The following is a 57,186-nucleotide window of genomic DNA, read 5'->3' as shown; positions in this document are numbered from 1 at the left end:
TATGAGCTAGAATAACTCAGTTCAGGAGATATCTCGAACGATAAAATCAAATAGAGCAAAAAGAAATAGGTAAAAAAGAGGGGAGTTGAAAGTGATGTTGCGCAGTCTATTTTCTTTAGGGTAGAACCTTAAATGTAGTTCAATTGATATAATTAAAGATAGTGTTTTTTGGGAAAAAAACCACAAATCGAACTTAGGTCACATTATGGAATAAATAGGTTTAACAAGTGTAATCTGCTTTGCTAAACATACATCTGAAGGGTATGGATTTAGGAGGTTATTATGTCTATTAATTCTATTGATCACAGTGACATCACCGATATGAAAGGCAAGTATGAAATTGCCGATGAAGTAGTAACAAATATTGCAGAGTGTCAGAAAAGAGTAGCAGCACGTCGTCGTATTGAAGCAATGCTAGAAATCAGAGAAAGTGGCCTTACGCTTTCAGAAGCCAAAGACTTAGGTCTTATTCATTAATTTTTAAGTTCTACCTTCATACCTTCACTGTTTTATTATTAATGCGTCTATTTATGGCGCATTTTTGTTGTCTGTCGCAAAGTTTTGGTTCAGTACAAATATGCCAAATGCCAGAAACTATTATGCAGCGAGCGCGTAAAAGCACCGGTGTATGATTTCCAACCTAATGCCTGAACCATCTTTACTGGGTATTGAAAAACACGGAAACCCGAAAATTCATAACTAAGGATACAAAATGATAAATATTGAGCTTTGAGAGCTAATTTTTAGAAAAGTTGTAATTCTGATTATGGCAACGATCTCACCACTTCTTTGGTAATTTCATTTTTGTTGGAAATACTCTTAATATTTCAACATTATCATCTTTTATTCGATAAGGAATTATATAAGGAAAATTAGTTAATATAAGCTCTCTAGTTCCAAATACTCTTCCCTTTCTCCCTAATGATGGTTGCTCTTTAAGGTGCTCTGTTAAACTTTTTACTTCTCGAATAAAGACGTCTGCTGAATTCGGATTTCGTTCATATAAATAAGTTGCTGTTGAATCAAGATTGACCAAAGCTGTATTTAGCCATTTAATCTTCATTTACGCCCCATTTATTAAAAATAAATGACACTTCTTCATTTGAAGCAAAGTCGCCTAAATCAGCTTCTTTTAGTGCCTTATTTATTTCTGCTATATGCCATGACTCTTTTTCTAAATAATCTTGAAGAGCTTGTTTTGCTAACCATGATTTTGTTCTACCTGTTGATTCAGCTAGGTAAGATAGTTGTTGTTCTAAACTATCAGGAATTGGCACTGACATTGATGGCATGTTAAATCTCCAATTTTATGTATTGCATTGTATACAGTGTAATACATAAAGAGGAAATTAAGCAATATAGATACTTTTAAAAAACATCGAGGTTCGAGATCTAATTTTTAGAAAAGTTGCAATCTAAATGCGACAGACCCCATTTTTGTTGCCTGTAAGAAATGGAGTTTGCTGTTTTAGATCTAGATAATATAATGATGAAGCATTACACTTTATAACAAGTTATAGCGTGTAATTAATTAAATGAGCGTGTTATGAAAAACCTGTCGTTACTTCCTCCTCAAGAAAAAAATAAAATTGAACTCGATAAACAAGCTGCGTTCTATGTTTGGAAGGTAAAAAATGCCAAAGCAGGCCCTGACCTTTGGATAACAGAGGCAAATAAGCTTGAAGATGAGGCTGAACGTCTGTTTTTTCAGCAATCTATTGAAAAATACAAGTCAAAAATGGGCGTAGCGTAAAGGTTCCTTGATCTTTACTAGCGTATCACCTTAGTAATTTGGTAGAATCTGCCGATAATTTTTAAGTCCATAAATAACAAAGAGAGAATTCCGATGGGAAGAAGTTTTGAAGTGCGCAAGTCTTCAATGGCTAAAACACAAGGCGCAAAAATCAAAGTTTATTCTAAATACGGTAAAGAAATTTACATGTGTGCTAAGAATGGCGGTCCTGATCCAGACATGAACTTGTCTCTAAAGCATCTTATTTCGAAAGCGAAAAAAGATCAGGTGCCTACACACATCATTGATAAAGCAATTGATAAAGCAAACGGCGGCGGTGGTGAAGATTACCAACACGCTCGTTACGAAGGTTTTGCTCCAGGCGGTGCAAGCGTAATCGTTGATTGCTTAACAGATAATGGTAACCGTACTTTCCAAGACGTTCGCCAATGTTTCGTTAAAACGGGTGCTAAAATTGGTAGCCCAGGTACAAGTTCTCACATGTTTGACCACCAAGCTGTATTCCAGTTTAAAGGCGAAGATGAAGAAGCTGTACTTGAAGCATTAATGATGCAAGACGTTGATGTGACAGATATTGAACTTGAAGATGGCGTGATCACGGTATTCGCACCACACACTGAGTTCTTTAAAGTGAAAACAGCCTTGTCTGCTGAGTACCCTGATTTAGTGGTAGATGTGGAAGAAATTACGTTTGTTCCTCAAAACCCGATGGAAATCACGGGTGAAGATGCTGAGAAATTCCAAAAATTCTTAGATCTACTAGACGATTGTGATGACGTACAACAGGTTTATCACAACGCAGAATTAGAAGACTAATCGACGTTGTTGAATTAGATTCAAATAAACCGAGCTATTTTGCTCGGTTTTTTATGGCTGTAATGTTTATATCTAATTAATTATATTGGTATAATATTGTTATTATTAGGTTGAAATAATTGAACTTTTACTGGTTGTAGTAATCAAACGTTGAGTAATCTCTCAGTTACTGTATCCTACAGCGCTCGCAGTTTTGCGCTTAATGAACATTGATAGAGTAAATTTTAGTATGGGTTTTACCTCTCTGGGCTTATCTGCCCCTATTTTAAAAGCTGTAGAAGCACAAGGTTACAGCACACCTTCACCTATCCAATTACAAGCGATTCCAGCGGTAATTGAAGGGAAGGATGTTATGGCGGCAGCTCAAACAGGGACCGGTAAAACAGCAGGCTTTACACTTCCTCTTCTTGAACGTTTATCAAAAGGCCAGAAACTTAAGTTTAACCAAGTTCGTGCATTAATCTTAACGCCTACTCGTGAGCTTGCTGCGCAAGTACATGAGAGTGTTGAAAAATACAGCGTAAACCTTCCTCTTACTTCTGATGTGGTTTTTGGTGGCGTTAAAGCTAACCCACAAATGCAACGTCTTCGTAAGGGTGTAGATGTATTGGTTGCAACGCCTGGTCGTTTATTAGATCTTGCTAACCAAAACGCGATTAAATTCGACCAACTAGAAATTCTAGTTCTGGATGAAGCTGACCGTATGTTAGATATGGGCTTTATTCATGACATTAAAAAAATCTTAGCTAAGTTACCTAAGAATCGTCAAAACTTACTTTTCTCTGCAACGTTTTCTGATGAGATCCGTCAGTTAGCGAAAGGGCTTGTAAATAACCCTGTTGAGATTTCAGTAGCAACGCGTAACACAACAGCAGAAACGGTTGAGCAATCAGTTTATGTTGTAGATAAGACTAAAAAAGCACGTGTTCTTACTAAGCTAATTAAAGACCATGACTGGAAACAAGTATTGGTTTTCAGTAAAACTAAACACGGTGCAAACCGTTTAGCAAAAACGCTTGAAGAAAAAGGCATTAGCTCTGCGGCTATCCACGGCAATAAGAGCCAAGGTGCACGTACGAAAGCATTAGCTAACTTCAAGAGCGGTCAAGTTCGTGTATTAGTAGCGACAGATATTGCTGCTCGTGGTCTAGATATTGAGCAACTTCCTCAAGTAATCAACGTTGATTTACCAAAAGTACCTGAAGATTACGTTCACCGTATCGGCCGTACTGGTCGTGCTGGCGCAACGGGTAAAGCGATTTCTTTTGTGAGTGAAGATGAAGCAAGCGAGTTATTCGCGATTGAGCGTTTGATTCAAAAAATCTTACCTCGTCATGTTCTTGAGGGTTTTGAACCTGAAATGAAAGTGCCTGAGTCTAGATTGGACTCTCGCCCTATTAAAGCAAAAAAAACAAAGAAAACAAACGCACCACGTGTAGAGCATAAAGATGGTCAACGTTCTGGCGAAAACCGCAGTGGCCATAGACAAGGTGCTAAACCTGCACCAAGACGTAATACAGAGAACAAAGAAGGTGGCGCTGCTAAGAAAGAGGACGGTAATGCTAAGAAACGTCCTACTGATGGTGGTAAACCTAGGTCTAAAGGCAATGGTGAGAACCGTGGTAATGGCAGTAACTTCGGTAGTGGAAAACCAAAAACAGATGCGACAAAACCGCGTCGTCAAGGTCCACGCCCTGTTCGTAAGCCACAGCCACAACAATAAGATAATCAACTTAGATTGAGCTTACGCTTAATCAGTGAATAGATTTAAAAGCCAGCCAGTTGTCGCTGGCTTTTTTGTGCCTGTCGTATGGCTTAAAACGGTTTTTTAGCAGTAGTATTGGTGTATCAATACTGATCTTTTTTTCCGTAGTTAAATGTAAACGTCATCGTTTTTTATCATTTAGCTTTGCATTAGTAAAACTAATCTAAATTGTATAAAAAATCTCTCCTGAAATACCGCTAAATTTGATTGCCAGTTTTATATAATCGCCTTATTATCTCGCGCCTTAGAGCTGAGATAATTAGGTCTCTACTTATTCAAATTTACCATTAATTAATAAGATAAATACATTAATTTGACTTATATAATTAATATTTTGCTGTTTTTCGGAGAGCAGTCATGCAAAAGTCGTTTTCACTTGCGACGTTCAGTTTCCTGATCGTTATTTTAGTTGCTGTTGGTCAAATGAGCCAAACTATGTATGTACCCTCTATTGGTTACATGGCAAGTGAATTCAAAGTAAGCCCTGCATCATTACAAGCAGTTATGGCTGTGTATTTAATTCCTTATGGTTTATCACAATTTTTTTATGGGCCTCTGTCTGATCGAATTGGTCGTCGTGTAGTGATTTTGTCTGGTCTTGTTTTATATATTGCAGGCACACTATTTGCGTTGTTTTCTCATGATTACACGTTCTTTTTAATGGGCTGTTTTGTACAAGGCTTAGGTATTGGTGCGGCTGGAGTCATGTGTCGTACGATCCCGAGAGATTGTTTCTCTGGTGAAGAGTTACATAGAACCAACAGTATTATCAGTATGTGTATGATGTTTTCACCACTTTTGGCTCCAGTGTTAGGTGGTTATTTAACAGAAGCCTTTGGTTGGCGTTCAAGTTACTTATTCTTGGCTTTGTTCAGTATTGCGGTATTGATCATTATGACAACATCAATGAAAGAAACGTTGCCATTAGAAGTGCGCCGTAAAGAGCCAGTGTGGAAAAGTTATCGCCATGTATTATCAGAACATCGCTTCCAAGGGTATTTGATCTGCTTAGTGGCCACGTTCGCTGGTGTTGCTGTATTTGAAGCGGCAGCGGGTGTGTTATTGGGTGGTAAACTTAAACTCCCTGCAACAACCGTAAGTATTCTATTTATTTTACCTATTCCGGGCTACTTGGCTGGCGCGGCATTATCAAGTGTGATTGCAAAACGTTGGTCTGAGAAGAAATCATTGGATGTGGGATTAGTATCAATTGTACTTGGGGCAACCATTGTGTTGGTTCCTGGTGTGATGGGATTAACAACAGCACCAACATTGATTGGTGGTGCAGTCTTGTATTTCTTGGGGTCAGGTATTTTATTCCCGGCAGCTACAACGGGGGCATTATCACCCTTCCCACAACATGCAGGCACAGCGGGGGCATTATTAGGTGGTATGCAAAACCTAGGCGCGGGCTTAGCAACAATGGTCGCGTCAATGATCCCAGCGAACAGTCAAATGCCCGTTGGATTGATTATGTTCCTAATGTCACTGCTTGCGGTGTATGGGTTACGTAAAGTGCATTCAATTCCGCCATCAAGCGAAATGCCACTGGCGGTGTAAAGCTAGAACTTATTGCAATTAAAAAAGGCCGAGTAGAAATCATCTACTCGGCCTTTTTTGTATGTAACATCAACTAAGCGATTTATAGCGCTAGTTGATGTTACTTATTTTGTATTCGGTATTAGCCGCGCATACGGCTTACACGGAATGTACGACCTTTCATTTTACCTGTTGCGATTTTATCTAGTGCTGCTTTGGCAATTGAGCTATGAACAGCAACATAAGCGTGGAAATCAAATACATTGATTTTACCTACTTTCTTGCCGTCAACGCCGTCTTTACCAGTAAGAGCGCCAAGAATGTCACCAGGACGTAATTTGTTTTTCTTACCGCCGTCGATCCAAAGCGTGATCATCTCAGGGAAATGAGGTTGTTCGCTTAGGTGCTCTTCGCCTGGAAGTGGCTCGTCATTAATAGTCATGCTCATGTAATCTTCAATTTGAGCAAAGCTATTCGTTTCTTTGTTATTGAATAAGCTTAATGCGATGCCTTTTTTACCAGCACGGCCAGTACGACCGATACGGTGAACGTGAACTTCAGGATCACGAGATAATTCAAAGTTGATTACTGCATCTAGAGATTCGATATCAAGACCACGAGCAGCAACGTCTGTTGCAACTAAGATAGACGTACTCTTGTTAGCAAAACGAACCAATGCTTTATCACGGTCACGTTGCTCTAAATCACCGTGAAGAGCGGTTACGCTGAATTCAAAGTGGCGCAACTCATCAGCAACTTCTTGAGTAACACGTTTTGTATTACAGAAGATCACTGTTGATTCAGGACGGTGCTTAAGTAGTAGGATTTGAAGTGCTTTTAAACGGTCTTCAAAATCGTCTACTTTGTAGAAATGCTGCTCGATAGACGTATTTTCAACGTTGTCTTCTGCCTTTGTCATGATTGGATCATTCATGATGCGATCAGCAATCGATTTAATTTGTGGTGGGAACGTTGCACTGAACAGTAGGTTTTGACGTTTAGTTGGTGCGTGATCCAATACAAGGTCAATCGCGTCTTGGAAGCCCATTTCTAACATACGGTCAGCTTCATCAAGAACAAACGTATTTAGGTTATCTAAATTTAGGTAGCCTTTACGTAGGTGCTCTTCAACACGACCTGGCGTACCAACGATGATGTGTGCACCGTGCTCAAGAGAACCGATTTGTGGGCCAAATGGAACACCTCCACATAAAGTCAGTACTTTGATATTATGGATAGAGCGAGCAAGCTTACGGATTTCTACTGCAACTTGGTCAGCAAGTTCACGCGTAGGGCAAAGAACCAGAGATTGAACGCGAAAACGTTTTACATCTAGGTTCGCTAGTAGGCCTAAACCAAACGCTGCTGTTTTACCTGAACCCGTTTTCCCTTGGGCAATGACATCTTTCCCTTTCAGCATGAATGGTAAGCTTTGAGCTTGAATTGGAGTCATCTCTGTATAGCCTAAAGTATCTAGGTTTTGTAGAAGAGATGGGTTCAGATCTAATGATGAGAAAGAGGTTTGGCTCAAGGTGATTTCCTATAAACAAGTAGAAGCAAAATAAGATTTGCCTAATGGAAAGCAGAGTAAAGAGAAGAGGGTAAAAAAGCAAGGAAGATCACACTTTTTATGCTTATAAAAGCAGCAAGTGAAGAGGTTTGATTAAATTAATTTTTCAGATAAGGTTATGCTAGTTATCTATAAAGAGAATGATATACTTAAGTTAAAGTAACAATGACCTTTACAAAGGATGCTTTATGTTTGAGAAAAAACGTCGTCTGATCACCCGTAGTGATTTTGATGGGTTAGTATGTGCGATTTTATTGAAAGATATGGATCTGATAGATGATATTAAGTTTGTTCATCCGAAGGATATGCAAGATGGTATTATTGAAATCACTGAAAACGACATTGTAACGAACCTTCCTTATGTTGAAAAAGCTCATTTGATTTTCGATCATCATTTATCTGAGACAATCCGTAATACGGGTGATCGTCCAAATCATATCATTGATCCAGATGCTCCCTCGGCAGCGCGTGTCGTGTGGGATTATTATGGTGGCTTAGAGTGTTTTCCTAAAGAATGGCAAGATATGATGGAAGCCGTTGATAAAGGGGATTCCGCTCAATTCAATCAAGATGAGGTGCTTAATGCATCGGGTTGGAATTTACTTAATTTCTTAATGGATGCTCGTACTGGTTTAGGTCGTTTTCATGAGTTCCGTGTGTCTAACTACAATTTAATGATGGATTTGATTGAGTGCTGTAAAAACAATTCAATCGAGCAGATCTTAGATCTACCTGATGTAAAAGAGCGTATTGAACTGTATTTTGAACATGAGGAAAAGAGCAAGGAACAGATTTTACGTTGCGCAACGCAGCATGATAATTTGGTGTTATTAGATCTCACGAATGAAGAGACTATTTATGCATCTAACCGTTTTATTATTTATGCGCTGTTCCCTCAATGTAATATATCAATACATAAAATGTGGGGCTTCCAAAAACAAAATATCGTGTTTGCTACGGGTAAATCCATTTTTGATCGTTCTTCAAAAACCAATGTTGGCGCGTTAATGTTAGCAAATGGCGGAGGCGGTCATGTCGCTGCGGGAACGTGTCAGATCTCAGTAACTCAAGCTGATGAAGTTCAGCAACAATTAATTACAGCAATAACACAAGATGGTTAATTCAAAAGAATAGTCATTTATGTGTAAAAAAATCCTCGTAGCAATGATTTGTTACGAGGATTTTTCATTTTTAAGAGATAAGGCCAGTCTTGAAAGCACCGCAAGCGATATTTAATTTTGAGCAGAGGTACGCAATCAATAGTAAGAATTATATTGCAAGAGGTGGATCTTATTTTTTGTTAATACTGCCGTGCGTGTCCGTATATTTATAACAAAATTAGGTATGATTAAAAAATAAACGTTTATTCGTAAAGAGCGAATATAGTTAGATAATTATCAATTAGACAAGGAAGAGAAATAATGGCATATGATACGTTAATAACCATTGGGGTTCTGGTGTTTTTAGTTCTGGTATTAATCGCACTTGGTGTAAAAACCGTACCTCAAGGTCACAACTGGACGGTAGAGCGATTTGGTCGATACACGCAAACATTACAACCAGGTTTAAATTTGATCATTCCATTTATTGATAAGATTGGTCAAAAGATCAATATGATGGAGCAGGTTCTTGATATTCCAGCTCAAGAAGTGATCTCAAAAGATAATGCCAACGTTACTATTGATGCCGTATGTTTTGTTCAAGTGGTTGATGCTGCAAAAGCCGCTTATGAAGTAAGTGATCTTCAACACGCAATTCGTAACTTAACATTAACCAATATGCGTACCGTTCTTGGTTCGATGGAATTAGATGAAATGCTAAGCCAACGAGATATGATTAACGTGAAGCTATTGGCAATTGTTGATGCTGCAACAAACCCTTGGGGCGTAAAAATTACTCGTATCGAAATTAAAGATGTTCAGCCACCAGCGGATCTTACTGCGGCAATGAATGCACAAATGAAGGCCGAGCGTCATAAGCGTGCAGATGTGTTAGAAGCAGAAGGTAAACGTCAAGCTGAGATTTTAAAAGCTGAAGGTCACAAGCAAGGTGAGATCTTAAAAGCTGAAGGTGATAAACAAGCCGCAATTTTAAAAGCCGAAGCTCGTGAGCGTGCCGCAGAAGCAGAAGCTAATGCAACAAGGATGGTATCAGAGGCGATTTCTCAAGGTGATATGCAAGCCGTAAATTACTTTATTGCGCAAGGTTATACAGAAGCTCTAAAATCAATAGGACAGGCAGAAAACAGCAAAATAATTATGCTGCCTTTAGAAGCATCAGGCTTAATGGGATCAATTGCAGGCATTGCTGAAATGTTTAAAGTGGATAAAGATACCTCTAAATAGGAGCTCATAATGGAGTTTTTTGAACAAATGAATCATTGGCATTGGTTAACTTTTGGCCTGCTATTGCTTGCTGGTGAATTATTAGGAACAGCGGGGTATTTTTTGTGGATAGGACTATCCGCTGTTGCTGTTGGTGTATTGTATGCCGTTATTCCACTTAGTTGGCAATTACAGTGGGTAAGTTTTGCTGTTTTTTCTCTTTTTGCAACGTGGTTGTGGTGGAGATACCAGCATAAAAAAGATGAAATATCGGATGCTAAACGTGCATTGAATCAAAAAGATAAGCAATTAATTGGACAAACCTCACACTTGGGAGAGGATATTATTGCAGGTTCTTGCCGAATAGTTTTAGGAGATACCACTTGGTCTGCAAAAAGTTTGCAAGATATTCCAAAGGGTACACTCGTCCGTGTCGTGGCTGTTGACGGTATTATTTTGACTATTGAGCCAATGGATAAGTAAATTAACATTTAATCTATTTTAGGTGGGTAACTGTTGCGTTTAATTGCAGTAATTTACTTACCTTTTTTACATGTTGGATCCGCAACGGGTTATTTTCTTGGTTTTAGTTACAACTCCTCATTTTGATTAACTTTTTCGTGTTTGTAAAAGTAAGTGACAATTGTATGTTTTTACTTTATTTTTACGCAGATCTGCCGTTATAAAAGGTAGGGCATAAGAATTATTTTTATGTAGAAACACTCATGGAATGAGTCATTAAGAATTATTTGAAGGTTGTTAAAGACATGAGTTACAAAAATTTAGCAGTACGTAATAAAATTGCCACTGTATTTTCAGCAATAGGGTTAGTCATGATAGCGTTTGCTATTTTCTTATTGCAAGAATTGAATAAAGTAGAAACAGAAGTAGTCAACTTCATTGATTCTACTGTTCCTAGTGTATTATCTGTCGAAAATATGTATTTTAAGATGAACTCATATCGTCGAGATCAGTACGCTGCATTAACATACTCAAAAGACCAACTCCCTGAGTTACTTGATAAATTATCTTTGCAAGAAAATAAGATTAAATCAGAGTTATCTCAATACGAGGCAACGGTATCTAGTGGTGAAGAACGTCGTGTTTTTGATAGCGTGTTAACGGGTTGGGAAAATTATCTAACACAATTAAAAGGCTTTAAAACTAACGTGAGTTCTGGCAACTTTGAACAGGCTGAAATTCAACTTTTAGATGGATTAAGTCAATTTAATGAACTTGGTGTAACAATGGATGCATTGGTTAACGTTAATGTCGGTTTCATGTCGGGTAACCGTGCTGAGATTATGAATAGTGTTGATAATGTTACAATGGCAACAAAAGTATCATTCTCCGCATTAATCGCTTTTATGGTGTTTATTACCTTCTTCTTAGCGCGTCAAATTTGTCGTCCTTTAAATTTAGTGGTTGAGCAGTCTAAAGCGATTGCTGCGGGTGATTTAACCTTCCGTCTTCAACGTGATGAAATTGGTAATGATGAGTTAGGTGAGTTAGCTGATACCAATATTGAAATGCAAGATCAGCTACGTATGTTAATTGAAGATACTATTTCTGCGGTAACTCAGCTTTCTGCTGCGGTAGAAGAGATGAGTGCAATTTCAGAGCAATCTGCTCGTGGTATGCAACAACAACAATCTGACATTACAACGGTAGCCGCTGCAATGGAAGAAATGAAAGCAACGGTAGCAGAAGTTGCTAACAACACTGAAACCGCATCTACGTCGGCTTTAGAAGCCTCAGAAGAAGCAAAACAAGGCAATCGTGATGTTCAATCTAATATTGATCAAATTCAAACTGTGTCTCGTGATATTGAGCAAGCAGGTGAGTTGGTTGAAGAATTAGAGCGTGAATCAAACAACATCAGTGTTGTGGTTGAAGTTATTCGTGGCATTGCAGATCAAACTAACTTATTAGCATTGAACGCAGCAATTGAAGCGGCACGTGCTGGTGAACAAGGTCGTGGTTTTGCGGTGGTTGCTGATGAAGTTCGATCTCTTGCGGGACGTACCCAATCATCAACTACGGAAATTGTTGAGATTATCGAGAAACTTCAAGCAAGTGCAACACACGCAAAAGCAGCAACCGATCAAAGTTGTTCTAAGATCCGTCTGTGTGTTGAGCAAAGTGTTCAAACGGGTAATTCAATTCAAATGATTGAAGAAACCATGATGAAAGTAACGGATACAAGTATTCAAATCGCAAGTGCATGTAGCCAACAAGACTCAGTAACAGAAGAGCTTGGCCGTAACATTCAAAGCATGAGTTTGTCAGCAAGTGAAGTGGCATTAGGTGCAGAGCAAACCGCACAATCAAGCGTGGAATTAGCGCAATTAGCAACGACACTGCAAACTTCTTTATCGCGTTTTAAAGTGTAATTTGACACATATACAGTGAGTTGGATTTTTAAGTGATTAGAAATTAAAACATAAAAAAAGGAGATCAACTGATCTCTTTTTTTATTGCATTAAATTTACTAAGCTTAATATTACTTAATTAATTTAATGTGATTTAGCTTAGGTTCTTGCTTTAACCGCTTTGATTAAAACAGACGTATCCATTCGACCTAAACCTTGTTCTTGCAGGTTTTTGTATTCTTGGTTGACTTCTTCTGTGAGTGGCAGTTTAATCCCATGAGCTTTGGCTTCATCTAGACAAATGCCAAGATCTTTTCTCATCCAATCAATGGCAAAACCGAAATCGAATTTATCTTGTGCCATGGTGCTTGCTCGGTTTTCCATCTGCCATGAACCCGCCGCGCCATGTTTTAGCGTATCAATCACTAGATCAATATCTAGGTTGGCTTTCTCAGCAAGAATAAGTGCTTCACTTAGGCCTTTTAATACACCAGCGATACAGATTTGGTTTGCCATTTTACAGCGTTGGCCTTGGCCATTTTCACCAAGAAGGGTAATGGCTTTAGCAAAGCTTTGAATTACTGGTTTTGCTGTATTGAACGCTTCTTCGTTACCGCCACACATCACGGTTAATACCCCGTTTTCAGCACCGGCTTGACCACCAGAGACCGGTGCATCAATAAATTGGTTGCCTTGTGCTTCACATGCTTTTGCCAATTCAATAGCTAGCGTTGCTGATGTGGTGGTGTTATCCACTAAGATCGCGTTAGGCTTTAACCCTGCAAGAACGCCATTTTCACCATAAATTACACTGCGAACATCATCATCGTTACCGACACATACAAAGACGATATCAGAACCTTCAGCAGCTTCACGAGGAGTTGGCGCTGATTGACCTTGGTATTCTGCTGCCCATTGCTTTGCTTTAGCTTTAGTACGGTTATAAACCGTTGTTGAGAAACCTGCATTTTGTAGATGACGAGCCATTGGGTAGCCCATTACGCCCAAACCAATGAAGCTAACGTTAGTGATTTCCATGTCATTCCTTATTATGTGCTGTTGTTATTAACGATTAAAACACAGCTTGTAACAATTTGACATAGTTCAAGATTGAGATTATTTACAATATCGTTATGAAATTAATTCATGCATAAATAATCTTAGTATTTATCAAGCATCTCAACATTAAAATCAGCAAGTTCAAGAGTGAAGTGAATCTCTGCTGCTTGTTCATTGATAGCATTTAAGCTTTTTTGAACTTCAGTAATGGTGAGTGTGTTGTTATCTAAATTAAAGACCTGTTTTTGAGTGGTGTAATAAAAAGCGAGAATTAGCAGCGAATCATGATCGTTTTTGTCTGCTTTTCCTTTAATTTTAGCCAGCTTTCGATAGATTCGATTATGAATTTGTTTTAGCTTCCAAACATACATTATCTCATCAAAATATGGCGTATTTTTGACTTTATTCATAATAAAAGCAGTGGCTATTACCGCGATGATAACGCCAAGAACATTGAGATGGAAATTGCCAGTAGAGCCTGATTCTGTAATGCCTTCTGAGCCAAATAAGGCAATAAGAATTGAGCCGAATGCAAGGGCTAACACCGCAAGACAACCAACAAAACCCACCATGACTAGGTTGGTTTTTTTACGATAGGTGTTTTTGTCTATATTTAGAATTTTCATGTTACATCATTCTCAATGAAAGTAAGTTAGTAGGAAGTGTAGTGCAAAAAGGAATGTAATTGGAATTAAGAAAGAGTAACCGTTAGTTTCATCAAAGTTTTACTAATAAATAAATGATGTTCATAAAAAAAGCCATATCAAATTGATTGATATGGCTTCATTAGTATCAGGTATCAGGTATCAGGTATTAATCTTTAAAATATAAATTGGTATAAGTAACCAGCACTTATCGCCATGCCTAAAATGACAACTAAGAACGCGATAATCATTTGGTTTTTGAAGATAGATTTAAGTAAAATCACTTCGGTTAAACTTGCGCCTGCACTACCAATGATTAATGCCATTACCGCACCTAAACTCATGCCTTTTGCAGCAAGTGCAGCACTTAGTGGAATGACTGCTTCAGCACGAATGTAAAGTGGAATACCAATTACCGCCGCGACTGGGATTGCAAATGGGTTATTTTCACTTGCAATACGAGCAACGAATTCCGTTGGCATAAAGCCGTAGATCATTGAGCCAAGTGCAATACCACCAATTAAGTAAGGCAATACTTTTTTGAAGTCAGTCCAAGTGCTGTTCCAAATCTTCATCCATTTACTTTGTGGTGCTTTTTTCGCGCCGCCACAGGTTGATCCACAACATGTTGGTTCTGGTGCGATATACGCTGTTTCTTTTACGTATTTTTCAAAGCCCAGTTTTTCTAAGGTGTAACCTGCAATAATTGATACGCCCATTGCCATCGTAAAGTAGAACACAGTGACGTTAAGACCAAACGTGACAGCGAATAAACCGATAATGATTGGGTTTAATAGTGGGCTTGCAAACAAGAACACCATCATCGTACCGAAACCGGCTTTTGCTCGTAATAGACCTTTCAAGAAAGGAATGGTTGAGCATGAGCAGAATGGAGTAATCGCCCCTAATAAACCAGCCACAATATAACCTCGTCCATTTTTACCACTAAGAATGCTTTGGATTTTCGCAGGTGGAATATATTCCTGTAAGACGCCAACAAGGTAGCTAATTAATAGGAACAGTACGGTTAATTCTGCCGCTAAGAAAGCGAACATGTTTAAGGTGTCTATCACCATGTCTTGTGTAATTGTAAACATAATTTAAATCTTTATATTTCTGGAATAGTCGAAATATACTCTTGAGTATTAGCATGATCAAGTTATTTCTAGTATTATCGAAATATAAATTTAAAGAGGATCAAACTATGGACATCGAGATTGTCGCTAAAGCATTGAAAGAGCTAGGTCATCCTACACGTTTGGCTATTTATAAAAGTGTGGTGAGAGCAGGATACCAAGGTATTGCCGTTGGTGGGCTTCAAGATAAACTGGCTATTCCGGGCTCTACGTTGTCTCATCATGTGTCAGGTTTAGCGTCTGCGGGGCTAATTTCACAGCGCCGTGAAGGTCGTACTCTTTTTTGTGTGGCTGAATATGAAAAACTAACCTCTGTGATTGGTTTCTTACAAGATGAATGCTGCTTTGATGAAGCGTGTGAAGAAGAGGAACAATAAAATGAATGTATATACGCAATTTGATAGCTCAATAGGGATGATCACCGTTAATGGCAATGATGAAGGACTCCTTGGTGTTTGGTATGAAAGTCACGCAAGAACACTTAGTGATTTTGGAGTACAAGCCGATGATCATCCTATATTGAAGCTTACTGTTAGCCAATTAAAAGAATACTTTAATGGTGAGCGTCGTGACTTTTCTATTCCGTTAGCTGCAAATGGCACTGAATTTCAAAATAAAGTATGGCAAGCACTAACTACCATCCCTTATGGCGAAACCTGGTGCTATAAAGATCTCGCAATTGCGGTAGGGAATCCTAAAGCATCACAAGCGGTTGGTGGTGCTAATAGTAAAAATCCGATTTCAATTATCGTGCCTTGCCATCGTGTTATTGGCAAAAATGGCAGCCTAACGGGCTATGCTGGTGGGGTTGATATCAAACAAGCATTATTAGAGTTAGAGGCGAAATCGTAATATAAAGTTAATTTACTTCTTTGAGGATCTCATAAGGGCGATCTTGTACCGTCATCATGGGAGATGCTCTCAATACTAATGTGGGTTCTAATAAGTACTCTAATGGTTTATTGATACGACTTTGTTCTATGTGTTCCCCTTTAAGGGCATCAAGCATTAATTCAAAGCCACGAAGGGCAATTTGATGCATCGGTTGATGAACACTAGAAAAACCGAGTGATTGTGCAATAAAGGTGTCATCAAAACCAACTATCTCGACCTGTTTAGTTAGATTAGTGTTATTAAGCAGGTTATACACATGGCTCGCTGAAATATCATCAGAGCAGAAGAGTGCTTCCAATGGTGTATCTGAGCTTAGTATGTGGTTTTGTACGAACTCTTTCAAAGACTCTACTGTATAAGGCGTGAGAATACGTTCCTCGATAAGATCTCTGCCTTTACTTAATAAGGTATTTTGAAAGCCAATAAAACGGTCAGATTGCTGGTTAGTACAGCCAATAAACCCAATACGTCGATAACCTTGCTTAATAAAGTGCTCTGCGACTAAATTACCCCCCTGTTTATGGTGCGTTCCAATGCTCAAGCAGAGTGGTGAAGTTACCGTTAATAGAATAATAGGAAAGGAAGCGTTCTGAAGAGGACGAATATGTTGATCTTTTAACGAGCGAGGAATAAGAAATACCCCATCCACATTATGATGTTTACACTCCTCTAAAAAAGTCTGCTCAAGCTTTAAATTATTACGACTATTGAACAACAGAATACTGCGCCCGTGCTTATAAGCTTCCTCTTCTAATACATCAATCAATTTAGCGAAAAACGGATTACTCATATTACGTACAATTACACCAAACAGCTTGGTTGCTTTCTTTTTCTTAGGCTCTGGTTTTTGGTAATTGAATTTAGCAATAGTAGCTTCTACTGAGTGCCGTGCGGCGTCAGATACCCTGCCATTGTTATTGATCACTCTTGATACCGTAGCGATAGAAACGCCTGAATATTTAGCAATGTCTCTGATGGTCATTTTCTATCTCTTGAAAGGCAATTTGGTGGTGGCGCTCATCATACGATTATTTGTGTAACAAGTTTTTGTGTTACATCACATATTTTTAGTCAATATACGTAAATGATAACTAACTTATCTATTGCTACTTGTTATTGGTTTCTAAAATGAAGACGAGACTCTATTATCAATTCAACAAGTTAATGATTGGGTATCACAGTGTATTTAGATAAATATAAAACGATTAATACTGCAACGGAGAAAGATAACGAAAAGTTTAATGCGATTCGTTGCAATACAGTATATCGGCCACAATTACATATTACACCGCCACATGGATTATTAAATGATCCAAATGGGTTTTGTTATTTTAACGGTGAGTATCATTTATTTTACCAGTGGTATCCATTTGGTACTTTTCATGGCATGAAACATTGGATGCATTTAACATCGAACGATTTATATTCTTGGAATGAACACGGAAGTAAAATAACGCCAATAGAAAATTACGAATCACATGGCGCTTATTCTGGTGCAGCTTTTGTTGAGAATGATTCTGCATATTTATTTTATACGGGTAATGTGAAAAATGGCGAAGAGCGCGATGCAAATCAGTGTGTCGCTATTTTAGATAAAGATAACCAAGTGAAAAAATCAGAGCAAAACCCAATTATAAAATCGTTCCCTAAAGGGTATACGGGCCATGTAAGAGATCCCAAAATCATTAAAGACGGTGATGTTTATTACATGCTGCTTGGCGCTCAAAGAGAGGCCGATTTAAAAGGTTCTATTATTGTTTATAGCTCTGATAATTTGCTTGAGTGGGTATTGAAAGGGGAGTTATTCATTGATATTGATGCTGATTTTAATGAAGCCTATATGTTTGAATGCCCTGATTTACTAGAGGTCGATGGTCAAGATGTGCTTATCTTTTCTCCACAAGGGATTTCACCAAAACAAGAGCGATTCCAGAACCGTTATAACGTGGTGTATTGCATTGGAAAAATTGATTGGACATCACTTACGTTTACTGTGACTCATTGGGATGAACTTGATCGAGGGTTTGATTTTTACGCTCCACAAACCATGAGCAACAACCCAAATGAGCCAACATTAATTGCATGGGCGGGAACGGATGGTGATTTACCATCAGAGCAATACGGTTGGGTTAACTGCTTAACCGTACCAAGAAAGCTGTCGATTAAAGAGAATAAGCTATACCAAGAATTAGAACCGATTAATGAGACTAAACTGAATTCGGTATTAGTAAATGAAAATATAAAGGCTGAGAAAATAATTAAACTAGAGTCATTATCATTTTTATTAGATATTGATTGTAGCCTAACTGAAAATATATCAGTGGTTATTTTTGACGACTTTAATAATGAGTTTTTATTTACGGTTGATAATGAAAAGAAACAACTAATACTGGATAGAACAAATTATGATCATAATGAGAAAGAGTATGAATTTGGATCAATTCGTTCTTGTTTATTAACTGAAAAAAGTAAAAATCTGACGCTATTTTGTGATCAAAGTATTATCGAAATATTTTCAGACCAAGGACGTAATGTGTTTACGTCGCTGTTTTTCCCTTCAAAAGGAAATCACTACTTAAAAATAACGTTTGATGACTCTTCTGAAATAGAAGCAACCCTACAATATGTAAATAAGATTTAGGTGAAATACGATGAATTATGATGCGATTACCAATGAGATACTCGATAGTATTGGCGGAATTGAGAACATAAAAAATGCGGAGCACTGTGCAACGCGCTTACGTTTAATTTTAAAAGATAACGATAAAGTGAACGTTGACGAAGCCAAAGGCATTGAGCAGATTAGCGGTTACTTCTATCAATCAGGTCAACACCAATTCATCATTGGTACAGGTAAAGTGACTCACGTTTATAATTCACTGCAACAAAAGTTGGGCGGAGAAGCTGGAGGGGGTGATTTCAAACAAGATGCCTTCTCTGATATGACAATGAGCCAAAAAGTGGTTCGTACTCTAGCGGATATTTTAGTTCCACTTATCCCTGCATTGGTGACAACTGGCCTGTTAATGGGGCTGCGTGGCATGTTGCTGCACTCTGGTGTTGAGTTTTCACCTGAGTTATTAGCATTATTCAGTATGTTAACCGACACCGCTTTTGCGTTCTTACCAGTATTGATTGCTTTTTCTGCCTCGAAAAAATTTGGTGGTAACCCAGTTATTGCGATTGTGGTTGGTTTAATGATGGTTGCACCGCAGTTGCCTAACGCATGGGCAGTAGCAAGTGGTGGCGCTGAACCGATGATGGTCACTTTGCTTGGACTCTCTTTCCCATTAGTTGGTTATCAAGGCACCGTGTTACCTGCTATTTTTGCTGGTTGGTTTACGTCTTATCTTGAACGTAACCTGAGAAAGTTTGTTCCAACGAGCATGGACTTAATTGTTACGCCATTTATGACCATCACCATTGCTATTGTAGTTATCTTGTTTGGCTTTGGTCCTTTACTGCAAAGTATCGAACATGGTTGTACCTCACTGGTACGTCTAGCGCTTGATCTTCCATTAGGCATTGGCTACATCTTATATGGTGCTTTCCAACAAATGATTGTGATTACCGGCCTTCATCATGCGTTGGGTGTGATTGAAATTGGTTTATTAAATGACACAGGATTGAACCCACTACAACCATTAGGCACTGCGTCTATGGCGGGTCAATTTGGTGCAGCAATTGCGGTAGCGACACTGTTGAAGAACAAACAGAAAAAGAGCAATGCGTACGGTGCATCAATGTCGACACTGTTTGGTATTACAGAGCCACTACTGTTTGGTGTAAACCTTCAATATGGCAAAGTATTTATCTTCGGGATGGTTGGTGGTGCAGTCGGTGGATTGGTCACTTATGTATTAAATATTAGCGCAACAGGTATGGGTATTACGTTCATTCCCGGTATTTTATTGTACTCCCATTCATTGACCGCAGTGTTAGGTTACTTAATGGTGATTGCGAGTGCGTTTGCAACAGCGTTTGTATTAACGCGAGTGTATAACCCAATTAAAAGAACAAAATAGTAGATTATAAATCCCTTATAATCCTATTATGACTTGCCTCGATGGTTTTGCCGTCGGGGTCCTTTGTAAGAGTGAAGATGATTATGAATAAAGTTTGGTTAACTGGTGATGCCGTGGTGGATCTGATCCCAGAAACAGTAAATACCTATTTGAAATGCCCAGGAGGTGCTCCTGCCAATGTGGCTGTTGGTATTGCTCGTTTAGAAGGTGATTGTGCCTTCTTTGGACGTGTTGGTCATGACCCATTTGGCGCTTTTATGCGAGAGACTTTGGCTCTAGAAGGCGTAGATATTACTCATTTACATATGGATGCAGCACAAAGAACATCAACAGTGTTAGTTGATCTTGATGAAAGTGGCGAGCGAACGTTTACGTTTATGGTAAAGCCAAGTGCTGATCAGTTTGTTGAAAAATCGGACGTGCCTTCTTTCTTAGCGGGTGAGTGGTTGCATACCTGCTCGATTTCGTTAGCGAATGAGCCAAGCCGAAGTTCTACATTACACGCTCTGGTTGCGATTAAAGTTGTAGGTGGTTTTGTCAGCTTTGATCCAAATTTACGTGATGAAGTTTGGCAAAATCCATCCGAGATTAAAGATGTTGTGATGAAAGCAGTCGCATTAGCAGATGTGGTTAAATTCTCTGAAGAAGAGTTATTGTTTTTAACCGATACAACGGATTTACAGCAAGGTTTAACGTTTATTGAATCACTGAATATCCCATTAGTAGCGATCACTTTAGGGGCTAAAGGTGCGTTAGTTGTATTTGATGGTAAGCAACAAGTTATCTCAGGTATCTCTGTTGATGTTGTAGATACAACTGGTGCCGGTGATGCGTTCGTATGTGGTCTTTTAGCGCAGCTTTCTTTGCATACTGAATGGAAAGAGCAAGCGGTGATTCAAAAAGCGGTAATGTGGGGAAATATTTGCGGCGCTTTGGCGACAACCCAAAAAGGGGCGATGATCGCACTTCCGACCCAGCAAGCATTATTAAAGCTAGAAGGTGTACGTTAATTTTGTAGTACGCTACACTGGTCAGAATTATGGGCAGGGAAGGAATAACGATGCACGCGATATTAAAAGTCATTGCTAACTTAATTAATAAGCACTTTATGGCGATTAATATGTATACGCTGATGTTTCTTCTGATCAGTTATATTACGTTAAGTTGGTTAGGATTAATTTTTGCCAATGAACCTCACCTAACAGCTAATCTAGCTAGTTTTTTTTACTATATTGTTACCACAAGTAGTACGGTCGGTTATGGCGATTTAAGTCCAACCACTGACCATGGTCGATTATTCTCAGCGTTGTTTATTATTCCATGTGGAGTGGGGTTATTTGCATTATCTGTAGGTCGAATGGCTGTGTTTTTTACTGATTTTTGGCGTACAAATCGAAGAGGGAAACGAAATTTGAACTTAGAAAATCACATTGTTGTTATTGGTATTAACAGCGCCCGAACTCCTCATTTGCTTGAAATGTTGAAACGTGAAGAACAAGGTCGACGAGAAGTGGTGGTTGTCTCTTGTGAGTATGAAGAGTCTCCTTTTGATTCTGATGTGCATTTTGTGCGTGTTAACTCGTTTACTGATGCAATAGAGATGGAGCGTTCTAACTTATCTAAAGCCAGTGCTGTGATTGTTGATACTGATTTGGATGATGCCACTTTAACCATCAGTCTGTTTGTCGCAGAGCAAAATAGTGACGCCCATTTAGTGGCCCATTTTGAAGATTCAATCAAACGAGATTTACTGCATAAATATTGTCCGAATTCTGAGTGTATTTCTTCTCTATCAACAGAATTAGTGGCTAAATCTGTGATGGATAAAGGCTCAAGCTTTATTCATTCAGAGTTAGTGAGTGCTCACAAAGGACAAACACAATATTCGATTAAAGTGCCTGACCAACTTGATGAGTTTACGGTTGAGTCTATTTATTCTTCGTTTAAAAAACAGCATGAAGCTATTATTATAGCGATACAAAAGAAAGCAGAAAGTTGCAAAGTTAATCCAAGCTTAGAGACGGTGTTATCTACCGATGATGTAATTTATTACATTGCGGATGAGCGTATCGTCGACATAAATTGGCAAAAAGCCATAATTAATTAAAGGTTATTAAGGGTTTTGTAAAAAGTTCTATTGCACAACGTTGAACTCAAGATTAGAATGCGAACGATTTTCATTTAACTGGTGAGTAGCGTGTCGCGTATTTTAGTTGTCGATGATGACATTGAGTTGTGCAATTTATTGCAAGAAGTTTTACAAGATGAAGGCTACGATGTTGATTGTGTTCATTGTGGTGAAAGTGCTCTAGAGTTTATTCAGAGTCATTCTGTTGATCTTGTTTTATTAGATGTCATGCTTCCCAAGCTTGATGGCTATCAAGTGGCACGCCGTATTTGCCAACGTTTTGCCACGCCTATCCTTATGTTAACCGCGCTTGGTGATGAGGCTTCTATGCTTGATAGTTTACAAGCAGGGGCGGATCATTTTATCGCAAAACCGTTTAATGTTCCTGAGTTATTGGCTCGTATTACTGCAATTTTGCGTCGTGTCGGATTAGAGCGTCAGCGCCAAAATTATGTAGGAGCAACTGAAGATCTTGCTGAGCAATTCTTACGGTTACCACTGACTGAAACTGAGTCTGAATTACTGCAATATTTGATTAATAATGCCGATGTCGTGGTCTCTAAGTCAGATCTACAAATTAATATACTCAAGAAAGAACTGTGTCCGTTCGATCGTAATCTAGATATGCATATCAGTAATATTCGTCGTAAATTATTGCAATCTGGTTTATCTAAACAGCACATTAAAACCGTGCGTGGGCGTGGTTATAGTTTTATAAAAACGGTTAATAGTTGATGGATAAGGTTGAATGAAAATGCTTCGTTGGTTCAGCTCTTGCCCTCCCTTTATACGTAAACATAAGAACGGATTAGCTTTTCGCTTATTTAGCGCATTTGCAGTGAGTTTGTTCCTTATTATCTCACTGCAAAGCTTAGCCGAGATAGCGTTGATGAAATCGATGTTGCGTATTCCATCATCAATCCAAGAAGAGATGTTGGATCTTGCTTATCAAGCCAATGTTCTCATTGATGAAGGGGATATGGATGAATTGGCTGACTGGGCTAATGCTCAAGAATACTATTTGTTTGTACTAGATAAGAACAAGCGCCCTATTACACATAGAGATATGCATCCTCATTTTGAGTTTAAGTTAAAGTATTCACGCCCATTAAATACCCAGCTTGCTAATGAAGTGAATCAACCTATTATTGGGGTCCCATTAAATAATGGATTAACGATAGTGATGCAAATGCCGTATCAATATCATCCTGCTCGTAATTTCTCGTTATATTTTAGTATTATAAAAATTCTGATCTCTGGTGCTATATTAGGATTGTTTTCATGGGTTATTGCTCGTTATTTACAAAAGCCATTAGATAAATTAAGAGAGGTGAGTCATCGTTTATCTAAGGGGGATTTTACAATTAAGGTAGCTGATGAAATAGGCTATTCAGTGCGTGAGTTTAGTGAGTTAGCACATGACTTTGATAATATGACGAGTGAAATACATTCTCTTGCTGAGAAGCAAAAACGTCTGATCCGAGATGTATCTCATGAATTACGAACTCCACTGGCTAGACATAACTTGGCATTGCATTTATTAAGAAAGAGAGCGGATAACGAGCATGTGCATTTGCTTGATCGTTTAGAAAATGAATCGGCAGAAATGAATAACTTGGTTGGCGAGATTTTAGAGTTTAGCCAATTAGAGAACGCGCGTTATTCTACAAAATTAGAATTATTGATATTAGACGGTTATTGTGAAGCTCAAATTACGCAATTACGTTCAGATTTAAAACCGAATCAAATCTTAGAAACACGATTTTCACTTGGGACAGATGCTGTGATGGTTGACTGCCGTCTTTTAGTTCGTTGTGTTAATAACCTCATTAGCAATGCGATTAAATACGCGGGCGATAATGCGACTATTCGATTATTGATCACCCGTTATCAAGAGAATGAACTGCATTATATTGCGGTTATTGTTGAAGATGATGGATTTGGTATTCCTGAGCATCAACTGAACGATATTTTTGCGCCATTTGCTCGCTTAGAGTCAGCCAGAGATAAGCAATCAGGGGGCTATGGGTTAGGACTCGCGATTGTAAAAGAAGCAATGTCAGTCATGAAGGGGAAAGTGAAGGCTGAGAATCGAAAAGAGGGCGGTCTGAGGATCTCACTGTTGTTTCCTGTTTAGTTCTTACCTAGATTCGTATTATTTAGAATTGCAGCAATGGTTATAAGAAATATTAAAGCGAAGATAAAAATAAACCCGAGCACATTACATGCTCGGGTTTGTTGTTTATGTTATGAACTAAATCATATTAGCCATTCATTGGTGGCGTGAACGCTGTTAATGTTGGAGCAACACCAGTGAATTTTTCAATTTTCACGACACCAGAGTTACCACAGTTACCATTGGCTAAACGAGACGTTGGAATATCCATTGTCAGCACGTTTGGCCCACCATTTTTACACATACCCGTCTTAGGATCTAAATCAGGCCATGCACCTTCATGGATACAGACGCTGCCTTTTTTGATGCCATCAGAAACAAAAGCACCAACCAGAACCTGCCCACGTTGGTTATAAGCACGAACTAAATCGCCATCTTTAATACCACGTGCTTTTGCATCTTCTGGGTGAATCGTAATAGGCTCACGGTTTTGTACTGCGTATTCTTTACGAAGATCGGCATAGTTAAATTGGCTGTGCAAACGGTGTGCTGAGTGCGATGTCATTAACTGTAGTTCGCCATCAGTGTAGTTAAACATCCACTCTGTTGGCTCTATCCACATTGGGTGTGGAGGGCAATCATCCAGTTTGTAACTTTCGATGGTTTTAGAGAAGATCTCAATCTTACCACTTGGAGTACCGAGTGGGTTCATGATTGGATCTTGACGGAAATCACTAAAGCGAATGAACTCTGCGTTCTTCGCGTTCCACTTCATTTCAATAAGCTTGTTCGCTTCCCAGAACTTAGAGAAATTCATCATAGGTACGCGCGCGTTACGACCGCCTTTTTGTGCTGTTTTATAGAAATCACGAAGCCATTCCATCTCCGTTTTGTTTTCCATATACACATTTCGGCCACCTGGTTTTAGGTGTTCGGCCATATCAGCGAACACATCTAAATCACTGCGTGCTTCATGTTGAGGCTCAACCGCTTGCTTCATCGGAACAAGGTGTTGGTTAGAATAATCACCCGTCATCGTCATATCATTACGCTCAAATGAGGTGGTGATTGGCAGAACGATATCCGCATGCTTAGCTGCTGCTGTCCAATATGGTTCTGAAATAACGATCAGTTCAGGTTTTTGCCACGCTTTGATTAAACGGTTCGTGTCTTGGTGATGCGTAAAGTTTGCACCACCCGCCCACCAGATCATTTTTAGTTCAGGGAAGGTTAGCGTATGACCATTGTGTTGATACTCTGTTCCCGGATTTTCTAAACATTCAACAATGCGAGCGACAGGGAAAGCGGTCACTGAACCTTGAACAGCCCAGTCATTACCGCCTGCTGAACTTGCACCTAGTGATGGAGACATTGCTGGTAGTACACCTGCGTCACGTGTTGGGTTACCGCCATTTGAGTAATGGTATGAATAACCAAAACCACCGCCCGGTAGACCAACTTGACCAAGCATTGAAGCAAGAACGGTAAGCATCCAATGACGTTGCTCACCGTATTGCTGACGTTGCATACCCCAACCAGCCATTAGCATGGTGCGGTTTTCTTTGAAGATCTTAGCCAGTAGTTCCATCTGTTTTGCAGGAACGCCACAGATCGCTTCTGCCCATTGTGGGGTTTTCTCGATGCCGTCTTCTTTACCCATTAGGTAGGCTTCAAACTGCTCAAAGCCTACGGTATATTTAGTAAGGAATTCCGTGTCGTGTTGTTGTGTTTTGATTAACTGGTAAGCAATACCCATCATCATAGCGACATCAGATTGCGGGTTAGGCGCAATCCATTGAGCGTTATCACCAAAGAATTCAGCCGTTTCTGAACGCATAGGGTCAATAATAATAACCGTTTTGCCTGATTTCTTCAGTTGGTGGAAAAACTCAAGACCTTGACCATCGGTTGAAGACCATGCGATTTTCAAGGTGTTAATTGGGTTCAATCCCCATAACACAACCACTTCACTGCTTTCTAAGATCACAGGGTAAGTCGTTTGTTGTTCGTATACTTCAATAGAGCCAACCACGTGTGGCATGATAACTTGAGCAGCACCTGTTGAGTAATCACCTAAGTGTCCTGCATAACCACCAGACATGCTCATGTAACGTTGAAGTAGTGTTTGAGCTTTATGTAACACACCACTTGAACGCCAACCGTAAGAGCCTGCAAAGATCGATTCTGGACCGTAGCTTTCACGAATGCGCATATGTTGTTCGTGGATTAGCTTGTAAGCATCATCCCATGACACTTGAATAAATTCATCACTGCCACGTAGGCCTTGAGGGTTACTTGGGTTTTCTAAATAGCCTTTACGAACCATTGGGTATTTAACACGTGCTTTGGTGTAAACCTGTGATGGTCCTGTTTGTTGTAGGCTGTTTGGTACCGTTTGCGCTAATCCACTTTTGGTTGAGATAAGCTGACCATCTTTGACTTCACAAAGTAATGGACCCATACGACCCGCAGTTAGAATTAATGAATCTGTACGACCAAGCGTAGAGGCGTTCACAGATAACGGAGCGATTGACGTGATCGCTAATGCACCCGCTGATGCACCTGCGCCTTTTAAAAAGCCGCGACGAGTAATAGTAGTCATAGTCACTCCCTTATTGATGAGTTGCCACGTCTTTCGCGTGGTTTTGGAAGAATTTAGTTAAGATCTCAAGGTTTAGCTCAGAGATATCAGTACGTGCGCCCATGCTTTTTGCAACAGGACCCCAAGAGTTAACTGTGAAGTGATTTGCCGGAATTTTTGCGTGACAGGTTGCACAGTAGACATTATCTAGCTCTTCTGCGTAATCCCATAATGGTTGATTAGAGGCAAGAACAGGCGCTTCGATTGTGCCTGTTAGCTCGGCAGTGCGCCATTCGTTGCCATAAGCATCAGTGTTTGCGTCACCTAATGTTAGTGCTTTGATGCCCGTATCAGTCAGGCTAGCAATGATAGAACGTTGGCCTTCACCCATGTAGATAACTGATTCTGCGCCCTTCATTTGGTAACCAGAAACGGTAACGGTGCGTTTACCTTCATCATGACTTACGGTAGTTAGCTCAATCGTTGGATTGATTGTTGCTAAGTCAGCCATTTTGATGCTTTCGATAGGATAAACTTTTTCTGCATCAGCTTTAGTATTTTTAGCCATGTCGAAAAGGTGGTCAAAAGCAGACGTATCTAATGTGGCTTGTGGTGCAAAGTGAGCGACGCCTTTGTGACAATCAATACACGTTTGGTTGTTTTCTCTTCCGTAAGCATGCATTTTTTGTGCACTTGCTGATTGGTCGTAAGTTTCCATTGCATCAAAGCTGTGACAAGAACGACAAGTAGCAGAGTCATTTTCACGCATTTGAGCCCAGACAGTTTCAGCCATCGCTAAGCGGTGTTCTTCATACTTTTCGTCAGTGTCAATTTTGCCAGTAACAAACTCGTGATAGATGTCTTTAGACGCTCGAATTTTTGTAATTAAGTAATCAATAGGTTCTTCTGGAATGTGGCAATCAGCACATTCAGCACGGATGCCTTTTTGGTTACTAAAGTGAACAGAACCTTGGTATTCATGTAATGGTTTTTCCATCGTATGACATGAGACACAGAATTCAGTGGTTGATGTGGCGTGGAGCACGGCTTGCGTACCACCAAGAGTTAACCAACCAATGGCAATACCAACGGCTGCGATTAAAGCGATATAACGTTTTTTCATAATATGATCCTTGATATAGCCATATTCTTTGTATGGTCAATCGCGCATACTACCACTTTTGTGTTACTTTTCTATGAATTAAGTGCTATTTATGTCAATAAGTTTAGCTTTGTTCCTAAATCGAGAGTTCTATTAATAAAGCTTCATATAATGGTGTTTCTTGGTATTAACTTAATCTTTATTGGTTGCGCCCTATCTCTTTCTATTTATAAAACTTTACGAATGCAAAGAATGTAAATTTAATACAAATAGAAACGATTATCATTTATATTTCACCTCAGAATTTAATCACCCGTTTTATTAATGAAAGATTTGGAGGTAATGGAATATGTTTTCTAAAAGTCAGTTGGCTCTTGTTATTGGCGCAGTTTTATCTACCCCGCTTGCTTACGCTGAAACAGACGCATCAACTACTGATGAGCACATGGTGGTTACTGGTCGTGATTACGGTTATAAAGCAGACACAAACTCAACATCAATGCGTATGGAAGCAACTCAACTAGAAACTCCTGGGCAAGTAACGGTTATTGATGAGCAAATCATTGATGAGCAACGTGCGAGTACATTAGGTGAAGTGCTGAAGAATGATGCGAGTATTGGTGCCGGTGCTACAACCCGTAATCGTGAGCAATTTACTTTACGTGGTTTTGGGTTAAGTAGTAGTTCTGGTTTCTTACGTGATGGAAAACAGCATTGGTCTCATTATCGTCAACCTATTGAATTATTAGAACGTGTGGAAGTTTTGAAAGGCCCATCAGGTTTATTGTATGGTCAATCAGCTCCTGGTGGTCTCGTCAATATGGTGGCTAAGAAGCCAACGTACGAAACTCAAGTAAATATAAGCCAAGATCTGGGTTCTAATAATAATTCACGAACAACTGCTGATGTAAGTGGTTCATTAAATGATGCCCAAACATTACGTGGTCGTGCCATTGTTTCAAAACAAACTTACAACTCATGGCGTGAATACAGTGATGGAACGGTTCCTTCAACGGAACGTTTTGTTGGCGGATTATTTCTGGATTACGATGTAACAGAAGATGTAACTGTATCGTTGCATTATGACCGTACGATTGATGATGGTAGCGTAGATTCAGGTGCTTACATTAAAGACGGAAAAACCGTTATTGGTGATGACCATATCTGGGATGCTCAGTGGTCAAAAATCGAAAATGATGTTGAGAATATCGGTATCGATGTCGCAGCAAATTTAACTGACACATGGCGCGTTAATGCAAGTTATAACTATCAAGATTTTAATCGTCATGATGTAGAAAGCTTCCCTAAAGAAGAAACGTATAACCCAACTACAGGTACTTATACGCAAGGAGGTAGTGATCGTACTGATAAATGGGTATTCCAAACAGCAAGTATAGATCTTATCGGGGAATTTGATGCATTGGGTGTAAGCCACCAAATGTTATTCGGCAGTAACTGGTTAGGTTACAGTTACGATCGACTAGAGTATTCATTCAACAGTACAACAGCAACGGTTGGTGAACCAGCTGAGGCTCCTGTACGTAATCCAAGTAAAGATCCTCGTGATACAAGTTCTGAATACAATAACTGGGGCTTCTATGCTCAAGATATGATTACGTTTAATGATCAATGGCAAGCACTTGTGGGTGTTCGTTTTGATCGACAAGTTGAAGAGGGTTTAGCTGAAGAGGCCACGTCTCCTAAATTTGCGGTAATTTATCACCCAACAGATACGGGCTCAATTTACGCAACTTATTCAGAAAGCTTTGAAATGCAAGGTGAAGTTTCTGGTAGTGAATATGTAAATGATGGTCAAAAGTTAGATCCATTACGCGGTAAACTATACGAACTAGGTACTAAATGGGAGCTAATGGATAACCAATTGTTCGTATCTGGTGCCGTATTTGATATTACTCAAGAAAATTCAACGATTGATGTTGATTTAGGTAATGGTCAGAAAGAGAAAATGCAATCAGGTGAACGTGTTCACCGTGGTGCAGAATTAGCGCTGCAAGGCTTTATCACTGAGAAATTATCGATGAGTGGTTCTGCAACTTATTTAGATGCTGAATATGCAAAAGATGAAAAATACCAAGGGAATCGTCCTGCGGATGTTCCTGAGTACTCAGCAACAGTCTGGACTCGCTATGCATTCACAAATAATACGGACGCAAACCTAGGTGCGATTTATGTAGGTGAACGTTACGGTGATGCGGCTAATACCTTTAAGAAAGATGGCTACACTCGTTTTGATTTAGGTTTATCTCATACAATTAAGTATGACCAAGATTTAACCTTCGTAGCTCGCTTTAATGTTGAAAACGTGTTGGATACAGATTACCTAGCAGGTGGCGGTTCAACAGGTAAGAATGGCTATGAAACAGATGGTGCACAAAATGTTGTTATTGGTGAAGGCCGAAACTACATGGCGACACTACAAGTTAAATACTAATTTAGCGCATTAAATATAAGGGAGGCTTAGGTCTCCCTTTACTGCGTTTATTTGAAGGCAAATTTTTTAAGAGATAGACCTTAAAAAATAACAGTTAAGAAATAGATAATATGAATATTTTTAAAACCAGTATTGGAATAGCGTTAGCTACCGTGATCACAACCGCTCAAGCCTCTACGCTTGATCAAGCACGATCTATCGAAAATAAATCGAATGCAGCCTCTGCTGTGAGTCAAACAAAAATTGATAAAAGCTCTGAAGCAACATTGGCATATAAAGCAGAGATAGAGCAACTACAAGAAGAAGTAAAGAATCTTGCGGTTTATCGTGATCACCTCACTGGTTTAGTCGATAGTCAACAAAAAGAAATGACCAACTTAAACTCTCAAATTGAAACCATTAAAGACACTCGTCAAGGCGTAGTACCCTTGATGTATAAGATGCTATCTGGCCTTACGGTATTAGTTGAACAAGATAAACCAATCAAGATTGCAGAACGTCAGCAACGCATCGAAAAACTAGAACACATGATGACAAGAGCCGATGTGAGCGATGCAGAAAAATATCGTCGTATTCTCGAAGCGTATCAAATTGAGATGGATTACGGCTCAAAACTAGGCACATACCAAACTCAAATCACGGTTGGAAATGATGAATTAATCGATGCTGATATGTTGCATTTAGGTCGCGTTTCTTTGCTTGCTCGTCGTTTGGATGCTTCACAATACTGGATCTGGAATACCTACCGCAATCAATGGACATTATTGGATTCATCATTTAATGACGACTTAGCTAAAGCTTACTCAGTGGCTTACAAACAAGTCGCGCCGAGTTTATTGGCTTTACCCGTGTCTTTATCACTGAAAGAGGTGAAATAACATGTCAATCAAACCACTTATTTTAGCGATGTCTTTATTCGGATTTTCCCTAAACACGTTAGCGGCAAGTAGCGAATTAGTTCAAGATACAAAGCAAGCAAGCCATGTTCAAAAACAACACAATGCCGAACGTGAAGCTGGCTTTATGCTGACAGAGAAAGAATTTAAAGCACAAAAGAACGCCTTGATTGCTGAGCGTAAAAAACTGCAAAAAGAGAGCGATGAACTGAGTTCTGTATTCAGTAGTAATGAGCAATCACTTGCCACGCTAGAGCAACAATTACATTTAGAAACAGGCAGTTTAGGTGAGTTGTTTGGCGTGGTAAGACAAACGGCAAAAGATCTTAATTCTGAATTAAAAAACTCAGTGACAGGTTCAATTGATGCTAATAATGCACAAGTGATTAATGACATTGTAGAGGCTAAATCATTGCCATCAATGACTCAGTTAACAGGGTTATGGCAAACAATGACTCAACAAGTGCAGGCGAGTTCAGAATTGGCGTTAATGCCGGTGACGGTAATCAATGGGGCAGGGCACCGCTCTGAAATCAATGCTTACCGTTTAGGCAATATGGCGCTTGTTGGTGATGAAGGCTTCCTACGTTGGGATAATAAAAAGAGCGTAGCAACGTATTATTCACAACAGCCAGACCTTGCGCCATCAGTCGCTACATTATCTGATATGCAACAGCAGCAAGTAATGATGATGGCAGTTGATCCATCGCGTGGCATCATGTTAGAGCAACTTGCAAATTCACCAACCCTGAAAGATCGTCTTCAAGCGGGTGGTGTGGTTGGACAAATCATTATTGTTCTATTGGCTATTGGTCTACTTATTTCTTTATTTAATGGCGCAAGGTTACTGGTGATTCGTCAGCAAATTCGTACTCAATTAAAAGATCCTGAGCAAATCGGTAATAACCCTCTAGGCCGTGTGTTATCTGTTTATGATGCAGAGAAAACTCGTTCGGTAGAGGCATTAGAACTTCGCTTATTAGAAACCATTGTTGATGAGCAGCAAGGCTTAGAAAAAGGCCTATCAATGCTTAAACTTCTTGCTGCACTAGCACCGATGTTAGGTCTACTAGGTACAGTTACCGGCATGATCGAAACGTTCCAAGTGATCACGCAATTTGGTAATGGCGATCCTAAAGTGATGGCGGGTGGTATTTCAATGGCTCTTGTGACTACGGTATTAGGCTTAGTTGCGGCGATGCCTCTGTTATTAACTCACAATATTTTGAGCTCTCAAGCGGAAAGTATTCGTACCATTCTTGAAAAACAAGGCTTGAGTTTGGTGGCTGAGCAAGCAGAAAAAGAAACCAATAACACACCAGTAGGAATGGCAGCGTAATGACGGCTTTTCTCTCTCATTTTATGGCACAAGGCGGCCCCATTTTATGGTGGTTAAGCGCAGTTGTTGCCGTGTGTTGGTTATTGGTGGTTGAGCGTGTGTTTTTCTTATTATTTACTTTTCCTGCACAACGAAAAGTATGGTTAGAGAAATGGCAACAGCGAGACGATCACGATTCGTGGTATGCGAAAACGATCCGTGATGGTTGGGTAAGCGAAGCTCACCTTCAATTAAATCAATATCTGAATTTTATCAAAGTTCTTGTGGCAATTTGCCCAATGCTCGGTTTGCTAGGCACAGTAACAGGCATGATCTCTGTATTTGATGTAATGGCAAATCAAGGCAGCAGCCAGCCAAAACTGATGGCGTCTGGTATTTCATTGGCAACATTGCCTACGATGGCAGGAATGGTAGCAGCATTAGCAGGAATGTTTGTTCATGCTCGTTTAGCCAAAGTGTGTCGTCGTAAAGAACATAATTTAGAAAAAGCATTAAGGAGTCAGTCATGAGACTTGGCCGTCGTTCTTCAAATCAAGAAGAAGCACAGATCGATTTAACATCAATGCTCGATATCGTATTTATCATGCTGATATTTTTTATTGTGACTAGCTCATTTGTGCGTGAATCAGGGGTAGAAGTGAATCGCCCTCAAGCAAGCAATGTATCGAGTCAAAAAGACGCGGGTATCTTTGTTGCTATTACGGCTTCAAACGATATTTTCATTGATAAACGCATGGTGGACGCCGAGCGAGTTCAAGCCACATTAGAGCATTTGTTATTAGAACAACCTGATGCATCGTTAGTGATTCAAGCAGATGAGCATGCGTATAACGGTACGGTTGTAAAAGTAATGGATGCGGCTAAAGGTGCAGGAGTTAAAGGCATCGCATTGGCTGCGGAGAAAAACTAATGTGGCGATTATTGTTGGCAGTGCCTATTGCGCTTTCTATGACGGTAGGGTTATTCACGTTTATGGCGTGGATGGTAGACAACGGTCATAACGGCAAACCAGAAAGCAGTGAGACGATCCGCTTTGACATGGTGATGGTTGAGCAAGAACAAGATATTCAGCGCCGTCAACGTCGAGTGCCTGAAAAACCAGAGACACCAGAGCCGCCACCAGAGGCAAAACCAATGGCGTCTCAAACTCAAACTTCAATGGCGACGCCACAAAGTTCAATGCCACCAATGAGCTTGGATTCTGGTATTTCGGGGTTAGCGATAAATGCACCGAGTTTCGCTGATTTTACAGGTAACCAACAAGCGATGCCGTTGTATCGTGTTGAGCCTCGTTATCCATCAAAAGCGATGAAAAGAGGCGCAGAGGGCTTTGTTGTTATGTCATTTACCATTGATGAACAAGGTCGCCCAACTAATGTAAAAGTAACGGATGCTAAACCGCGTCGAATGTTTGAAAGAGAAGCAGTTAAAGCGTTGAAAAAATGGAAATATCAACCAAAAGTAGTCGGTGGGAAAGCCATTGCTCAAGTTGGACAAACGGTGAAATTGGAGTTTACGTTAGCAAAATGATGAAATTAAAATTACATTCTTCTGTTCTTATTCTTAGCTTTGCTTTATTTTTTGCTGGGGCAGTGCAAGCTCAGCAACTTAGCCAATACAATGCGGGTAAAGTACAGCGAGCACTGCAATTACAACAGCAAGAAAAAATGCCCGAAGCAATTGCTGTGTTGGCCGAATTAACCCCTTCTCAGGATTATGATAAAGCCTATATTCAACGTATGTTGGGTGTGTTTCATTGGCAGGCAGGGAGTAGTAAATCGGCCGTTAAATATCTCACTAAAGCGGTAAATAGCCAGCAATTAGCCGATGAGCAAGCATGGATAACGCAACGTATGCTTGCCGATTTATTATTAACAGAGCAGCGCTTTAGTGATGCGTTACCGCATTATTATCAATTAGCGAACTCAGTGCCTGAAAAACAAAAAATAGGCGATTTATGGTTCCGTATTTCTCAAACACATTACCAGTTGGCGCAATGGGAAAAGGTACTTTCTGCATTAAATAAGCATGAACGTGTTGCGATATATAAGAAAAAAAGTGAAAGAAGCCAATCGCTAGTGCTGAAGTTAGGGGCGCAACTACAATTAAAACAATGGAAATCGGCGATCCCTACCTTGAACCGTTTAATTGTACTTGAACCAAATAAAGCGACATGGTGGCAGCAGTTATCAAGTATTCAGCTTCGCTTGGATCAACCTAAAAATGCGTTAGATACCCTTGTTCTTGCAGAGCGACAAGGGATTGAATTGAGTCAATCAGAGTTGAAATTATTGGCTCAACTTTATGCGCAACGCGGTATTCCAGAAAAGGCGGCTTACGTACTTAGTCAGCTAGATGAAGCACAAAGTGATATTGATCTACTGACCATGCAAGCAAGTTATTGGCAAGCAGCAAAAGAGTGGGATAAAGCCACTGTTACTTGGTCAAAGGCTGCAACGCTAGATTCACGTTATTATTGGCAAGTGGCCCAATTGCAGATCCAAGAGGGTCATCATCAACAAGGCTTGAAGACCTTAGATAAGGTTAAGGATTACAAAAAGACAGATGATATTGCATTAGCTAAAGTAAGAGCTTATTACAAGCTAAACCAAATAGATTCAGCCTTACTTTATGCGAAAAGAGCCAATGATTTTACCCCTTCAAATGAAGCGAAAGGGTGGATAAAATATTTATCTCAATTACGAAAGACAGCCAGTAATTCGGTGTAACTTGTATTTAATGCCCTTATCGAATGATGGGGGCTTTTCCATCGCCCATAAAATAGACAGTCAATAATCCACAAACGTAAACAATGTAAATTGAATGTCAACGCAAATCATTATCAATTACATTATCGTCTATTATTCTTACTCGATCCTGTCTTATTCATGCTGCTTAAAAACAAACAAGTACAATTGTGGGCGCGTCGCTTACATGTTTACGTATCAATGGCGCTTCTACTCGTTGTCTTATTTTTCTCGATCACCGGGATCACGCTAAATCGTCCTGATTGGTTTGTTAGTAGTTCTCCAGACATCAAAAACACCACTCTTTCTGTTCCTAACAGTGTGCTTTTTTCTCAAGATGAAAAACAACACATCCTTTGGAATAAACCAAATACCGCTGCTTTGCTTGATTACTTAAATCAACATACCGACCTTTCTGGAACGCCTTCTAATGTCGATATTTTTACCGACGTTGAAGACGGTGAATTAGTCGAGGGTGAATTGTCATTAAACTATAAAGGCCCCGGTTATAACGCGTCTGTTTATATTGATTTAACGACAGGTATAGCAGACATCGAAAGCTCAAATTATGGTGTTGTTGCTTTATTAAATGATTTACACAAAGGACGAAACAGCGGTGAGGTCTGGAAGGCATTCATTGATATTACCGCGCTATTAATGATCTTTTTTGTACTCACCGGCGTGTGCTTAATTTTACCGAAAAAAAGAACACTGATGACATCAATGAAGTGGATGGCATTTGGCTCATCAATCACGCTTGCATTGTATTTTATTGCCGTACCTTAACCCTTTTATCTTGTATCCATAAGGACATCACAATGGCTTCACTCTCTACCTATTTACGTCATTCAATTGCAGCGATGATAGTAACGACGCCTCTTTTGGCTAATTCAGCGGCTATTTCTGAGAGTGCGAAAGTCGATGTTGCTTTTGAGCTTCCGACGATTACGACCACCATGTACGCGCGTCCTTATGTGGCGGTGTGGATTGAAAACAGCGAACGTAAATCAGTAAAAACGATTGAGCTGTGGGTAGGTAAAGATGAGTGGCTAAAAGATCTAAGAAGTTGGTGGCGCAAAGTCGGTCGTTACGATCGTGAATTAGTTGATGCTGTTACTTCTGCAACTCGACCAGCAGGAAAATATAAATTCAGTTGGGATGGAAAAGACGACTCAGGCCAGACGCTACCACAAGGTGACTATACGTTACATATCGAAGTGGTTCGTGAGCACGGTGGTCGTAATTATTTACGCCAAAAAATGAAATTGACCGACACTGATATGTCATACCAACTTGCTCCAACGGAAGAGACTGGCGTAATCACAATCGAATATAAAAATTAATTTAGATGTCCATTTATCAGGGAATTAAACACATTATGAAAACAACATTAATGAACAGTAAGTTCAAAGCGGCAGTATTAACCGGCGTAATGGCAGCAGGTTTATTGGTTGCTACGACTGCGAACGCTCACCCTCGTTGGGTATTGCCTTCTCATTTTACGGTTTCTAAAGAAGGCGGTGATTGGCTTACGTTTGATGTTACCGCTTCACACGGTACGTTTGTATTTGATAAACCGGCAGGCAGTGATCAAGCACAAGTAGTGATGCCTGATGGTCGTACTGAGCGTCCAAACTTTGTCGTTAAAGGCAAACGTCGTTCAATGTTTGACTTCTATTTTGAAGAAGAAGGTACACATAAAGTTCGTATCAATAATGAACCTACTTACTATACCCAATATAAAGCGGGTCGTCGTGATACGGTGAAATGGATTAAAGCAACCAAGGCAGATCGTGCGTTAGTACTTCCAGAAAAAGCGCGAGATGTGGTAAGCCAAGTGAGTTTCACTCGTGCTGAAAGTTACGTGACAGTAGGTAAGCCAACAACAGAAGCGATGAAGCTTGATAATACCTTGTTAGAACTTAAGCCATTAACACACCCGTCAGACATTCTTGAAGGTGAATCCGTTACTTTTCAGTTCTTCTTTAATGGTAAACCTCAAGCAGGTGTAACGGCGGATATTACTCGTGAAGGAACGCTATACCGTAATCATCAAGAGCAAATAGACGTAGTGAGTGATAAAGAGGGAAAAATCACTTTTACTCCTGAAACTGCGGGTCGTTACCTGATGAAATCAAATTACAAAGGTGAGCTGAAAGACCACCCACTTGCAGAACAAGCAAGTGTAAATGTTCACTTAACGTTTGAAGCACTACTTCAATAATGCAGTTAGCACCACTTTCCGTAAAGGTGGGTGGTGCTTTTTTATCGAGATTTATTCATGACTAAAGTAAACCTGAAAACCCTTTTTGTATCTTCTCTTCTTTTTTCTTCTGCGAGTTTTGCGCATTTTCCTTTAATGAGCTGTTGGTTTGAATCGAATCAAGTGCTGTGCGAAACAGGCTACAGTGATGGCAGCAAAGCCGTTGATTATGATGTGAATATGTACGATTACGATGACAACCTGATTGCAAAAGTCACCACAGATAAACGTTCAATTGCGGAATTTACGAATCCTGAAACAGACTTTTATTTGGTGTTTGATTCTGGACATGAAAGCCCTGTTGAAGTCGATGTTGTCGAGATCTCAGAGAAATGATTATTCAATCTGTCACTCCAGATAATGGAAGCGCAGAAGGCAAATGGATCGCACTCATTATTGGGTGCATTTTGCTTATTGCGGTGGTCGGGTTGCCATATCATCAATCGAACGATGAAGGCGTAAAGCTTGAATCACACCAAGTGCTTATCACCGATTTAGCGCAAGACGATTTAGCTATGATTGCTGAGCTACGTTTAGCTTATGAAGAAATTTACGATATTCAGGCTGAATCAACAGAAGAAAACACATGGCCAGATATTGCTTACCTAGCGGATGAATGGTTGCCTCCTTTTGTGCAAGACCAAAGCTGGGAGCGTCGCGGAAAGCACCAATGGCAGCATTTAGGTTCTGGAATTTATCTGGGTTTAAAAGTGAAAAAAGAAGGCGCTGCGTCATTCATTTTTAATGTGAAAGGCGATGATATTGAGCTTTGGCTGCACCCTGAATTGATGTCGACCTCTATCTCCTCTGATTCAATCTCTTGGAATGAAAGCGAACTCATTCAACAGCACTGGATGCAAATAGTCTTTCCTGCTCATGATACTCATTTAAATTGATACCAATAAAAGATAAATAATAATGATGAAATCTATTTTATACGTACGTTTTTTTGTTCTGCTTAGCTTACTCTCTTTGTTTTCTGCGTCGGCGATGTCGGCAACAAAACCTTTGGTGATTGGTATTACCTTACAGCCTTATTACAGTTATGTGAAAGCGGTCGTGGGTGACAAAGCAGAAATTCTTCCTTTGGTTGATGCTGGGTTTAATCCGCACAATTATTTACCTCAACCAAACGATTTAAAACGTTTAAATAAAATGGATGTGATTGTTGTTAATGGCATTGGCCATGATGACTTTGCGTTAAAAGTAATTTCGGCAGCAAACAACAGCGAATTAATGGTATTAGAAGCCAATAAAGACGTTCCGTTGTTGCCAGCAATAGGGCAATCGGTAGGTAAAGGGGCTGTGAACCCACACACATTTGTTGGTCTATCTACAACAATTCAAAAGGTTTACACCATTGCCAATGAACTATCTCGAATTGATCCTGAAAATGCCTCGTTCTACCGTAAAAATGCACGTACATACGCAAAAAAATTCCGATTAATGAAGCGTGATGCCATGCTCTCTCTAGGTGAATTAGATACCGCAGGAATGAAGGTAGCAACAACGCACAATGCGTATGGTTATATTCTTCAAGAGTTTGGTGTGGATGTGGCAGCAGTCATTGAACCCGCTCACGGCGTAGAGCCAAGTGCGAGCCAACTGCAAGGCACGATTGAAAAGATCCGTGAATCTGACATTGATGTTTTATTTTATGAATTGAACATGCCAAACCGTTTTGTCGACACAATCGAAGAGGCGACTGGTGTTCAGCTGTATCGTTTTTCGCACATGACGCATGGCCCTTATGAAGACAATAAAGTTGAAATCGAGATGAAATCAAATTTAGACACCTTAATCGAAGCCATGAAATTTGCTGCAGATAAGGACGCTAAATAATGTCAGGACCAGCAATTTCGTTAATCAATGTTGGGTTAACTTATGGGGAAAATACCATTCTAGAGGGCGTGAACCAACGCTTTGAAGCCGGTCAATGCCATGTGGTGATGGGGCCTAATGGCGGTGGTAAAACCTCGTTATTGCGTTCAATTTTAGGATTAACCGCGTTTCAGGGTGAAATTAATATTGAGTGGCCAGAGCAGAAAGGGGTGATTGGTTATGTGCCACAAAAAGCCGTTTTTGAATCTAGCTTGCCACTAACGGTGAAAGATTTCATTTTATTGAATCAAACGCGAGTGCCTTTATTTTTAAGTGCGTTATGGCGCAAGAAAAGCAGCCAAGAAGCATTTGCAATGGCACAGTTAGAGCGCGTTGGAATGTCTAACCGTGCCGATCGCCGCATGGGTCAACTTTCTGGTGGCGAGCAACAACGCGTGTTATTCGCACAAGCGCTATTGGATAATCCTGATCTACTTGTTCTTGATGAACCAACCACAGGAATGGATGAACACGGGGTTCGCTATCTTGAATCCTTAATGCATGAATTTATCGCGCAAGGTAAAACCGTATTAGCTGTTCATCATGATGTCACCGCTGTTCGTCGCCTTAAAGCACATGTGCATGTTATTAATCGTAATTTGGTTGATTCTGGTTGTTATTTAGAAGTATTAAAACCTGAGAAAATTGAGCGATTATTCAATCATTATACGGGGGCAAGTGCTCAGTACGATGCATCAAAAACTAATAATGGAGAGGCTGCATAATGGAACTGTTTCGTCAGTGGGCGTTATATGGCGTCGAACAAGGCTTTTTAAGTGACAGTTTTTCATATGCATTTATGGTTAATGCTATTGTTGCTGCTATCCTTTTAGGACCATTGTTAGGTGGATTGGGGACGTTAGTGATTGCAAAGCGTTTGGCCTTTTTCTCTGAAGCCGTTGGTCACGCCGCCTTAACAGGTATCGCGTTAGGCGTGTTATTGGGAGAGCCCGCAGAGAATCCAATTATCGGCTTATTTAGTTTCTGCATGATCTTTGCTTTGTTACTGCATTTTGTGAGAAACCGCACCAATGTGCCTTACGATACGTTAGTTGGGGTGTTCCTTGCCTTGGCATTGGCTGTGGGTGCAGCATTACTGATGTACGTAGCACGTAAAATTAATATTCACATGCTAGAGAACGTATTGTTTGGTTCTATCTTAACGGTGACGGACCAAGACATTGCGATTCTAGCAGGCAGTTGCTTATTGATTGTGGTGGTATTAATTCCGACGTTTAATCGTATTTTATTAACTTGTATTAGCCCTGATATTGCCAGAGTTCGTGGCTACAAAACCAATTTTTATGACTACTTATTTGTCATGATGATTACCCTTGTAACAATTGCATCGGTAAAAATTGTCGGTGCGGTTTTAGTTGGTGCACTATTGCTCATACCTGGTGCGACGGCTCGATTGTTAACTAAGAACATGGGTAGTTTTGTCTTGATGTCTGCGTTATTAGCGACAATATCGTGCTTGATTGGCACCGTATTACCAATGGAATTAGAGCTGCCAGTGCCTTCTGGGGCAGCAATTATTATTGTTTCAGCTTTCTTCTTTTTACTTGCGACCACCTACCGAATTATTCGTAAGAATTAACAGAGTAGAACTCAATAATAATCGAAGAATATGGGTATAGATAGGATAAGAAATGAAACAGAATTTAATGAAATGGATAGCGGTTGTTAGTGTATGTACAGCATCTCTATTTAACATGAAAGTAGTAATGGCTGCAGATGTATTAACGGCAACCCCTGTGACGTATATGCTATCAAGCGAGCTATTAAAAGAGACGTCATTAACGACAGAATATTTACCACCAAATCGTTATGGGATTGAGCGTTTACCCAATTGGTTTGCCAATAAAGGGGTGAAAACCGTTCAAGATTCAGCAAAAACAGCCCAAGCGGTTGTTACGATTGGTGCGATATGGGCTGATGATCCTTTGTATGTGAACGCAAGATACAGCAATATTCAGATTGTTGAAGTCGATGCCTCTCAAGCAATCACTCCTCGCGCACAAGGTGTGGCAGCGTTACGTTTATCTGATGGAACGACCTCAAAATACGCATGGTTAAACCCAACAAATTTAATCAGAATGGTCGCGATTGTGAGTGATGATTTTCAACGTATTTGGCCTGATAAATCAGAGCAGATCCAAAAAAACCAAGAGCAGTTTATGTTGTCGGTACGTCAATTAATCAACCAGCAGCAAAAAGTGATTTTAGAGAATGATATCGACTCGGTTATTTTGTTGTCTGAGCAGTTAGAAGACTTTGCCTCTGGCAATCAATTGTTTGTGGTTGACCGTTTAACAAAACCTGCTCTTGAGTGGACTGAAGATGACAAAAAAAAACTACAAGAATTACTTAAAGAAGACGATTCAGTTTGGATAATCACAACTCAAAAACCAAATAAACAAATGCAAGTATTGCTGCCAATGGATCGCGTATTGGTTGTCGATGCGGTTGATCGTTGGGGTAGAGCAGGGATAAACATCAAAGCGCCATTACAGAGATGGGAATTTGCGTTATAGCTTTATCTAGATTGAGCGAGTTTAGTCTAAAACGAAAAGCAGTAGGGGCTTATTGTTACGATCTAGCACCGACTGCTTTTTTTTATGGTTTTATAACAGTCGTTTTATAAGGTAATACATCTAATGGGGGGGCATTAAATTTGGTGCATTATTGCTATTTAACGATTCATTCCAAGAAAGACTTGCCATTAATTTAACGTGTATTTCAATTAATGAGTGGGCTTTCTCATGCCATGTGGATTGGTCTTGTTGCTGATTACAAAACTCCAGACTGAGTACCGTGAGGTGTTGTAATCGTTTTAAGCACCAATCTTTAATATCAATATCCGTTGCGGGATTAAAGGCGGCCACTTCTAACTTAGCGCTGGCGTATTGTAATGTTTGGTATGCTTTATTCGTATTATGATACTTGGTGTGCTCAAACACTCTTAAACAGCTATCTAACCAACAGGCTATTGCTTTACTTTGATCATCAGTCAATGTTGGCCCCCACACAGAATTAGGCGCAGAGTATAAGAGTGTTTCAAGCATTTCTATTTGGTCATATTGCTTTGCTTCATACCAATTAGAAATCGAGATTAACCAAGTATCTAATGTCATTATGCTGCCTTTATCATTATTATGGTCCTGCATATTAGTGTGGTTCACATTGATGAAATTGCAACACAAAGTCTATTTAGTTGAATTAGATCATCCCATTCAAAACAATATTGTTGTAACTGACCATTCCCACAACGTCACCGTGCTTGATAACGGGTGCTCGACTTATCCCAAAGCGTTCAAATAATCGTGCACAGTATTTTACGCTCATATCAGGAGAGACTGACAGAGCGGGTTTTGTCATGATCTCATAGATATTGGTACGCTCTGTGGGACGATTTTGAGCGAGCACTTTTTTAGCAATATCATTCATTAATACAATGCCGTATTCGTCATCATCATGGCGTTTCTTTACAATCAGTGCTTTTACTTGTTTCTGTTTCGCTAATTGAATGCCTTCGGCAACGGTCATTAAGCCATCAACCATGACGTAGGTATTAGACATGACGTGTTCGACTTTAACTTTGTTCATAATTTATCCTCGACAACTTTAGTTAATGTTTCAACTTGATGTGCAACACCGACGGCGTCTTCAATATCGATTTGAATTGCAATTCCTTGGCCTGATTCGGTATCAAACTCTCCTATTTCGTTAATCGTTTCTAAAATAGAACGAGCTAAATGTTCTTCAACCACAAACAATAAAACATCTTTTTGGACTTCAAGGGTGAGGCCAAAAAAGGTTTTCTTCTTATTCAGTCCTTCACCACGAGCATGATTAATTACGGTCGCTCCTGTTGCTCCGGCATTGCGCGCAGCATCGAGGACCGCATCGGTTTTAGCTTCTTCTACAAAAGCGAGTAATAATTTAAAGCGCATTGGCTTTCTCCTAAATTAATCAATTAATTCGGTCTTCTTGGGATCTAGGTTTTGTTTTGGCTCTATAAGCACTAATTTGTGCATAAGCCATCACTGAAATAATGGGAAACAAACTGGCGAAGGCGATCAATCCAAAGCCATCAATCATAGGGTTTCGGCCGGGGATCGTAGAGGCAAGCCCTAAGCCAAGTGCGGTTACTAAAGGTACGGTGACGGTTGAGGTTGTTACACCGCCAGAATCGTACGCCAATGGGATGATCATTTTAGGGGCATAAAAGGTTTGAATAACAACAATCACATAACCCACCATGATGTAATAATGGATTGGGTCGCCAACAACGATACGATAACTTCCTAATGAGATACCAAAGGCAACACCTAAAGCAACGGCTATTCGTAATCCATTAATACTGATACTGCCACCAGAAACCGCATTGGCTTTGATGGCAACGGCAATGAGGGAAGGCTCAGCAATAGTGGTACTAAAACCAATCGCCGCCGCAAAAATATAGACCCAATAGTAATCGACCCAGTCAAAGGTTTGGATTAATAGATCTTTCCCTTCATAGATAAAATCAGGCGCGGTTAATTGGGTTGCCATCGATTCACCGAGTGGAAACAGCGCGAGTTCTAATCCCATTAAAAAGAGGGATAATCCTAAAATTACGTAGAAAAACCCTAGAATGACTTTAGGTAAATTGGCTATTGGTTTTTTTAATACCGCAAATTGGAAACCAAAAATAATAACGACAATCGGTAATACATCACGAATGGTTGATAAGAAGGTTTCAAAAAATAGAGTTAGACTGTTCATGCTAATACCATCCCATAGAGCATGACAAAAATCATCGGAAGGAGGGAGGCGAAGGCGATTAAACCAAAACCATCAAGCATAGGATTTCGCCCTTTAATGGTAGAAGCAAGACCGACACCAAGAGCGGTAACTAAGGGAACGGTAATGGTAGATGTCGTCACGCCACCAGAGTCATAAGCAATCCCGATGATGTTCTCAGGTGCGAACCATGTAAGTGCGACTACGGTAATATAACCACTGATGATCATGATATGGATTGGCCAACCTTTTAAAATACGTAACACCCCAATCACAATGGCAAAACCAACAGAGAGTGCGACGGTCAAACGTAGCCCGTTGGCATAATCATCCATATCATTTTCTGTATGTGGGATCATTCCTCCTTCGGCGGCGACTTCAGCCGCCTCTGCCGCTACCGCTGTGAGTGCAGGTTCCGCAATAGTCGTTCCAAAACCCAAACAAAAAGAGAACAGTAGTAACCAAGCCACACTGCCTTTTCTGGCAAAGGCTTGTGCCATCGACTCGCCAATAGGGAATAAGCCCATTTCTAGACCGAAGATAAAGAAGGTTAAACCGAACACAACAAGCAGCAAACCAAAGAGAATAGAACCAAGGTTTGGTAGGGGCTCTTGTAATACAACGAGTTGGAAGAAAGCGATGACCAGAATAATAGGCAGGAGATCTCGAAAGCTTCCAAGCATGGCAATTAACATGGCTTTAATGGCGCTCACTTACTCTCCTTGCTATTTGTATCGATATATTATTTATACTGTACTGATAAAAAGAAGAGTGTGAGCTAAGGTAGGTTTTGGTTTATTTTCAAAGAGAATGTTTCAAAATGTTAACTTGTGTGTTTTTGATCAGCGAATAACAATCTTCCTAGGAATTAACTCAATTCCTGCTTGATAGCGTTTTGCTGAAGCATTTAAGCCTAATGCTAATGCGCTATCTGCAATTAATTCAAACTGTTGTGGTAGGGAGTTAATCTTAATCGGTAAAAAATCGAGCAGACGATTATCACCAAAGGTGCCTAGTTTTACGGTTCCCATCAACTCTGGCTTTTCAATTAATACATCTAAAATACCTTCAAGCAGGATATAAGAAGTAGTGATAATTGCATCTGGCACTGTCTCTTCTTTTATCCACTGTTCAAAAATAGCTTTTCCAGACTCACTATTAAAGTGCTCACCATAGCCTGTGATACTTGCTAAACCTTTTTCTTTGGCTTTCGCTTCAAAGCCTAAATGACGCTGACGAGAAATGTTTAAATCAGGTAACGCCCCAATTAAACCAACCGATTTTACGTTATCTGTAATGACAGATTGAGTCAGATCGTAAGCCGCATCAAAATCTTCACTAATTACACAGCCAAAATGTTCATCATCTAATGAACGGTCAATCGCGATAATTGGCGTCCCTTTTTCTTGAATTGTTAAATAGTAATCACTGCCATCAGGTAAGCAACTTGCAACGAATAGGGCATCAATACGGCGACTGATTAATGTGTGCGCGACATTCTTTTCTGTTTCGGGATCATCGTCTGAACAACCAATTAAGATTTGATAGCCCGCTTGACGAGAGTTGTATTCTAAAAGTTTAGCAAGCTTGGCGTAACTGGTGTTTTCAAGATCAGGGATGATTAACCCAAACGAACGACTGCTGCCAGCTCGTAATGCTGAAGCAGCATGATCAGGACGATAATTATGTTCATCAACCACTGCCATGACTTTTAATTGGGTTTTTTCACTGATGCGATATTTTTGAGCTTTACCATTAATAACATAGCTTGCAGTGGTTTTAGAAACGCCAGCAAGTTTGGCAACTTCATCTAATGTCATGGTTAAGTTCCTTAAATTCTGTGGGTCGGATCATATAAATTTAGATCCAATCATTTTATGGGTTGAATTATATGCTGAATCGTTTCAGTATAAAAGCTGAAAGGATTCAGCAAATTTAAAAAACGTGATATTCGCGTTGTTTTTACTTTTTATGAGAGATATACCAATCCAAATAAGTATGTGTTCATTCTTGCTTGTTAAAATTGATTATAACTACGTTATAAATTTTGTAATTAGGCCCACTAGTTACTGCAATTTATGCCTTGCTCTAATCAATTTTCTCTGCGCAATTATCTAACCACTTACTTACTTGAATTGGTATAACTGAGTAGAAAACATTTGCTGAACTTTTTTTAACTGTTTTGCTGAATCGATTAAGCTGCACTTAAACGATCGTTCAGCAGAGCATAAATCACAAATACAGAGCGAGAGGCTAAGACCCATGCTGACATTGACAAAGAATGACATTACGCTGCAACAAGTAGCAACAGACAAGACAACAGCAATCAAAGCGATTGCAAAGCAACTGACAGAAAAAGGTTTAGTTGCAGAGAAATACGTAGAAGGAATGCTAAACCGTGAGCAACAAAACTCAACGTTTTTAGGTAATGGTATTGCAATTCCACACGGCACAATAGATACCCGTGACTTAGTGAATAACACAGGCGTTGCTGTGCACCATTTTCCTCAAGGTGTTAACTGGGGTGATGGCAATGTTGTTTATGTAGCAATCGGTATTGCAGCTAAATCAGATGAGCATTTAGGCATTTTAAAGCAACTGACTAAAGTGCTGTCTGCTGATGGTGTAGAAGAGAAGCTAAAACAAGCGAAAACAGAAGCGGACATCATTGCATTGCTTAATGGTGAAGTGCAGTTTGAAGCCGATTTTGATGCCTCATTGATCCAATTGCTTTTTCCTGCAAGCGATATGATCCAAATGAGCGCGGTTGCTAGTGGTTTACTAAAAAACAGTGGTAATGCAGAAAACCAATTTGTAGCAGAAATTGTGACGAAAGAGCCAACGCATTTAGGCAAAGGTTTATGGTTAGTAAGTACTGACAAAGGCGTTAAACGTTCTGGTATGTCTATTGTCACTACTGCCAATGGTTGTGAGCATAATGGTACTTCTGTTAAAGGTTTGATAGCGATTGCCTCTTGTAATGCCTCTCACCAATCGTTCTTAACGACAATTATTAAAGTTGTCGCTGAGCAGCAACAAGACTCTATTTTATTTGCTACGTCAGAACAATTATTAGCAATGTTCTCAAGCTCTTCTGAAGAAGTGCCAGTAAATGTTGATGCAGATAATACAGCAACCTTTAAAATCAAAAATACACATGGTCTACACGCTCGCCCTGGTGCAATGTTAGTAGCAGAAGCGAAGAAATACGAATCAAAAATCACAGTGTTAAATGTAAATGGTGATGGCAAATCAGTGAATGCGAAGAGCTTGATGAAAGTGATTGCATTGGGCGTTAAACACGGTCACGAACTGCAATTTACAGCAGACGGTTCAGATGCAAAAGAAGCGCTAGCCGGTATTGGTGCTGCGATTGCTTCTGGTTTAGGTGAGGGTTAATTTATGAGCATTAATCCAAAAAGCAAAGTGGTTACTATCACGCTAAACCCGGCTTTAGATTTAACGGGCAGTTTAGATGCGTTATCTGTTGGCTCTGTGAGTTTAGTTAGTAAAGGCTCACTTCATGCAGCAGGTAAAGGCGTTAATGTTGCGAAAGTATTATCTGACTTAGGTGCTGAGGTTACGGTTACTGGTTTTTTAGGTCGTGATAATGAAGAGCTGTTCTGTCAATTATTTGAAGAGATGAACGCTAACGATGAGTTTATCCGTGTTGATGGTGCTACTCGCATTAATGTGAAATTAGTAGAGCAAGATGGCCGAGTGAGTGACATTAACTTTCCGGGTGTTGATGTCTCTGGACAAGCGATTGCCGAGTTTGAAGTTCGTTTATTTGAATTAGCTAAAACACATGAATTTTTCGTATTAGCAGGCAGTTTACCAAAAGGTATTTCTCCTGAGCTGTGTGCTGAGTGGATTGAAAAGCTGCATCAAATGGGTAAAAAAGTCCTATTTGATAGCAGTCGTGCAGCATTGGCTGCAGGTTTAGAGGCTCACCCATGGTTAATTAAACCAAACGATGAAGAGCTATCGGAATTTGTGGGACGTGAGTTGGATACACCAGAAGCGTGCCAACAAGCAGCTCAAGATCTTGCACAAAAAGGCATTGAAAATATCGTGGTTTCATTAGGCTCAAAAGGCGTAATGTGGCTAGGAAAGAACGAACAAGCACAACCAGAATGGATGTATTCGCAACCACCAAAAATGAATGTAGTAAGTACAGTAGGTGCTGGTGATACGTTAGTTGCGGGTCTTTGCTGGGGTCATATGCAGCAAGATTGGGATCGTTTACAAATCTTATCTTTTGCTACCGCTTTATCTGCTTTAGCTGTATCGCAGGTTGGCGTTGGCGTACCAAATGTCGAAGACGTAAAAGAATTACAAAAACAAGTAACCCTACACAACCCTATTTCTACAAACGTGCAGTAATGCGTTTAGACTTAGTTTAAGGACAGATTATGAAAAATATAGCTATCGTAACAGCTTGCCCAAGTGGTGTAGCAAACAGCATTATTGCTGCGGGTTTATTAGAACAAGCCGCTGCGAAATTAAATTGGACAGCGACGATTGAATGTCAATCGAGTGTATTGCCTGTTGAAGTACTAACACAAAAAGCGATTGATGCGGCAGATGCCATTATCATCGCCGCAAATACCACGATTGATACTTCACGTTTTGTCGGTAAGAAAGTACATCAAGGATCAATTTCAGATTGTACAACAGATACAAAAGCATGGTTAGAGAATGCAGTAAACACGGCAACAGAACTAACTGCTTCTGAAGTAACTGTGCCAGAGACAGTAGCAACGACTGAGGCAACCGGTCCTAAGAAAATTGTTGCAATTACCGCGTGTCCAACAGGCGTCGCACATACTTTCATGGCAGCTGAAGCGTTAGAAGAAGAAGGCAAACGCCAAGGCCACATTATTAAAGTAGAAACTCGTGGCTCTGTGGGTGCAAAAAATCAGTTAACTGACCAAGAAATTGCAGAGGCTGATTTAGTTATCATTGCTGCGGATATCGAAGTCGCCCTTGATCGCTTTAATGGTAAACGTCTGTACAAAACAAGCACAGGTCTAGCTCTGAAGAAAACAGAGCAAGAGATGAATAAAGCGTTTGCCGATGCAACGGTTTTTCAATCATCAGGTAACTCTAACTCTTCTCAAATGGACGAGAAAAAAGGCATGTACAAACACCTTATGACAGGGGTATCACACATGCTTCCTGTTGTTATTGCTGGTGGTTTGTTGATTGCACTGTCGTTTGTCTTTGGTATCGAAGCGTTTAAAGAGCCGGGCACAATCGCAGCAACATTAATGGATATTGGTGGTGGTGCCGCATTTGCACTAATGATCCCTGTTCTTGCTGGTTTTATCGCGTTCTCAATTGCTGACCGTCCTGGTTTAGCGCCAGGTCTAATTGGTGGTATGTTGGCTAGCTCAACAGGTGCTGGTTTCCTTGGTGGTATCGCGGCAGGTTTTATCGCGGGTTACTCTGCAAAATTCATTGCGGATAAAGTATCTCTTCCTCAGTCAATGGAAGCACTTAAACCCATTCTAATCATTCCGTTTGTGGCGAGTTTGTTCACAGGTCTGGTAATGGTTTACATTGTTGGTGGTCCAGTAGCAGGCATCATGTCTGCATTGACTGAGTTCTTAAACAACATGGGTTCAACTAACGCTGTATTATTGGGTGTTATCCTTGGTTGTATGATGTGTTTCGACTTAGGTGGTCCAGTAAACAAAGCAGCATATACATTTGGTGTTGGTCTTTTGGCTTCACAAACGTATGGTCCAATGGCGGCTATCATGGCGGCAGGTATGGTTCCTGCGCTAGGTATGGGTTTAGCAACTTTCCTTGCTAAGAACAAATTTGAAGCGGGTGAGCGTGAAGCAGGTAAAGCATCATTTGTGCTTGGTTTATGCTTTATCTCTGAAGGGGCGATTCCATTTGCAGCGAAAGATCCAATGCGTGTTATCCCTAGTTGTATGGCGGGCGGTGCATTAACAGGTGGTCTATCTATGCTGTTTGGTGCTCAATTGCTTGCTCCACACGGCGGTCTATTTGTTCTTCTTATTCCGAATGCGATTACACCAGTATTCATGTACTTGGTAGCGATTGCAGCAGGTACAGCGGTAACGGGTTTCACTTACGCTTTCTTGAAAAACAAAGCGGATGCGAAAGAAGCAGTAGTTGCATAATAAATAGATAAGAAGAAAAAGGGCGCTTCCAAGTGTATTGGTAGCGCCCTTTTTTGTATTTTGGATATTTTAGAACTAGAACATAACGTTTACACCAGCACCAATTGCCGACATATAATCATCTGAAGCCAAAGGTATGTATTGATACTCAATGTTGAAGGTAACAAAAGGAAGTAATTGCATTGTTGTACCTACACTTACAAATGGTTTGATTGATGTAGATTCTTGCTTTGATATATGTCCGTTATATACATCTTCATAGCTTAAAACAGTTCTATTTAGACCTGTTTTTCCATAAAAAGAACCATAATAGCTCATGGGAAAAGACATCTTAATTGCAGCGGTTGCACCTGTCGCAGACGCTTCATCACTATTGGTGGCAATATCTTTTATTGATGTTGTCATGTAGTAGCTAAGATCTGTTGATAGTATTGGCGTAAAGTTATAATTATAACCAACTTGGTTCATTAAACCACTACCATGGGAGCCATCAATTTTCAGGTTAGTAAAACTTGGCTGAATATAGATTTGGTGTAAAGTGTCTGTGGCTTGTGCAGATGTGGTTGCACCTAGCAACAAAAATGGGATTAACCTTTTCATTATAAACTCGTCTTTTTACCTAATGCGCGATTTTATTGTGAATGAGACTGGGTTGTAAAGAGGAATTAAAGAAGAAATGACATTAACTATTTGGTTTTCATTATTATTGGTATCAATGTTGGGGGCGATGTCGCCGGGTCCTAGCCTTGCTACTGTTGCAAAGCACACGTTATCTGGCCGTCGTATTAATGGCATTGCAGCGGCATGGGCACACTCCATTGGGATTGGTATCTATGCATTTGTTACCGTTATTGGATTAGCGGTTGTCTTACAGCAGTCACCGACAGTATTTAAAGCTATCAGTTATCTAGGTGCCGCCTATCTTGCTTATCTAGGATTTGGTGCATTGCGATCTACTGGGGGGATAGCAGCAAAACTTAAATCTGGAGAACAAGTTTCTATTCTAGAATCAGCAAAGGAAGGCTTATTAATATCACTTCTTAATCCTAAAATTGCGTTATTTTTCTTAGCACTATTTAGCCAATTTGTTGCTGTCGGCAATGATCCATTAGACAAAGCAATCATAGTGATTACGCCTATTATTGTTGATGGGTTGTGGTATACCATTATTAGCTGTTTATTATCCGCTCCTAAGATTGTCGATAAGCTTAGATCTCAAGCTAAATGGATTGATCGTCTCTCTGGTGTCGTGCTTATTCTTCTTGCTGTTCGAGTCGTGTTTTCTGCATAGTAAGCTGTTCTAAAAGGTTTATTGTGTTTAATTTAAAAGAGGAAGTGGACTTAAAAGAAGAGTTCACTTTTTTATCGAATAGTTTTGACTTAGTATGATCTCTCTCAAGCGTATAGCACTGTGATTGTATACGTAAGATATTCTATTTTTGTTTTTAAGACATAAGGTTTCTCATGACATTTCAAGCTGCAATTTTCGATATGGATGGACTGCTATTAGACACAGAACGTGTGTGTATGGGTATCTTTAAAGAGGCGTGTGAAGCTCAAAATGTTCCATTTATTGAAGAGCTATACCTTTCTATAATTGGTTGTAATGCGAAGCGAATTGAACAGTTGTTTCGTGAAGGCTATGGGCCAAGTGTGGATTATCCGGCCTTAAACCAAGAGTGGCGAGTGCGTTATACCGCAGTAGTAAAACACGAAGCCATCCCTGTCAAAGAGGGCGTTATTGAATTATTAGAGTGGTTAAAAGCGAATAACGTACCAATGGCGGTAGCAACATCAACACAACATGATATCGCAATTAAGAAATTAGAATTAGCAGGCCTTGATGGTTATTTTGATGTACTAGCAACTGGCTGTGAAGTTGAGCACGGTAAGCCACACCCTGAAATCTACTTCTTAGCAGCAGAGCGTTTGGGTATTGCACCTGAAGTATGTCTCGCATTTGAAGATTCAAATAACGGCACTCGTGCTGCGGTAGCGGCGAATATGATCACATATCAGATCCCTGATCTTGTTGAGCCGAGTGTTGAAGTTATTGCCCTTGGTCATCATATTAAGCCATCAATGATTGACGTGCTTGAGCATTTAAAAACTCAACAAGCTAAAATGTAATATAGAGAAAAAACCGAGATAGCATTATTGAGTCTCGGTTTTTATAATTTTTCAAAAGTATGTTCAATCTCGTCTAACATCCACTCCATGGCATTACCTATACCACTATCACGGCGTTTTACTACCCCAATTTCAATCTGCAAGGCATCTGGAATATGGTAAGTCGATAATCGAATGGTTTTATTTTGATACCATTCCGATTCTAATACGTGCTCAGGAACGAGTGCCCAACCCACATTGCGGATCACCAATGCAGTAATGTAATAATAGCTATCGATATACCAATGATTGGCTGAAATTGCTTTCTCGTGTGAGTGACCTACTCGATCTCGAATAACTAATTGTCGATGTTGGTTTAATTGGATGAGAGTAGGCGTTTTATACTTGGCAAGAGGGTGATCTGGTGAAACAACCAATGCTTGGTTAAAAAAGCCAAGAGAACGGTACTCTAACGAATCAGATAAAGTATTAACTCGAAATAGAAAACCAAGATCTGCTTTTTTCTCTTCTACCCATTTTGCGATATCCGCTTGAGAACCATTAATGATCGTCAGTTTTAATAAAGGAAAAGTCACCGATATTTTTTGGAAGAAATCTTCAAATACATCAATAGGAACGGCTTCATCTAAAGCGACGGTAAGTGCAATTTCTTCACCTGTTGCAGCGGTATCGGCACGAGCTTGCAAACGTTCGCATTGTTCTAAAATAGCTTGGGCTTCGATAAACATGTCTTCACCGTCTTGAGTCAATACGGGTAGACGTGCACTTCGATCAAATAAATCAAAACCAAGGTCGGCCTCTAAATTTGCAATTGCGGTACTTATTCGAGATTGTGCCTTCCCCATTTTACGTGCAGCCGCTGAGAATGAGCCACATTTGACTGAAGTAACAAAGGCGTTGAGCTGATCTAAAGTCCAATTCATTATTTTTCTCTTTTTTGCAAACGGATATGACGATTAGAACAATGAGGAGATGGCTTAGGGTTAATCGTTCTTTTTTCAGAAACTAAATGACGAATCGCTAAAATAGGGTGTTTTAATAGCATCCTTGGGCCAGAAAAACGCATCACAAGACGCATCTGTTCTTTTGGTTCAGGCTTATAGCAATGAATTGGACAGGTGTTACAGGTTGGCTTGTTTTCACCGTATGGGCAGCGATCTAAGCGAACTTCAGCATAATCCATCAAGGTTTGGCATTCTGGACACAAGGAGTGAGTATGGTGGTTCTTTTTGCAATAAATTTCAATCATTGCAGACACGGTTTTAAATTCCGTATTGAGTTTTCCAAGCAGAATATCGCTGGCTTTCATACATCCCCCCGTTCTTAATCAATCATTATTGAACTAGTATAAAGGGGAAATGATATTGGGTGAAGTGTTGACTTTTTAAGTGGGTGATTCTAGCTTAGTATACGTTTATTCCCTAAAGCATATTGCTCCTAAGTATATGCGCCAAAAGCCATTTAGTTTAGTGCTAAGTGGCTTTTTTATTTCTTCTTATTTATCTTCAGATGTATAGCTGGAATATGAACAGTAATAGCAGCCATTTGATTGTGGGTAGATCGCTTTGGCGGCATTTAATGCAGTGCTACAAGCGGTATGATAGCCAAGTGGTTCGCATTTTTTTATTCCTGGGCTGTGGGTACAGTTTGCAGTGTGGACTTCATGATCGCCATTTCCTTGTTCGTTTTTATCAACGTAAAATAAACTCATAACTACCTCTATAAAATAATGTTTTGAACGAATATCTGAATAATCACAATACGCCTATTAGAAGTAGTTGATAGCTAAAAACATGAATAGTTAGATGGACGTCACTACAATCTACGTTCTTTTTAGTTGTGTTCTATTTATTCAATATTTCAGCATTGAATATTTTGATTGGTGGTTGAGCCATTTAATAATGGCGAATATGCATCAATACTACAGTAAGTATCATTAATTGATTAATTTTACTTACTATTGATACTTTCTGGTAATTCATTCTTTGAGGATATACTAATATTGTTCCTGTACTTACTTAACTCTCTTTTTAAAAGTAAAGGAAATTATTATGAACAAAGCATTATTAGTGTTACTTACTTTAGCGTCTTTCTCTAGCCAAGCTTTTGAGGTATCAAGTAAAGATATTCACGAAGGTCAGCTAATGAACAGTGAATTTACCTTTTCTGGTATGGGCTGTACTGGAGCAAACATATCTCCTCAATTAAGCTGGAAAGATGCACCAGAAGGAACAAAAAGTTTTGCTATTACCGTATTTGATCCAGATGCCCCAACAGGCAGTGGTTGGTGGCATTGGTTAGCGCTTAATATCCCTGCTAATGTAAGTAGTGTTGATCAAGGCTCTCCAATGAAAGATGTACTACAAACTAAAAATGATTTTGGTACTATGAGCTACGGTGGTGCGTGCCCTCCTGCTGGTGATGGAATGCACAGATACCAATATACGGTTTGGGCATTACCACAAGAGAAAATTGATTTACCAGCAGATATTTCACCTGCGGTTGTTGGTTTCACATTAAATAGTATGGCTTTAGATAAAGCGGTACTGACAGCAACTTATGTTCGTTAATATGCAGTATAAAAAATAATTAACAGCAAAAAATAAACGAGGAGCATGATATGAGTAATGCGTTATTTAAAGTACAAACGTATTCAAGTCTGAATGATCAGTATTTACGTAATGTTCATATTTATGCTCCGAGTATTATTTGGGTTAAATCTGGTTGCAAAACCGTTTTTCAAGGCACTGACTCATTTGATATTGATGCTCGATCGTGGTTATTAACCTCTGCCAATCAAGAATTGAATTTCGTCAATAAAGCGTCTTATGACCATTTTCATTCAGTGCAGCTTTCTTTTTTATTAGCACCATCAAAAGATATGCTAAAAGAGAGTAAGCTCCGAGAAGTAAACCGCGAGCATGTCCATGCATTAAAAATCTCATCTGCATTAGCTTATGGTTTTTCTATGTTACTTGAGATGAGTCTTCAATCACTGAGTGAAGAGGTGCAAAAACTGCACTTGATGGCTTTTTACCAGCAATTGGTAGAGTTAGGTGTATTACACGTACTTTTTTCTGGAACTCATGCCTCTTTCCAAAATCAATTAAGTGCTTATTTTTCAAAAGATCCTGCTGAACCTTATCAACTTGAAGAAGTATGCCATGATTTTTCGATGAGCAGAGCGACACTTATACGTCGCTTGCAGCGTGATGGAACCAATTTTAGAACGGTATTATCAAACGTTAGAATGGGGTATGCCCTTTCACTAATGCAAGAGAAACGCCAAACTCAGCTAGATTTGGCATTGCAGTGTGGCTATCAATCTGAAAGTCGTTTTAGTCAGCGCTTTCATCTGCAATTTGGGATTACCCCGAAGCAATACATGAATACCGTGGTGTATTGATTAATAAAAAACAGCGAGCACTTAGCTCGCTGTTTTTATTTGTCATACCGACATCATGCAGCATTAAAAGTAGCCCTCAATAGTAAAAAACGGATCAAAGTCTCTTGGTTACATTTTACTCTTCAATAGAAGTAGGACAGGTTTACGAAGCTCCTTATCTCTGCAAGGACTTTTACCACAGCAAAATTCTCACCAGCTTGCTCTCGACGAATATGGCAATTAACTTCATCGAAGCTAACATCTAATTGCCAATCTAAATCACATGACCAAATTTTTCTATGTATTCCCTACATTCACAACAGCAACCGTGACCAGTAAGAAGGCAATAGCAGTCAGTATATATTCTTTAAAGAGAGTAAATGATAGCGACCAAAACAGACCGTTAGATTACCTTTTTCAAATGTAATGGGCTAGAAATTAAATTGATAAATATTATGGGTAATTATGTTAATTTAATTGTCTGGCCTATTTGCGTATAGTGACCGGAATCAAATTAAAAATAAAATAAATAAATTTATATTGTTTTTAACTAGCAGAATGGTATTTTAAAAACTTAGCAGTATAGTATTCAATTTAATTGATATTATTAATTATAAGAAGTTAGGGATTATGAAAAAGACAGTATTAGCAATGGTTTTAGCAGCAACAATGGTATCTGGTTGTTCAATGATAGGTGGTTCTGACTACACAGTAGAGAATATCCAAGAGCAAGGTGATGAGCTACTAACATTATCAACAGTCGAAATTCAAGTCGTGACAGATGCTAAAGGTGAAGAGCAAAAAACGCTAACTGGATACCAAACATCTACGATTCAAGAAGGCGAGATTGCACGTTTAAGTGTTAATGCTGCATTTTTAGCTGCAAAGCCTGTATTTGATAAATTTAGCGCTCGTTTAAAAGAAGATAATGAAGCTGGTCGTTTGATTACTCAACTAGCAGATTCTGATGATGAAGAAGCAACATGGAAAAGCTTTACTAAAGAACAACAAGATCTAGTTGGCAACTTTTTCGACTCTGAAATGATGGAAGAGTTGATGGATAACATGGGCGAAGTGGCACAAACAAGTGCATTGAGCTTTGCTAAATTTATGTTGCTTGATCAAACTAAAATGATGTCTGATCTTCCATTTGAAACAGCTTATGCAGAAAAAGATTTATATGGTCATACATATGATCAAACGGTATATCTGAAAAACTCAGTAGTTAAAGTTAATGATTTATATGTTCAAGTTCAAGCATTAAGAAGCTTTGAATAATATTTAAAATTAAATGATATGCCGATGTAATTACTTACATCGGCT

Annotated in this window: 60 protein-coding genes; 41 read left to right on the top strand and 19 right to left on the bottom strand. The window is 39.6% G+C overall.

The window, feature by feature from the left end:
* Positions 1–282: 282 nt before the first annotated feature.
* The gene (locus tag Q1K78_RS08995; protein ID WP_300177086.1) at positions 283–477 is read left to right on the top strand and encodes a PA3496 family putative envelope integrity protein; all 195 of its coding nucleotides are present in this window, start codon (positions 283–285) and stop codon (positions 475–477) included.
* A gap of 301 nt (positions 478–778) precedes the next feature.
* Here the strand turns inward: Q1K78_RS08995 and Q1K78_RS08990 are convergent, their stop codons facing one another.
* A complete protein-coding gene (locus tag Q1K78_RS08990; protein ID WP_300177083.1) occupies positions 779–1,063 on the bottom strand; it encodes a type II toxin-antitoxin system RelE/ParE family toxin in 285 nt (94 codons plus the stop codon).
* Complete coding sequence (locus Q1K78_RS08985) at positions 1,053–1,292, bottom strand: CopG family transcriptional regulator (protein WP_300177080.1); 240 nt, start codon at positions 1,290–1,292, stop codon at positions 1,053–1,055. The genes Q1K78_RS08990 and Q1K78_RS08985 overlap by 11 nt, the downstream gene beginning before the upstream one ends.
* A 254-nt stretch (positions 1,293–1,546) precedes the next feature.
* Here Q1K78_RS08985 and Q1K78_RS08980 point away from each other — a divergent pair, with 254 nt between their 5' ends.
* From Q1K78_RS08980 to emrD, 4 genes are all read left to right on the top strand, one after another.
* The gene (locus Q1K78_RS08980; RefSeq protein ID WP_300177077.1) at positions 1,547–1,753 is read left to right on the top strand and encodes a DUF3283 family protein; all 207 of its coding nucleotides are present in this window, start codon (positions 1,547–1,549) and stop codon (positions 1,751–1,753) included.
* A 93-nt stretch (positions 1,754–1,846) separates the two neighbouring features.
* Complete coding sequence (locus Q1K78_RS08975) at positions 1,847–2,569, top strand: YebC/PmpR family DNA-binding transcriptional regulator (protein WP_300177074.1); 723 nt, start codon at positions 1,847–1,849, stop codon at positions 2,567–2,569.
* A 229-nt stretch (positions 2,570–2,798) separates the two neighbouring features.
* Complete coding sequence (locus tag Q1K78_RS08970) at positions 2,799–4,292, top strand: DEAD/DEAH box helicase (protein WP_300177071.1); 1,494 nt, start codon at positions 2,799–2,801, stop codon at positions 4,290–4,292.
* Positions 4,293–4,691: 399 nt separating this feature from the next.
* Complete coding sequence (gene emrD, locus Q1K78_RS08965) at positions 4,692–5,894, top strand: multidrug efflux MFS transporter EmrD (protein ID WP_300177068.1); 1,203 nt, start codon at positions 4,692–4,694, stop codon at positions 5,892–5,894.
* A gap of 121 nt (positions 5,895–6,015) precedes the next feature.
* Here emrD and dbpA read toward each other — a convergent pair whose 3' ends face one another.
* Positions 6,016–7,404 carry an ATP-dependent RNA helicase DbpA gene (gene dbpA / locus Q1K78_RS08960; protein WP_300177065.1) on the bottom strand — a complete coding sequence of 463 codons (1,389 nt, stop codon included), beginning with the start codon at positions 7,402–7,404 and terminating at the stop codon, positions 6,016–6,018.
* 227 nt (positions 7,405–7,631) lie between these two features.
* Here dbpA and Q1K78_RS08955 point away from each other — a divergent pair, with 227 nt between their 5' ends.
* The 4 genes from Q1K78_RS08955 to Q1K78_RS08940 all read left to right on the top strand — a co-directional run bounded on the left by Q1K78_RS08955 (position 7,632) and on the right by Q1K78_RS08940 (position 12,160).
* Positions 7,632–8,564 carry an exopolyphosphatase gene (locus Q1K78_RS08955; protein WP_300177062.1) on the top strand — a complete coding sequence of 311 codons (933 nt, stop codon included), beginning with the start codon at positions 7,632–7,634 and terminating at the stop codon, positions 8,562–8,564.
* A 300-nt stretch (positions 8,565–8,864) separates the two neighbouring features.
* A complete protein-coding gene (locus tag Q1K78_RS08950) occupies positions 8,865–9,788 on the top strand; it encodes an SPFH domain-containing protein (RefSeq protein ID WP_300177059.1) in 924 nt (307 codons plus the stop codon).
* A 9-nt stretch (positions 9,789–9,797) separates the two neighbouring features.
* A complete protein-coding gene (locus Q1K78_RS08945; RefSeq protein WP_300177056.1) occupies positions 9,798–10,250 on the top strand; it encodes an NfeD family protein in 453 nt (150 codons plus the stop codon).
* Positions 10,251–10,534: 284 nt separating this feature from the next.
* Positions 10,535–12,160 carry a methyl-accepting chemotaxis protein gene (locus tag Q1K78_RS08940; protein ID WP_300177053.1) on the top strand — a complete coding sequence of 542 codons (1,626 nt, stop codon included), beginning with the start codon at positions 10,535–10,537 and terminating at the stop codon, positions 12,158–12,160.
* Positions 12,161–12,298: 138 nt separating this feature from the next.
* Here the strand turns inward: Q1K78_RS08940 and Q1K78_RS08935 are convergent, their stop codons facing one another.
* From Q1K78_RS08935 to Q1K78_RS08925, 3 genes are all read right to left on the bottom strand, one after another.
* The gene (locus tag Q1K78_RS08935) at positions 12,299–13,177 is read right to left on the bottom strand and encodes an NAD(P)-dependent oxidoreductase (protein WP_366899746.1); all 879 of its coding nucleotides are present in this window, start codon (positions 13,175–13,177) and stop codon (positions 12,299–12,301) included.
* Between the two features lie 122 nt (positions 13,178–13,299).
* Positions 13,300–13,824: a DUF3087 domain-containing protein gene (locus Q1K78_RS08930; protein ID WP_300177050.1), complete on the bottom strand. Its 525-nt coding sequence runs from the start codon at positions 13,822–13,824 to the stop codon at positions 13,300–13,302.
* A gap of 194 nt (positions 13,825–14,018) precedes the next feature.
* A complete protein-coding gene (locus tag Q1K78_RS08925) occupies positions 14,019–14,939 on the bottom strand; it encodes a permease (RefSeq protein WP_300177047.1) in 921 nt (306 codons plus the stop codon).
* A 107-nt stretch (positions 14,940–15,046) separates the two neighbouring features.
* Between Q1K78_RS08925 and Q1K78_RS08920 the strand changes: the two genes are divergently transcribed.
* Positions 15,047–15,355, top strand: coding sequence for a metalloregulator ArsR/SmtB family transcription factor (locus tag Q1K78_RS08920; RefSeq protein ID WP_017021630.1), 309 nt, complete (start codon positions 15,047–15,049; stop codon positions 15,353–15,355).
* 1 nt (position 15,356) lies between these two features.
* Positions 15,357–15,830, top strand: coding sequence for a methylated-DNA--[protein]-cysteine S-methyltransferase (locus Q1K78_RS08915; protein ID WP_300177042.1), 474 nt, complete (start codon positions 15,357–15,359; stop codon positions 15,828–15,830).
* Between the two features lie 7 nt (positions 15,831–15,837).
* Here the strand turns inward: Q1K78_RS08915 and Q1K78_RS08910 are convergent, their stop codons facing one another.
* Positions 15,838–16,854, bottom strand: a complete 1,017-nt coding sequence (locus Q1K78_RS08910; RefSeq protein ID WP_300177039.1) for a LacI family DNA-binding transcriptional regulator — start codon at positions 16,852–16,854, stop codon at positions 15,838–15,840.
* A 198-nt stretch (positions 16,855–17,052) separates the two neighbouring features.
* On the opposite strand from Q1K78_RS08910, the gene Q1K78_RS08905 reads away from it, so the two are divergent.
* The 6 genes from Q1K78_RS08905 (at position 17,053) to Q1K78_RS08880 (ending at position 24,162) form a co-directional block, all read left to right on the top strand.
* A complete protein-coding gene (locus tag Q1K78_RS08905) occupies positions 17,053–18,513 on the top strand; it encodes a glycoside hydrolase family 32 protein (RefSeq protein ID WP_300177036.1) in 1,461 nt (486 codons plus the stop codon).
* Between the two features lie 10 nt (positions 18,514–18,523).
* Positions 18,524–19,897: a PTS transporter subunit EIIC gene (locus Q1K78_RS08900; RefSeq protein WP_300177033.1), complete on the top strand. Its 1,374-nt coding sequence runs from the start codon at positions 18,524–18,526 to the stop codon at positions 19,895–19,897.
* An 83-nt stretch (positions 19,898–19,980) separates the two neighbouring features.
* A complete protein-coding gene (locus Q1K78_RS08895) occupies positions 19,981–20,907 on the top strand; it encodes an aminoimidazole riboside kinase (protein WP_300177160.1) in 927 nt (308 codons plus the stop codon).
* A 50-nt stretch (positions 20,908–20,957) separates the two neighbouring features.
* A complete protein-coding gene (locus Q1K78_RS08890; RefSeq protein ID WP_300177030.1) occupies positions 20,958–22,004 on the top strand; it encodes a potassium channel family protein in 1,047 nt (348 codons plus the stop codon).
* A gap of 90 nt (positions 22,005–22,094) precedes the next feature.
* Positions 22,095–22,760 (top strand): response regulator transcription factor, encoded by a 666-nt coding sequence (locus Q1K78_RS08885; RefSeq protein WP_300177027.1) that lies wholly within the window; start codon positions 22,095–22,097, stop codon positions 22,758–22,760.
* 13 nt (positions 22,761–22,773) lie between these two features.
* Complete coding sequence (locus Q1K78_RS08880; protein ID WP_300177024.1) at positions 22,774–24,162, top strand: sensor histidine kinase; 1,389 nt, start codon at positions 22,774–22,776, stop codon at positions 24,160–24,162.
* Positions 24,163–24,289: 127 nt separating this feature from the next.
* Here the strand turns inward: Q1K78_RS08880 and Q1K78_RS08875 are convergent, their stop codons facing one another.
* Positions 24,290–26,743 carry a molybdopterin guanine dinucleotide-containing S/N-oxide reductase gene (locus Q1K78_RS08875; RefSeq protein ID WP_300177022.1) on the bottom strand — a complete coding sequence of 818 codons (2,454 nt, stop codon included), beginning with the start codon at positions 26,741–26,743 and terminating at the stop codon, positions 24,290–24,292.
* A 10-nt stretch (positions 26,744–26,753) separates the two neighbouring features.
* Entirely contained in the window at positions 26,754–27,845 is a 1,092-nt protein-coding gene (locus tag Q1K78_RS08870) for a NapC/NirT family cytochrome c (RefSeq protein WP_300177019.1), read from the bottom strand.
* A gap of 328 nt (positions 27,846–28,173) precedes the next feature.
* Here Q1K78_RS08870 and Q1K78_RS08865 point away from each other — a divergent pair, with 328 nt between their 5' ends.
* The 16 genes from Q1K78_RS08865 (at position 28,174) to Q1K78_RS08790 (ending at position 41,939) form a co-directional block, all read left to right on the top strand.
* On the top strand, positions 28,174–30,276 hold the full coding sequence (locus tag Q1K78_RS08865; RefSeq protein WP_300177016.1) for a TonB-dependent siderophore receptor: 2,103 nt from the start codon (positions 28,174–28,176) through the stop codon (positions 30,274–30,276).
* Between the two features lie 110 nt (positions 30,277–30,386).
* Positions 30,387–31,154 (top strand): DUF3450 domain-containing protein, encoded by a 768-nt coding sequence (locus Q1K78_RS08860; RefSeq protein ID WP_300177012.1) that lies wholly within the window; start codon positions 30,387–30,389, stop codon positions 31,152–31,154.
* Between the two features lies 1 nt (position 31,155).
* Positions 31,156–32,511: a MotA/TolQ/ExbB proton channel family protein gene (locus Q1K78_RS08855; RefSeq protein WP_300177009.1), complete on the top strand. Its 1,356-nt coding sequence runs from the start codon at positions 31,156–31,158 to the stop codon at positions 32,509–32,511.
* Complete coding sequence (locus Q1K78_RS08850; RefSeq protein ID WP_300177006.1) at positions 32,511–33,020, top strand: MotA/TolQ/ExbB proton channel family protein; 510 nt, start codon at positions 32,511–32,513, stop codon at positions 33,018–33,020. The genes Q1K78_RS08855 and Q1K78_RS08850 overlap by 1 nt, the downstream gene beginning before the upstream one ends.
* Positions 33,017–33,421, top strand: coding sequence for a biopolymer transporter ExbD (locus Q1K78_RS08845; RefSeq protein WP_017021643.1), 405 nt, complete (start codon positions 33,017–33,019; stop codon positions 33,419–33,421). Before Q1K78_RS08850 ends, Q1K78_RS08845 begins: the two co-directional genes overlap by 4 nt.
* Entirely contained in the window at positions 33,421–34,041 is a 621-nt protein-coding gene (locus Q1K78_RS08840) for an energy transducer TonB (protein WP_065592692.1), read from the top strand. The genes Q1K78_RS08845 and Q1K78_RS08840 overlap by 1 nt, the downstream gene beginning before the upstream one ends.
* A complete protein-coding gene (locus Q1K78_RS08835) occupies positions 34,038–35,240 on the top strand; it encodes a hypothetical protein (RefSeq protein ID WP_300176999.1) in 1,203 nt (400 codons plus the stop codon). The genes Q1K78_RS08840 and Q1K78_RS08835 overlap by 4 nt, the downstream gene beginning before the upstream one ends.
* A 159-nt stretch (positions 35,241–35,399) precedes the next feature.
* Positions 35,400–36,044 (top strand): PepSY-associated TM helix domain-containing protein, encoded by a 645-nt coding sequence (locus Q1K78_RS08830; RefSeq protein ID WP_300177157.1) that lies wholly within the window; start codon positions 35,400–35,402, stop codon positions 36,042–36,044.
* 74 nt (positions 36,045–36,118) lie between these two features.
* Positions 36,119–36,601, top strand: a complete 483-nt coding sequence (locus Q1K78_RS08825) for a DUF2271 domain-containing protein (RefSeq protein ID WP_300177155.1) — start codon at positions 36,119–36,121, stop codon at positions 36,599–36,601.
* A gap of 89 nt (positions 36,602–36,690) precedes the next feature.
* Positions 36,691–37,482 carry a DUF4198 domain-containing protein gene (locus Q1K78_RS08820; RefSeq protein WP_300177152.1) on the top strand — a complete coding sequence of 264 codons (792 nt, stop codon included), beginning with the start codon at positions 36,691–36,693 and terminating at the stop codon, positions 37,480–37,482.
* A 57-nt stretch (positions 37,483–37,539) separates the two neighbouring features.
* Positions 37,540–37,857, top strand: a complete 318-nt coding sequence (locus Q1K78_RS08815) for a hypothetical protein (protein WP_300176996.1) — start codon at positions 37,540–37,542, stop codon at positions 37,855–37,857.
* Complete coding sequence (locus tag Q1K78_RS08810) at positions 37,854–38,417, top strand: hypothetical protein (protein ID WP_300176993.1); 564 nt, start codon at positions 37,854–37,856, stop codon at positions 38,415–38,417. The genes Q1K78_RS08815 and Q1K78_RS08810 overlap by 4 nt, the downstream gene beginning before the upstream one ends.
* Before the next feature lie 25 nt (positions 38,418–38,442).
* Entirely contained in the window at positions 38,443–39,363 is a 921-nt protein-coding gene (locus Q1K78_RS08805) for a zinc ABC transporter substrate-binding protein (RefSeq protein ID WP_300177149.1), read from the top strand.
* Positions 39,363–40,127: a metal ABC transporter ATP-binding protein gene (locus tag Q1K78_RS08800; protein WP_300176990.1), complete on the top strand. Its 765-nt coding sequence runs from the start codon at positions 39,363–39,365 to the stop codon at positions 40,125–40,127. Before Q1K78_RS08805 ends, Q1K78_RS08800 begins: the two co-directional genes overlap by 1 nt.
* Positions 40,127–41,002, top strand: a complete 876-nt coding sequence (locus Q1K78_RS08795) for a metal ABC transporter permease (RefSeq protein WP_017021653.1) — start codon at positions 40,127–40,129, stop codon at positions 41,000–41,002. The genes Q1K78_RS08800 and Q1K78_RS08795 overlap by 1 nt, the downstream gene beginning before the upstream one ends.
* Before the next feature lie 52 nt (positions 41,003–41,054).
* The gene (locus Q1K78_RS08790) at positions 41,055–41,939 is read left to right on the top strand and encodes a zinc ABC transporter substrate-binding protein (protein WP_300176982.1); all 885 of its coding nucleotides are present in this window, start codon (positions 41,055–41,057) and stop codon (positions 41,937–41,939) included.
* Between the two features lie 120 nt (positions 41,940–42,059).
* Here the strand turns inward: Q1K78_RS08790 and Q1K78_RS08785 are convergent, their stop codons facing one another.
* From Q1K78_RS08785 to cra, 6 genes are all read right to left on the bottom strand, one after another.
* Entirely contained in the window at positions 42,060–42,539 is a 480-nt protein-coding gene (locus Q1K78_RS08785; RefSeq protein ID WP_300176979.1) for a transcriptional regulator, read from the bottom strand.
* Positions 42,540–42,624: 85 nt separating this feature from the next.
* Positions 42,625–43,011 carry a CBS domain-containing protein gene (locus Q1K78_RS08780; protein WP_300176976.1) on the bottom strand — a complete coding sequence of 129 codons (387 nt, stop codon included), beginning with the start codon at positions 43,009–43,011 and terminating at the stop codon, positions 42,625–42,627.
* The gene (locus Q1K78_RS08775; protein ID WP_300176973.1) at positions 43,008–43,358 is read right to left on the bottom strand and encodes a P-II family nitrogen regulator; all 351 of its coding nucleotides are present in this window, start codon (positions 43,356–43,358) and stop codon (positions 43,008–43,010) included. Before Q1K78_RS08775 ends, Q1K78_RS08780 begins: the two co-directional genes overlap by 4 nt.
* 19 nt (positions 43,359–43,377) lie before the next feature.
* Positions 43,378–44,172 carry a DUF1538 domain-containing protein gene (locus Q1K78_RS08770; RefSeq protein ID WP_300176970.1) on the bottom strand — a complete coding sequence of 265 codons (795 nt, stop codon included), beginning with the start codon at positions 44,170–44,172 and terminating at the stop codon, positions 43,378–43,380.
* On the bottom strand, positions 44,169–44,903 hold the full coding sequence (locus tag Q1K78_RS08765; RefSeq protein ID WP_300176967.1) for a DUF1538 domain-containing protein: 735 nt from the start codon (positions 44,901–44,903) through the stop codon (positions 44,169–44,171). The genes Q1K78_RS08770 and Q1K78_RS08765 overlap by 4 nt, the downstream gene beginning before the upstream one ends.
* A gap of 129 nt (positions 44,904–45,032) precedes the next feature.
* Complete coding sequence (gene cra, locus Q1K78_RS08760; protein WP_300176964.1) at positions 45,033–46,010, bottom strand: catabolite repressor/activator; 978 nt, start codon at positions 46,008–46,010, stop codon at positions 45,033–45,035.
* A 442-nt stretch (positions 46,011–46,452) separates the two neighbouring features.
* Here cra and fruB point away from each other — a divergent pair, with 442 nt between their 5' ends.
* The 3 genes from fruB to fruA are packed head-to-tail and all read left to right on the top strand — an operon-like array spanning position 46,453 to position 50,348.
* A complete protein-coding gene (fruB, locus tag Q1K78_RS08755) occupies positions 46,453–47,589 on the top strand; it encodes a fused PTS fructose transporter subunit IIA/HPr protein (RefSeq protein ID WP_300176961.1) in 1,137 nt (378 codons plus the stop codon).
* Positions 47,590–47,592: 3 nt separating this feature from the next.
* On the top strand, positions 47,593–48,576 hold the full coding sequence (pfkB, locus tag Q1K78_RS08750) for a 1-phosphofructokinase (RefSeq protein WP_300176958.1): 984 nt from the start codon (positions 47,593–47,595) through the stop codon (positions 48,574–48,576).
* 29 nt (positions 48,577–48,605) lie between these two features.
* Positions 48,606–50,348, top strand: coding sequence for a PTS fructose transporter subunit IIBC (gene fruA, locus Q1K78_RS08745; RefSeq protein WP_300176955.1), 1,743 nt, complete (start codon positions 48,606–48,608; stop codon positions 50,346–50,348).
* 75 nt (positions 50,349–50,423) lie between these two features.
* Here the strand turns inward: fruA and Q1K78_RS08740 are convergent, their stop codons facing one another.
* Positions 50,424–50,948, bottom strand: a complete 525-nt coding sequence (locus tag Q1K78_RS08740; protein ID WP_300176952.1) for an outer membrane beta-barrel protein — start codon at positions 50,946–50,948, stop codon at positions 50,424–50,426.
* Between the two features lie 76 nt (positions 50,949–51,024).
* Here Q1K78_RS08740 and Q1K78_RS08735 point away from each other — a divergent pair, with 76 nt between their 5' ends.
* Positions 51,025–51,639, top strand: a complete 615-nt coding sequence (locus tag Q1K78_RS08735) for a LysE family translocator (protein ID WP_300176949.1) — start codon at positions 51,025–51,027, stop codon at positions 51,637–51,639.
* A gap of 173 nt (positions 51,640–51,812) precedes the next feature.
* The gene (locus Q1K78_RS08730) at positions 51,813–52,478 is read left to right on the top strand and encodes an HAD family phosphatase (RefSeq protein ID WP_300176946.1); all 666 of its coding nucleotides are present in this window, start codon (positions 51,813–51,815) and stop codon (positions 52,476–52,478) included.
* A gap of 41 nt (positions 52,479–52,519) precedes the next feature.
* Here the strand turns inward: Q1K78_RS08730 and Q1K78_RS08725 are convergent, their stop codons facing one another.
* The 3 genes from Q1K78_RS08725 to Q1K78_RS08715 form a co-directional block, all read right to left on the bottom strand.
* A complete protein-coding gene (locus tag Q1K78_RS08725) occupies positions 52,520–53,401 on the bottom strand; it encodes a LysR family transcriptional regulator (protein WP_300176943.1) in 882 nt (293 codons plus the stop codon).
* Entirely contained in the window at positions 53,401–53,787 is a 387-nt protein-coding gene (locus tag Q1K78_RS08720) for a nitrous oxide-stimulated promoter family protein (protein ID WP_300176940.1), read from the bottom strand. Before Q1K78_RS08720 ends, Q1K78_RS08725 begins: the two co-directional genes overlap by 1 nt.
* A 186-nt stretch (positions 53,788–53,973) precedes the next feature.
* Positions 53,974–54,189 carry a hypothetical protein gene (locus Q1K78_RS08715; protein WP_300176937.1) on the bottom strand — a complete coding sequence of 72 codons (216 nt, stop codon included), beginning with the start codon at positions 54,187–54,189 and terminating at the stop codon, positions 53,974–53,976.
* Positions 54,190–54,529: 340 nt separating this feature from the next.
* Here Q1K78_RS08715 and Q1K78_RS08710 point away from each other — a divergent pair, with 340 nt between their 5' ends.
* The 3 genes from Q1K78_RS08710 to Q1K78_RS08700 all read left to right on the top strand — a co-directional run bounded on the left by Q1K78_RS08710 (position 54,530) and on the right by Q1K78_RS08700 (position 57,141).
* Positions 54,530–55,048, top strand: coding sequence for a YbhB/YbcL family Raf kinase inhibitor-like protein (locus Q1K78_RS08710; protein WP_300176934.1), 519 nt, complete (start codon positions 54,530–54,532; stop codon positions 55,046–55,048).
* A gap of 50 nt (positions 55,049–55,098) precedes the next feature.
* Positions 55,099–55,884: an AraC family transcriptional regulator gene (locus tag Q1K78_RS08705; RefSeq protein WP_300176931.1), complete on the top strand. Its 786-nt coding sequence runs from the start codon at positions 55,099–55,101 to the stop codon at positions 55,882–55,884.
* A 609-nt stretch (positions 55,885–56,493) separates the two neighbouring features.
* Entirely contained in the window at positions 56,494–57,141 is a 648-nt protein-coding gene (locus Q1K78_RS08700) for a hypothetical protein (protein ID WP_300176928.1), read from the top strand.
* Positions 57,142–57,186: the final 45 nt, after the last annotated feature.

It is taken from the genome of uncultured Aliivibrio sp., assembly GCF_946479765.1.
Lineage (GTDB): Bacteria > Pseudomonadota > Gammaproteobacteria > Enterobacterales > Vibrionaceae > Aliivibrio.
This window is presented reverse-complemented; position numbering and strand designations above follow the sequence as displayed.

Bases quoted from the DNA above. Each gene is read 5' to 3' on its own strand.
- Q1K78_RS08995 (WP_300177086.1), top strand. From the start codon at position 283: ATGTCTATTAATTCTATTGATCACAGTGACATCACCGATATGAAAGGC.
- Q1K78_RS08990 (WP_300177083.1), bottom strand. From the start codon at position 1,063: ATGAAGATTAAATGGCTAAATACAGCTTTGGTCAATCTTGATTCAACA.
- Q1K78_RS08985 (WP_300177080.1), bottom strand. From the start codon at position 1,292: ATGCCATCAATGTCAGTGCCAATTCCTGATAGTTTAGAACAACAACTA.
- Q1K78_RS08980 (WP_300177077.1), top strand. From the start codon at position 1,547: ATGAAAAACCTGTCGTTACTTCCTCCTCAAGAAAAAAATAAAATTGAA.
- Q1K78_RS08975 (WP_300177074.1), top strand. From the start codon at position 1,847: ATGGGAAGAAGTTTTGAAGTGCGCAAGTCTTCAATGGCTAAAACACAA.
- Q1K78_RS08970 (WP_300177071.1), top strand. From the start codon at position 2,799: ATGGGTTTTACCTCTCTGGGCTTATCTGCCCCTATTTTAAAAGCTGTA.
- emrD (WP_300177068.1), top strand. From the start codon at position 4,692: ATGCAAAAGTCGTTTTCACTTGCGACGTTCAGTTTCCTGATCGTTATT.
- Q1K78_RS08955 (WP_300177062.1), top strand. From the start codon at position 7,632: ATGTTTGAGAAAAAACGTCGTCTGATCACCCGTAGTGATTTTGATGGG.
- Q1K78_RS08950 (WP_300177059.1), top strand. From the start codon at position 8,865: ATGGCATATGATACGTTAATAACCATTGGGGTTCTGGTGTTTTTAGTT.
- Q1K78_RS08945 (WP_300177056.1), top strand. From the start codon at position 9,798: ATGGAGTTTTTTGAACAAATGAATCATTGGCATTGGTTAACTTTTGGC.
- Q1K78_RS08940 (WP_300177053.1), top strand. From the start codon at position 10,535: ATGAGTTACAAAAATTTAGCAGTACGTAATAAAATTGCCACTGTATTT.
- Q1K78_RS08935 (WP_366899746.1), bottom strand. From the start codon at position 13,177: ATGGAAATCACTAACGTTAGCTTCATTGGTTTGGGCGTAATGGGCTAC.
- Q1K78_RS08930 (WP_300177050.1), bottom strand. From the start codon at position 13,824: ATGAAAATTCTAAATATAGACAAAAACACCTATCGTAAAAAAACCAAC.
- Q1K78_RS08925 (WP_300177047.1), bottom strand. From the start codon at position 14,939: ATGTTTACAATTACACAAGACATGGTGATAGACACCTTAAACATGTTC.
- Q1K78_RS08920 (WP_017021630.1), top strand. From the start codon at position 15,047: ATGGACATCGAGATTGTCGCTAAAGCATTGAAAGAGCTAGGTCATCCT.
- Q1K78_RS08915 (WP_300177042.1), top strand. From the start codon at position 15,357: ATGAATGTATATACGCAATTTGATAGCTCAATAGGGATGATCACCGTT.
- Q1K78_RS08910 (WP_300177039.1), bottom strand. From the start codon at position 16,854: ATGACCATCAGAGACATTGCTAAATATTCAGGCGTTTCTATCGCTACG.
- Q1K78_RS08900 (WP_300177033.1), top strand. From the start codon at position 18,524: ATGAATTATGATGCGATTACCAATGAGATACTCGATAGTATTGGCGGA.
- Q1K78_RS08895 (WP_300177160.1), top strand. From the start codon at position 19,981: ATGAATAAAGTTTGGTTAACTGGTGATGCCGTGGTGGATCTGATCCCA.
- Q1K78_RS08890 (WP_300177030.1), top strand. From the start codon at position 20,958: ATGCACGCGATATTAAAAGTCATTGCTAACTTAATTAATAAGCACTTT.
- Q1K78_RS08880 (WP_300177024.1), top strand. From the start codon at position 22,774: ATGAAAATGCTTCGTTGGTTCAGCTCTTGCCCTCCCTTTATACGTAAA.
- Q1K78_RS08875 (WP_300177022.1), bottom strand. From the start codon at position 26,743: ATGACTACTATTACTCGTCGCGGCTTTTTAAAAGGCGCAGGTGCATCA.
- Q1K78_RS08870 (WP_300177019.1), bottom strand. From the start codon at position 27,845: ATGAAAAAACGTTATATCGCTTTAATCGCAGCCGTTGGTATTGCCATT.
- Q1K78_RS08865 (WP_300177016.1), top strand. From the start codon at position 28,174: ATGTTTTCTAAAAGTCAGTTGGCTCTTGTTATTGGCGCAGTTTTATCT.
- Q1K78_RS08860 (WP_300177012.1), top strand. From the start codon at position 30,387: ATGAATATTTTTAAAACCAGTATTGGAATAGCGTTAGCTACCGTGATC.
- Q1K78_RS08855 (WP_300177009.1), top strand. From the start codon at position 31,156: ATGTCAATCAAACCACTTATTTTAGCGATGTCTTTATTCGGATTTTCC.
- Q1K78_RS08850 (WP_300177006.1), top strand. From the start codon at position 32,511: ATGACGGCTTTTCTCTCTCATTTTATGGCACAAGGCGGCCCCATTTTA.
- Q1K78_RS08845 (WP_017021643.1), top strand. From the start codon at position 33,017: ATGAGACTTGGCCGTCGTTCTTCAAATCAAGAAGAAGCACAGATCGAT.
- Q1K78_RS08840 (WP_065592692.1), top strand. From the start codon at position 33,421: ATGTGGCGATTATTGTTGGCAGTGCCTATTGCGCTTTCTATGACGGTA.
- Q1K78_RS08835 (WP_300176999.1), top strand. From the start codon at position 34,038: ATGATGAAATTAAAATTACATTCTTCTGTTCTTATTCTTAGCTTTGCT.
- Q1K78_RS08830 (WP_300177157.1), top strand. From the start codon at position 35,400: ATGCTGCTTAAAAACAAACAAGTACAATTGTGGGCGCGTCGCTTACAT.
- Q1K78_RS08825 (WP_300177155.1), top strand. From the start codon at position 36,119: ATGATAGTAACGACGCCTCTTTTGGCTAATTCAGCGGCTATTTCTGAG.
- Q1K78_RS08820 (WP_300177152.1), top strand. From the start codon at position 36,691: ATGGCAGCAGGTTTATTGGTTGCTACGACTGCGAACGCTCACCCTCGT.
- Q1K78_RS08815 (WP_300176996.1), top strand. From the start codon at position 37,540: ATGACTAAAGTAAACCTGAAAACCCTTTTTGTATCTTCTCTTCTTTTT.
- Q1K78_RS08810 (WP_300176993.1), top strand. From the start codon at position 37,854: ATGATTATTCAATCTGTCACTCCAGATAATGGAAGCGCAGAAGGCAAA.
- Q1K78_RS08805 (WP_300177149.1), top strand. From the start codon at position 38,443: ATGAAATCTATTTTATACGTACGTTTTTTTGTTCTGCTTAGCTTACTC.
- Q1K78_RS08800 (WP_300176990.1), top strand. From the start codon at position 39,363: ATGTCAGGACCAGCAATTTCGTTAATCAATGTTGGGTTAACTTATGGG.
- Q1K78_RS08795 (WP_017021653.1), top strand. From the start codon at position 40,127: ATGGAACTGTTTCGTCAGTGGGCGTTATATGGCGTCGAACAAGGCTTT.
- Q1K78_RS08790 (WP_300176982.1), top strand. From the start codon at position 41,055: ATGAAACAGAATTTAATGAAATGGATAGCGGTTGTTAGTGTATGTACA.
- Q1K78_RS08785 (WP_300176979.1), bottom strand. From the start codon at position 42,539: ATGACATTAGATACTTGGTTAATCTCGATTTCTAATTGGTATGAAGCA.
- Q1K78_RS08780 (WP_300176976.1), bottom strand. From the start codon at position 43,011: ATGAACAAAGTTAAAGTCGAACACGTCATGTCTAATACCTACGTCATG.
- Q1K78_RS08775 (WP_300176973.1), bottom strand. From the start codon at position 43,358: ATGCGCTTTAAATTATTACTCGCTTTTGTAGAAGAAGCTAAAACCGAT.
- Q1K78_RS08770 (WP_300176970.1), bottom strand. From the start codon at position 44,172: ATGAACAGTCTAACTCTATTTTTTGAAACCTTCTTATCAACCATTCGT.
- cra (WP_300176964.1), bottom strand. From the start codon at position 46,010: ATGACATTAGATGAAGTTGCCAAACTTGCTGGCGTTTCTAAAACCACT.
- fruB (WP_300176961.1), top strand. From the start codon at position 46,453: ATGCTGACATTGACAAAGAATGACATTACGCTGCAACAAGTAGCAACA.
- pfkB (WP_300176958.1), top strand. From the start codon at position 47,593: ATGAGCATTAATCCAAAAAGCAAAGTGGTTACTATCACGCTAAACCCG.
- fruA (WP_300176955.1), top strand. From the start codon at position 48,606: ATGAAAAATATAGCTATCGTAACAGCTTGCCCAAGTGGTGTAGCAAAC.
- Q1K78_RS08740 (WP_300176952.1), bottom strand. From the start codon at position 50,948: ATGAAAAGGTTAATCCCATTTTTGTTGCTAGGTGCAACCACATCTGCA.
- Q1K78_RS08735 (WP_300176949.1), top strand. From the start codon at position 51,025: ATGACATTAACTATTTGGTTTTCATTATTATTGGTATCAATGTTGGGG.
- Q1K78_RS08730 (WP_300176946.1), top strand. From the start codon at position 51,813: ATGACATTTCAAGCTGCAATTTTCGATATGGATGGACTGCTATTAGAC.
- Q1K78_RS08725 (WP_300176943.1), bottom strand. From the start codon at position 53,401: ATGAATTGGACTTTAGATCAGCTCAACGCCTTTGTTACTTCAGTCAAA.
- Q1K78_RS08720 (WP_300176940.1), bottom strand. From the start codon at position 53,787: ATGAAAGCCAGCGATATTCTGCTTGGAAAACTCAATACGGAATTTAAA.
- Q1K78_RS08715 (WP_300176937.1), bottom strand. From the start codon at position 54,189: ATGAGTTTATTTTACGTTGATAAAAACGAACAAGGAAATGGCGATCAT.
- Q1K78_RS08710 (WP_300176934.1), top strand. From the start codon at position 54,530: ATGAACAAAGCATTATTAGTGTTACTTACTTTAGCGTCTTTCTCTAGC.
- Q1K78_RS08705 (WP_300176931.1), top strand. From the start codon at position 55,099: ATGAGTAATGCGTTATTTAAAGTACAAACGTATTCAAGTCTGAATGAT.
- Q1K78_RS08700 (WP_300176928.1), top strand. From the start codon at position 56,494: ATGAAAAAGACAGTATTAGCAATGGTTTTAGCAGCAACAATGGTATCT.